This is a genomic window from Fibrobacter sp. HC4 (genome assembly GCF_023373925.1).
Taxonomy (GTDB): domain Bacteria; phylum Fibrobacterota; class Fibrobacteria; order Fibrobacterales; family Fibrobacteraceae; genus Fibrobacter.
In genome coordinates, this window is sequence record NZ_JALCZV010000026.1 from 1 (window position 1) to 49319 (window position 49319).

Sequence of the window (49319 nt, forward strand, 5' to 3'; positions counted from 1 at the left end):
CACTTCCTGCACTTCACCCTGTAGGTGTCCATCTTGATGAAGCCCATTTTCGTGCCGAGATCGAGCGTCCGCCATACCCTCTGTTCCCGGCCGTTGTCGTAGAGTTTCCCTTTTCGCCCGCAACAGCCGCACCTGCTGGCGTTGCCCTTGGTGAGTCTTACCGTGATGGTGACCGTGGTATCGGTTTGTTCCTGCTTGACGACTGAACAGCCGTTGACATTGAAGATGGATTTGTATAATTTTGACATGGGCTTTTTCTTCTGTTTTTTTTGGCGATTAAATTTTAGAAAATAGCCCATTTTTTGTTTAATTTAGGCGAATGTCAACAAAAAAGGGTGGCGAAGCCACCCACACATGTTGATGAAGAGCCAAGAAATTCTTGAATTTATAAATGCCGATTATAGGGATAATCATGATGAACTTGCTGAAGGACTTGTTCATCGAAGACTTATTGGACAAACATCTTCTGACGTCATTGACTTTATTGAACGACTTGAATTTTATGATTATCAAGAGGATTACAAAATTCGCCTGATTGCCTGTAAATACGGAAAGCAAATTGGTAGCGAGAATGAATTAGTTGCTTTAACATCAAAGATAGCCAAATTCTGCAAGAAGAATGCCTATAAGGAATTTTATTTTGGTCTATTGGCCGGGTATCTTTTTGAAAGGAATAAATTCCCGCAAATTGTTGATTTGCTGAAAGTGTTAATGAAACAGGGATTGGACGCAGATGAATTTTTATATAGAACAATATCTGATAGTTCCATATATAGTATTCAGAGTTATGAACTTCTGAAGGTTTGTATTAAGGAAAAGAATTGTTCTAAATATGCCAATATTATCGCATCCTTCGTTTTAAATTTGAATCAATCTTTCTTGAAGTTTGTTGAAGACGATTGGAATGAATGGTCAGATTCAAATAGATCGTTATTTTTAAATCGTTTGATAGAGAATATCTTGGTCTCGGAAAGAAAATGGAATAATACTACTTTTGAATGGAATGAAAGTAGTGCAAATTGGCTTGTTGATAAGATTGCTTTGATTGAAGATTTGAATGTTTTTGATCATTCAACACACTACTTTGAGGAAAAAGCATCCCTGTTTAAGGAAGTGAAAAATATTCAATGGTTATGTGAGATCTTTGAAAAAAGACAACATTTAGGCCTTAATCTTAGCCATGATTTTTCTCTAACATATTTTGTAAGGTCTGATTTTAATGTTGAAGAACAAAATGCTTTCATAAAAATTATAGAAATGCTTCTGAACGAAAATGCTCCTTACAGATTTGAGGAAGAAATCGTAAAGATTGATCCAGAAAACAGGTGCCTAAGTAGAATTGTAGTTGAAAAATTCAATTGTGCAAAGACTGATGATGAAAGGAAATGTTTTGCTAGCATTGCTGGTTATTTAAGGGATGAAAGTCCTGCGTGGATGGATATTTCTGCTGTCGTATGTAGATATACTAGAAAATTGACGAAGGAAGAAAAACGAAGATTTTGGTCAATGTTGACTTGGAAAGGAATTGAAACGTATACTTGTGCATTAGGACAAGTTCCCCAAAAGCACTATGATGAGGTAGAGCACTTTAAAAAAATGTTAAGCGAAGAAACCCTTCCTGAAAGAAGAAAGTTTTGGCAAATACAATTAGAAGGTGCGGAATCTTATTTGGAATTTGAAGAACAAAGAGCCAAAGCGCTAAGGGGAGAGTAAAATTTGCACCTTTGTAAAATTTTCTTCCCCCTCTTGCCAAAATCGGCTTATTAGCTAGATTACCTCCTGACGCACTTAACCCTAGAAAGGTTAGGTGCGTCTTTTTGTTATATGGCTTTGTTGATTCTGCTTGCCGTATTCTAAAGACGTCTCTAATTGTATTTGCGATTTAAAGGAGGCTCTATGGCTAAAAGTGAAAAGAACTCTACAGAAACATTTGAAGTCCTAGAGGGTAAACCTATTGAGGATAAGGACCTTGAAAAGGTTTGGTTAGAGATGCCTATTGCGCAACGAATATTACGTATTCGTGGACAATATGTGATGCTGGATCGTGACTTGGCTGATATTTATGGGGTTGAAACGAAAGCGTTGAAACAATCTGTAAAACGTAATTTGGAACGTTTTCCGGAAGATTTTTGCTTTGAATTGTCCAAGGAAGAATCTTTAAGGTACCAATTTGGCACCTTAAAGAATGGACGCGGTCAGCATTCAAAATACTTGCCGTATGCATTTACGGAACAGGGTATTGCAATGCTGTCTGGTGTATTGCATAGTGAAATTGCGGTAAATACCAGTATTGAAATTATGCGGGCTTTCGTTTATATGCGTCATGTCATGAAAAAAGATCAAGTCTTAGATTACATGGATTCGCTCGAAAAAGAAGACGAAAAATTGGCTTCGTTTGTGAAAACTTACGAGGCTCTGTCTTCGTTCTTGACTGATTTTGATTTCATGAAGGATTCTTTGGGGCTGACGCAGAAGGACATTGCCGATAAAATGGGAACGACGCAAAGTGCGATTTCTCGCATCGCGTCGCTGAAAACGAATCCCTCCTACAAGCAGTTGCTGAAAATGGCAGAGGCTGTCGGCGGGAATTTGTACATCACTCCAATGAAGGACATGACAGTCCAGGTTCCGTACGATTTGCAGGAAACTGTTCGGAAGTTGGCCGAAGGTGAAGACAAGACGACGAACGAATACCTTGACCGGGTGGTTCGAGATGCAATTGAACTAGAACTAGCCGGTTACTTGAATCGAACACTTGCCTTGAACAAGGCTTGCGAATCAAAGGTGAAGTACAAGTGCGATTCTAAACCAAAAATTTGAAACTCTCCAAGCAGTTTGAATAGCAGAAAAAAGTCTTGACAAATCTGTTCCGGGAATGTATATTGTAGTGCACAAGTGAGTAGGAAATAATGAAGGTATGTCGAACGAACTAGCCAAGCAGATATCGTATATTCTTTACAGTAGTCCTGAAGAAGATGTCAAGGTCATGGCCTTGGTCAAAGACGAGACCATCTGGCTGACGCAGAAGGCTATGGCCGAGTTGTTTGACTGTTCGACGGACAACATCAGTTTGCACTTGAAAAATGTTTTTGCCTCTGGAGAATTGGAAAAGAAATCAGTTACCGAGGAAATCTCGGCAACTGCCAGCGACGGCAAAAACTATAGAATGAATTTCTACAATCTCGATGCAATTATTTCCGTCGGTTATCGTGTAAATTCTGCGAAGGCCACAAAGTTCCGCATTTGGGCTACGGGAATCCTGAAGGAATACATCAAGAAGGGTTTTGTGCTCGACGACGAGCGCTTAAAGCAGGGCAACGCTGTTTTCGGCAAGGACTACTTCAAGGAACTTTTGGAAAGAGTCCGATCTATCCGTGCGAGCGAACGCCGCATTTGGCAGCAGATAACGGATATTTTTGCCGAGTGTTCCATAGACTACGACAAGGATTCAGAAATAACGAAAAAGTTTTTCGCCACGGTTCAGAACAAGTTCCACTATGCGATAACAGGGCAGACTGCTGCAGAAATCGTGTACGAGAGGGCCGACCACAAAAAAGAGCACATGGGGCTTACGACTTGGAAAAATTCTCCGAGCGGCCGTGTGCTGAAAAGCGATGTGAACATTGCCAAGAATTATTTGTCAGAAAAGCAGATCCGTCAGCTGGAACGTGCGGTGAGCGGTTATTTTGACTACATCGAAGACTTGATAGAGCGGGAGATTGCTTTTAACATGGAGCAGTTTGCCGCAAGCGTGAACGAGTTCTTGGAATTCAGGCGCTACGATATCCTTGATGGCAATGGAAAAGTCTGCCGAGACCAGGCGGACGAGAAAGCTTTTGGGGAATACGAGATTTTCAATCGCACGCAAAAGATTGACTCTGATTTCGACAAGGTAATCCGGAAAATAAAGAAGAATTAGGGGCTTTTACCCTAAAATCGCCATTTTGCCTATTGCGCAGAAAAATAATGAATTTATTTTTACGGCATGGCCTTCAAAGAAGCTGATTTAGAGATTGCTATCAAGGATCTCCTTGTTCAGGAGGGGTATTCCTATATTCCTGGGGAGCAGATTGCCCGTTCCGAAGAAGATGTCCTGATAGAATCGGACTTGCGGGAATATCTGCATCGCAGGTATGATGTCGAGGGCATTACCGATAATGAAATCCAGCTTCTTGTGATGGAGTTGCGTTCTTTGGCCGCAAGCGACCTTTACGAGAGCAACAAGAAGTTCTGTACATGGCTTTCTGACGGTTACATGCTCAAGCGCGAAGACCCGAAGCAGAAGGATATTCTTATTGAACTGATTGATTATTCAGCATTAGGGGAACACCGAAAGGCAGGCTTTGGCCTGGATTCCGAAGATTCCGATGTTGCCTTGGCTGCCGATGTTCAGGCAAAGTACAGCGCAGACCATAACATTATCAAGTTTGTAAACCAGCTGGAAATAGTCGGCCCAGGGAACGAAAAGCGTATTCCCGATGGAATTCTTTACGTGAACGGCCTCCCTCTTGTCGTTTTTGAATTCAAGAGTGCCGTTCGTGAAGACGCCACTGTGTTCAATGCCTTTGAACAGTTGACAGTTCGTTACCGCCGTGATATTCCCCAGCTGTTCGTCTATAACGCCTTCTGTGTCTTTAGTGATGGCGTTAATAACAAGGCCGGAAGTTTCTTTGCCAAGTACGATTATTATTACGCCTGGCGTCGTGTTGGTTTTAAGGATAAGCGTGTTGATGTCGAGGGTATCGAAAGCCTTTATTCCATGATTCAGGGAATGTTTGGCCGTAAGCGTCTGCTGGATATTTTCAAGAATTTCCAGTATTTCCCGGATAGCAGTAAAAAGGAACTGAAGGTTCTTTGCCGTTATCCGCAATATTACGCCGCACGCTCCTTGTACGAGAACATTTGCAAGGCCCGCAAGCCTGCCGGAAACGGTAAGGGCGGTACTTATTTTGGAGCAACGGGTTGTGGAAAGAGCTATACCATGCTCTTCTTGACCCGATTGCTGATGCGTTCCCAGGAATTCAAGAGCCCGACTATTATCTTGATAACAGACCGCACCGATTTGGATGACCAGCTTTCTGGCTTGTTTGTTGGCTCCAAGAAGTACATCGGCGATGAACGTGTCGAAAGTGTTGAAAGCCGAGCAGACCTTCGTGAAAAGTTGAAGGGCCGCAAGAGTGGGGGAGTGTTCCTTACCACAATCCAGAAGTTCAGTGAAGATATTGAACTCTTGACGGACCGCAACAATGTGGTTTGCATTTCTGACGAAGCGCATAGAACTCAGACCAACCTGGATCAAAAAGTTACTGTGACCGACAAGGGTGTAAAGACCAGCTATGGCTTTGCACGCTATCTGCACGATTCCCTGCCTAATGCAACTTACGTGGGCTTTACAGGAACGCCTGTAGATGCCACGCTGGAAGTATTCGGTCGTGAAGTGGATATCTATACAATGACGGAATCCGTGAAGGATGGCATTACGGTGCCAATCGTTTACGAAGGTCGTGCCGCCAAGGTGGTGCTGAACAATTCCGTTCTAGAAGATATTGAAAAGTATTACGATAAAGCTGCGGAACAAGGTGCCAACGAATACCAGGTGGACCAGAGCAAGCGCGAAATGGCCCAGATGGGCGTTATCCTTGGTGACCCGGACCGTTTAAAAGCCGTTGCCGCAGACTTCGTTGCCCATTACGAAGCCCGCATCGAGGAAAAGTCTTCGGTCCGTGGCAAGGCCATGTTCGTTTGCTACAATCGCAAGATTGCTTATCAGCTTTATAAGAACATCTTGGAACTTCGCCCTGATTGGGGTACGGCAAAGGCCTTTGATGAATCTCTGTTTGTTCCGGGAGAGGAACTGAGCGACAAGGAAAAGCGAGAGCTGAAGCCTGTTGAACGCATCAAGATGGTCATGACCCGCAACAAGGACGATGAAAAGGCTTTGTGGGATTTGCTTGGAGATAAAGACGATCGCAAGGAACTGGACCGCTTGTTCAAACAGGAACGCTCCAATTTCAAGATTGCCATTGTGGTGGACATGTGGCTGACCGGCTTTGATGTGCCTTGCCTTGACGCTATCTACATTGATAAGCCTATTCAGCAACATTCCTTGATCCAGACAATTTCTCGCGTGAACCGCACCTTTGCCGGCAAGGACAAGGGCATTGTTGTGGATTACATCGGTATCAAGCGCAGAATGAACCTTGCTTTAAAGCAATATGGTGCTGGTTCTGAACAGAATGTAGAAGACATTTCTGCTGCCATTACGGAATTCCGCAATCACCTGGATTTGCTCGACCGCCTGATGCATGGCTTTGATGCTTCCGCCTATTTTAAATCTGTGGGCGAGGGGGCCGAGCTCAAGAAACTGGAATGCCTGCGCCAGGCTCAGGAATATGTTCAGAAGACGAAAGAGAATGAAGCCCGCTTTATGGGCTTGTCTCAGCGTTTGAAGGCCTCCTATGACATTTGCGTGGGTAACGAAAAAATTGAGCAGGCTGAGCGCAATAAGGCACATTTCTATTTCGCAATCCGTTCTATCATTCATAAGCTGACAAAGGGCGATGCTCCCGATACTGCCCAGATGAATGCCCACGTTCGTGAGATGATTGCCGCCGCCCTCCAGAGTGATGGTGTTGAAGAAGTCTTGAAGCTGAACGATGAAAATGCCGAAAATTCTGTCCAGAACATCTTTGACAAGGAATACCTGGATCACATCAACCGCATCAAACTTCCGAATACAAAAATCAAACTTCTTCAGATGCTTTTGAAAAAAGCTATTGGCCAAATTCGCAAGGTCAATAAGATCAAGGGTGTCGATTTCACCAAGAAAATGCAGGCGTTGGTTGAAACATACAACGACCGCACCGAACAGGATATATTGAAGAGTGAAGTCTACGAAGAAATGGCGGAGACCCTGACCAACATGATCATGGAAGTCCGAGCCGCCTTCGATGCCGGTGATGACAAGGGCTTAAGCTTCGAAGAAAACGCCTTCTATGACATTTTGAAGATGCTCTGCGATAAGTACCACTTTACTTATCCCGAAGACAAGCTGATTGCCTTGTCCAAGGAAGTAAAGAACATCGTAGATGATGTTGCCGCATACCCAGACTGGAATAAGAAAGACGACATCAAGTCTATGCTCAAGGTGGATCTAATCATCAAGTTAGACGAATTCGGCTACCCGCCCGTAGAACGCGACGAAGTCTACGGCGAAATCTTCGAACAGGCCGAGAACTTCAAGAAGAATAGATGATTCTTGAATGTTAGAGACGTTTTATAAGTTTTAAAGAGTTTTATATGTCCGAAAAATACGAACTTTCTCCGAAAACAATTGATTCAATTCTTGGCTTCATCAATTCAGGTGAAGTTGCCATTCCTGAAATTCAACGTCCGTTTGTATGGAAGCCAAAGCAGGTTCGTGATTTGATTGATTCCTTGTATAATGGTTATCCTGCTGGCTATTTGATTATCTCTCAAAGTCCCAATATGCGTTTGAAAGATGGAACTCTTTCGGAAGGCAAGAAGATTATGATTGATGGTCAACAGCGTGTTACGGCCATGATGACTGCTATTTTAGGTAAGGAAGTTCTCAATGAGGATTTTGAGAAGAAAACCATAAAGATTTCTTTTAATCCATTTGCTGAAGAAGGTGAAGAAACCTTTAAGGTTCAGGACAACGCAATTCTTAAAGATAAGAAATGGATTCCAGATATTTCAGTTGTATTCCAAGCGGATTTTGATTCGTTTGATTTTGTTGAAAAATATTGTGAAATAAACTCGGATGTTAAGAAAAGTGATTTCAACAAGAAAATTCAGCAACTACTTGCCATAAAGACTCGCTCTATTGGCATAATCACTTTGAATAAAGATCTTTCAGTTGACGAAGTTACCGAAATCTTCATTCGCATAAATAGCCGTGGCGCAAAGCTGAACCAGGCCGACTTTGCCATGTCAAAGATTGCGTCGGACGAAAAGAATGAAGGACGCTTGTTGCGTAAGGCTATCGACTATTTCTCCCATTTGGCTGTTCAGCCAGAATGGTATGCCGAAATGTGCAAGGACGCTGAATTTGCCGGCACCGAATATGCAAAGAAAATGGAATGGCTCAAGAATGATACCGAAGCTATCTATGATCCTAGCTATTCCGATATGCTTCGCGTTGCCTTTATGTACAAGTTCAATCGCGGTAAAATGAAGGACTTGGTCGCATTGCTGAGTGGTCGCGACTTTGAAACTCGTGAATTCAAGGAAGAAATTGCCGAAGAATCCTTTAAGAGCTTGAAAGACGGCGTAATGGATTACATGAACGAGTATAACTTCAAACAGTTTACTCTCGCCATTAAGGATGCTGGTTTTATCTCCAACAAGTTGATGAATTCCGATTTGACATTGGATTTCGCATACACTCTTTACTTGCTCTTGCATAATTCCGATGTCGACAAGACCCAGGTAAAACGCTATGTGCAAAAGTGGTACGTGCTCGCGACACTTACAAGCCGCTATATCGCATCTCCGGAATCTGCCATGGATCTGGATTTGCGTCGCATCAGCGAAAAGGGCTTCTGCAACTATCTAGAAGAAATTGAGCGAGCAGAACTTTCTGATGTATTCTGGAATGACGGCCTTGTTCAGAATTTTGAAACCACAGCTGTAAATAGCCCTTATATCAATGTTTACTGGGCTGCACAAGTCCGCATGAAAGACGATGCCCTGTTCACAAAGAACTGTGCCGTTTCAAACCTGATTTCTGTCATTGGCGATGTCCACCATATTTTCCCAAAGAAGTATCTGCAGAAAAATGGCATAGGCGAAAAGACCAGATACAATCAGGTTGCCAACTATACTTATTTGGATACCCCCACAAACATCGCAGTAGGGGACGATGCACCCAACGCCTATTTCACCAGAGCTCTCGACCAAATTCAGAATGGTTGCCCTGCGGGTGAAAAACAAATCGGCAACATCGCTACCGTTGATGAATTCAACCAGAACCTCGCCACAAACTGCATCCCCGCCGCAATCAAAGACTGGACTTACGAAAACTACGACCAATTCCTCCTGGAACGCCGTAAGTTAATGGCGCAGAAGATTAGAGAGTATTACGAAGGATTGTGAAATGACTGATTTTAATGTTCGCTATGCTGGATGATTCCCAGGTTGTTCTGGAAGAATCAAAACTTTTCGAGTAATTTCCTATGTCCATTCTAGATTCCATTTTTAACAAGCACTTTGGTCCTGTATTCCTTAAAGAAAAGAGCAATGCAGAAGAATTCATCGAAAAGATGAAGGCTTTATCCGCTAATGCATCTGGCGATTTGAAGAATGATATCGAGGAACAAATTGCCGCGGCCGAAGCAGGTCTTTACGGGGAACGTCAGATTGTTTTCGAACTGAAGAATAGCGGCCTGGATATGTATGTGCTGCATGATATCTATCTTGAAAAGAATGGATTGTCTGCGCAGATAGATTTTCTTGTGATGACCCGTCAGCATATTTTTGTAATCGAATGCAAGAATCTTTATGGCGACATTGAAATTGACGAAAAGGGCAACTTTATTCGCCATATGAGTTTTGGCAAGCGTTACAAGAAGGAGGGCATCTATTCTCCGGTAACGCAGAATGAACGTCACTTGAATGTCCTCAAGGAAGTCCGCTTCGAGGCCAAAACCAACATTTTGACTCAAAAGATCTTCGAAAGCACTTTTTCCCAGAATTACCTTTCCATGGTGGTTCTTGCTAATCCGAAAACTGTATTGAACGACAAGAATGCGCCTGCTGATGTCAAGTCAAAGGTTATGCGCGCAGACCAGATTGTTGCCTATATCAAGGCCGCTGATGCCAAAAACGAAGACGCAAACTGGACCGAATCCGATATCCGTGAAACTGTTCAATACTTCTTGGACAAAAGCTTGCCCAACAAGTCTGATTACGCCAAGAAATATGAGGAACTGCTTGCCGCACAGTGCGCCCAGGAATCGAAGAAAGGGGAGGCACCTGCGTCCGCATCAACTGAAGAATCCGGCAAAATCTGCCCCAAATGCGGTAAGCCAATGGTGTTGCGCACCGCCAAGAAAGGGGAGAATGTCGGCCAACAATTCTGGGGCTGCTCTGGATTTCCAAAGTGCTGGTATAGAGAGACTTAGTAAGCGACGATGAATCCCTCCTCCAACATATCTCAGATAATGGCTGATGCCACAGCAAACGCTATTGGCGTTTTGTTGCCGTATATATTGATTGCTTTAGCCATATCAATTCTGCTGGGTATTCTTCGAAAAAGGCCCGAGTTTGCTGGAATTGGATGCCTAGGCGTTCTTGTTTTGGGAGCGTTGGTAGCCTTAGGGCAGTTTATAAAGGCTCATTCCACGGTTTTCATCGTTGTTGGCTTGCTTATAGCTTTAGTGCTACTTATTGTTGTGATTTCCTGCTGGGATGAAATCAAGGAAAAAGTCTCAACTGAGGTGGATAATGCCCAATATAGGGCCGAAACAAAACGAGAGTTAAATCGACAGATTGCTATCAATAGAGAAGAAACACAGTTTCAACCATATACCGATTTTGTTGGAAAGGTGGGGGAGCTCAACATTGCCGCCAGTATTGATGTTGCGTGCCATAGGGCTGGTAAGCATTATCGTATTTTGCAGAATGTCTATGTGCCAAGGGGCGGTGGAACAAGTGAAATAGATGTTCTCCTGCTTCATGAAACGGGAATATACGTCATCGAAAGCAAAAATCTATCTGGCAGCATATATGGCGAGAATCGATATTCGCAGTGGCTTCGTTATAAGCGAAATGAGGAAATTCCTGATCAGTTCCCGAATCCGGTTCGACAAAATGAAGGGCATATTAAGGCGTTATGCCACTTCTTGAATATACAGGCTGGTCATATTCCTGTTTACAGCTATATTGTGTTTGGAAACAAGGCGAATATTGAGCACGTAGAACCGGTTCCGACAGCGAACATTATGTCTTTGTGGTCTTTGGAAAGCCGGATGCTTAATTCTTTAAACTTACTGGATCCGATTATTCCTCCAGAAACCATTGACCGTTGGCATTTTATGCTTCAGCGTTGCGTAAATGTGTCTGATGCGGTAAAGAAAGCGCACAAGGATAGAACGACCCAGCGTTTTCAGAGATTCTCGTGAATTATGCGGAGACTGGCCAAAGTGAAATAGTTATATTCTTGCGGTAATTAAATTATGACTTTATCAAACGTCGCAAAAGTTTCCAGCTGGAATGCAGAAAAAGGTTATGGTTTTGCCATTGCCAACGGTAAGAAGTATTTCGTACACAAGAGTGCTTTAGGGCCTATTAGCCGCAATCCTCAGGTTGGTGATACCATTGTCGTAACACAATTCCTAGAAACTCCCAAGGGAGCGCGAATATCTTCTGGCGTTTTAGAAGGTGTTCCTTTGAGACAGGTAGTTCATGATCGAAACACCTATGTTCCTGGGTATTATCGCAAGAGAAAATTGAAATATGCCTTAGCAATTCTTGTCTTGTCTATTCCCTTTATGCTATTGAATCAATGCACTACGCAATCCACGAAAAATAAAAATGAGCCGGTCATCCATAATTCAGAACAGGCAATTCCGGAAGCTTTGAATTTTCAAGGATCTTCTGTCAATGAACCATCTTACCTTTGCGACGACCGCATTTATTGCAGCCAGATGAATAGCTACGAAGAAGCTCTGTTCTTCTTAAAGAACTGCCCAGGAGCTAAAATGGATGGCGATGGCGACGGTATTCCCTGCGAGCGTCAGTTCGGAAGGTAAAAACATCTATCCTCGATCCCAGAGTTTGTCTTCGTCATAAACGATGTTTTCGTCTGCGTCAATGCCTCAAATGTCGCCCGCAAGGCGACATACTTTGTTCAATTTTACAAGTTCTTTCCAGAGATTTTCCATGCAGTGAGTGGAAAATCTTTGATGTGATTGCTCTCTTGGATGCATCAATTAATTGCGGTTGAAATTTTCGTCCACAAAAACTTTTCATACAACCATTTTGTTGACGTCAACAAAATGGTCTTAAAAATACTTCCGATTCATCGCTTCAAGTAATTCCTCGTTAAGAGTATTATCTAAATCGGGAATCACGCTGTCAATGGAACAATAGGGGCAAAGCGCAGTGTCTTCGCCATCATCTGTCCACTCCGTGATTTCAGACGGAGCGAACAATCGTTTGCAATAGAAACATCCGCATCGAGTTGTTGTGGACAAAACGCCCCTGTTCCTAAAGCTGAGCTTATGCAGCTTATCGAAATTCATATAAAGTAATATAGTCATTTTGGCATCTTTTAAGTGGATTATTTTTTGACAATCAAAGTACTTGAAATTTCTCTTGCATTTGCATATATTTCATTCTGTAATTCATCAATCCTTGTGACAGTCGACATAGACTTACAAAAGTCCGTACGTGCATTCGCGGCAAGGTTCATTAACCATCTGGTTGATGTTGTTGGATAGCTGGCAGGAGACGCAGCCTGCTCGAGAGCGTAAGTTCGCCGCAAGGTGAAATTGCGCCAGGTAACGCCGGAGAATACCTCCGCCAACAACAAAACTAGAACATCTTCATAATCAAAAGTATGCTATCGATCATCTTCCCGGCGTGGGGAAAATGATGTTCTTTGCCGTTGTGGTTCTGCGGAATCACGACATAGGAGATTTTTATGGTAAAAAAGGTTGTTGGCGTGGGCCGCGCTGTTTTCCAAAATGTGAAACGCTGTCTCACAAATTGACTTGGAGTCATTAGCGAGGAGGGCAAGATGGATAAGGTCAGTCCGATTTACAATAATATTGTTCAGCAGATCAAGTCTGCTATTCTTGAGAGTCAGCTGGAGTCCGCCCGAGCAGTCAATCAGCAAATGCTTTCTCTGTATTACGCCATTGGTCAGTTTGTTTCGGCGAATTCACGGGAAGGTACCTGGGGAACCGGCGCAATCGAGACAATCAGTGCGCAGCTTAGACGCGAAATGCCCGGACTGAGGGGATTTTCAGCGACAAGCATTAAGAAAATGCGTCAATTTTACGAGAAATGGGAAGAGTTTTTAAATCGCCCGCCAATGGCGGGCGAATTGGAAAAGGCTGAATTTGACATAAAAACGCCAATTATACCCATTCACGCTCTAATAAACTTAAATCGTTCGCCAATGGCGGAAGTTTTGAACTTCTCCGATTTCCTTGCACTCAGTTTTTCACATCATATGGAGATTTTAGAGAAAACGGATTCTGTAGAGGAACGAGCGTTTTACATCCACCAGGCCGTTTTGAATCATTGGGACAAGTACACCCTGCGGGAATACCTTAAGGCAGACCTGTTTCATCACCAGGGGCAGATATCCAACAATTTCGCGTTGACACTCCCGAAAACGCTCCATACGCAAAAGGCCATTTCGATGTTCAAGGACGAGTACCTCCTGGATTTTATCAATGTGGAGGAATTGGGGGAGCGCAACCCGCAGGATATTGACGAACGCGTGGTTGAAAAAGCCATTGTCCAGAATGTCAAGAATTTCATTTTGACCTTCGGCAAGGATTTTACGTATGTGGGCCATCAGGTTCATATCGAAAAATTTGAACACGACATGTGGGTGGACCTGCTCTTTTTCAATCGAGAATTGCGCAGCCTTGTCGTTGTCGAACTTAAGACGGGCGAGTTTAAGCCATCTTATTTAGGCCAGCTGGCTGCTTACATGCGGGTGTTGAATGATGACGAACGCAAGTCTACTGAGAATCCTGTAATTGGCATAATACTTTGTCAAAATGCCGACAAAACCTTTGTGGAATACTTGCTGCAGGATTATAACCAGCCCATGGGTGTAGCCACCTACAAGGCGATGCCTGAAAAACTTAAATCAGTCCTACCCGACGAAAAACTGCTCCTGGAGGCAATGCGCAAGTAAATCATTTTGCCGACGTTGGCAAAATGGTATCCCTTGGCTCCGGATCTGAACGTGAAATCAGCGATGTCAAGCTTTCTCGCTATGCCTGCTATTTCCGGATATGAGGGTTGCGCCGAGAAATCTTTGGAATATGAAAAAATTCTATGAGCGTTTTTCTGAAAGTTCGCCAAAAGTGCAACAGGCTGTCGCACTTTTGACATGGGGGCAAAATCTTTTTCTATGCAAATAACGTTTTAAGATATCAACCTGAGCAATTTCAAATGTCACAAATTGCCCAATGTTTTATATCGCCAAATTATGGAGGTAAAAATGCTTGATAATAATGATGAACAAAGGCTAAGGACCTATCTCAAGGATACGCTTGCAAATAATGATTCTTTGGTTATTCCGAAAGTCATTTTAGAAGTTGCCGATATGGTCGGAATCGAGAAAACCGCCGAGTTGTCTGGGCTGAGTATTGAAAATGTGAACAAAAGTATTTCTCTTGCCAAGATTCAAAAGGAACTTGAACCTTTTCCTGACCCGTATAAGATTCCTCCATCTTTAAATATGGATCTTAAAAGGCTGTGTGAATATGCTCAAAAGTCTGGTAAGAAAATTGGAGAACTTTCCTATGTAGAAATGCTGGATTTTATTAAGTGAAAATATTTCAAAAAAGATTCGCTTTACGCAATTGTGAATACAGAGTGTTCACAATTGAATTGGACTAAGTATGATTGATTGTCGCCCAAAGTGACCGAAAGCATATGCATGATGCTTTGGACAAGTTTATTGATAAGGCGTTGGTTATATATGTATAAGCCAGAAAATGTTGTAATTAAGGACGATGCGTCTGATTCCTGGGAAGATACGGACTTGTTTAAAAAACGTTTCACGGAATCAACTCCCGGTGAAATGATTTTCGCCAGTCGTGATATGCGCGGCTGGTCTCAAGCTGCACTGGCAGAGAAACTTGGCAATTCTCCACACTATGTTTCGGATCTTGAAAACGGGCGTCGAGCGGTGTCCAAGAAAATGGCTATTGCGCTTGGCAAGGTTTTTGAATGCGACCCGTCAATATTCTTTGAATTTTGATCATTTTGTTGGCGTCGACAAAATGAATCGCTTTACCTAATTGTGAACGCAGTGCATTCATAATTGCCTCGTTGATGATTTTTCATTTATTTACTATAAATGAATGCAAGAGGTGTTTATGGACAAGAAGTTCTTTTTTTCGTTAGGGTTAGCCATGATGGCTGCCATCCAGGCCTTTGGCGCAACCTATTATGTGGCTGTTGACGGTAACGATAGTGCCGTCGGTTCCAAGGAAAAGCCTTTCGCTTCCCTCAACAAGGCAAACGCCGTTGTGAAGGCGGGCGATACGGTCTGGGTTCGTGGGGGAGTCTACGACCTGAACGACACGGTTTACTACAAGCGCTACGAGATGACGGCGGGCATTCTTTTGACCGCCAGCGGTGAAAGCGACAACAAGCGTATTTATTATTTCGCATACCCTGGGGAGCGCCCGATTTTTGACGGCACAAATCTCCCTATCGGTCAAGCCTGTAGGAACAAGGGAACCATCGACAGCGTCATGACGACGTCTCCCATTGTGGTGGCGGCAAAATACCTGCATCTGAAGGGTTTCGAAGTGCGTAACACCCCCATGAAGTGCAATTCCAATTCCGGCATTTTCCTTTACGCCAGTAAGCATATTATTCTGGAACAAATCGACAGCCATCATAATGCGGGCCCGGGAATTTTCATTCATGACGGAGCCTCTGGAGGCGGTGGCCATCTTGTGTTGAATTGCGACGCCCACGACAATTACGACCCCACGGGCTGGCAGGGCGATGGCGAAAATGCCGATGGCTTTGGCGTACATTATCAGTACGATGGCGATACTACAAGATTTGTGGGATGCCGTTCCTGGTGGAACAGCGACGACGGCTATGACGTTCTTGCGCAGGAATTCCCTGTCATTGTAGAAAACAGTTATGCCATGGGCAATGGTTATATCAAGTATGGAACCGCAACGCCTCCGGGAGTAAATGGCCACGGCTTCAAGATGGGTTACAGTCGTACAGGTGCCGGCCATCATATCATCAGGAATTGTGTGGCCTGGAATAACGTAGCTAACGGTTTTTATTCCAATTATACCAATGCTGGAAGCACTTGGATCAACAACACCGCTTATAAAAACGGAGACCGCTCATTCGGCATGGCCTCCACAACTTATGATGTGGATTTGAATCGCACAGCAGATGTGATGCCCTTGCTTGGCGACAACGCCCACGTGCTGAAGAACAACATTGCCATCCCGAATAAGAATTCCCAGATTGGATCTTGCTGGATGAAGGATGCAACTCACGATGTGTATGTGGATTGCCCTGCCGGCGAAAACAACACCTGGAACTTGAAGCTGGATTTGACGGAAGATGACTTCATGAGTCTCGACGATCCCAGCTTGACGGTGACGGGCGAGGACCTCTCCAAGATTCCTGGAATTTTGGGTCCGCGAAATCCTGATGGCAGTGTTCCTGATTTGAACTTCCTGAAACTGAAGGAAGGCAGCCGCGCCATCGACAAGGGCGAAAACATTGGCCAGTCTTTTGTAGGGGAGGCCCCGGACCTGGGCGCTTATGAATTTGGAATCATCAAGTCCAGCAGTTCTGTTGCATCTAGTAATTCCGTCGCGGAATCCAGCAGCTCCGACAGCACGACTTCCATCAACACGAACGTCGCAACATTGAAGGTGATCTCTGGCGAAGCAACCGTATTCGACTTGCAAGGCCGCTACCTGGGAAAAATGCAATTGGAAAAAATCAAAACTCCCGGCATCTACCTCATCCGCCAGGGAAACCATCTGCAAAAAGTCCACGTGAAGTAGATGCGAATACAGCTCCGAAAACCTTCAAAAAGGTTCAACATAAGTCAGATCAGCTATATCAAAGAATCGTTCGGATAGTATTTTCTTTAAAGAATTCGCACTCCTCGTCATTGCATAAATGGGCGAGGGGGAGTTTCATGTTCACGTGGAAAACGTGGGAGATTTCCTTAGTTTCGGCATTACCGTAGGACTTAAAGACGTGGGGGAGGTTCAGCCTTGAAAGAGCCTTGTCCATTTGGTGGTTCTGCAATTTCAGGAAGTCGTACTCACCCGTCATTACGAAGGCTGGCGGAAAATTGACCGTCAGATAGTCCATCGCGTTCATGTATTCGCAACATTCTTCCAGATGTTCACCGAACAGGTCCAGCATGATGTCGGCGTGATTGTCGCGGTCTTCCGTCAAGTCGTATACGCCGCAGTTCAAGGCAACAGCCCGCGGAACAAAACCTGCCGGCGGGTTGATTGCCGCTGGCTTCCCGAACCATTCCTTGGAAGCGTCCTGGACTTTCTTGGCGTATTCCGGATTCACGCAATAAATTGAATAAAGTGCCGCGTAGTTTGCTCCGGCGGAATCTCCCACCATAAAGATGTTCTCGGTATCCAGATTGTACTTGCCGGCATTTTCCAGGACCCAGTGCAACACGGCGTCTGTATCTTCCAGGGCTGCCGGGAACTTGTATTCGGGAGCAAGCCTGTAGTTGAAATTCACGCAGGCAAATCCACGCTGGGCAAGGCTCATCAGGTAGTACTTATAGGATTCCTTTTGGCCGTACACGAAGGCTCCGCCATGAACGCTGATGATTACCGGTAGCTTCTGCGCGGCATCCTTGGGAATGTATAGATCCAGCAGATTCCAGTCCCCGAATTTCCCGTACGGAATATCCTTGAACGCAATCACGTCTGCAGGCTCCACGAGCCCGGCATCACGGGACTGGTCGGCTGCAAGCCATTCAACACGATATTTTTCACTGGTCTGGGACATAAGAACCACCTATATTTTAAAATGAATTTAGAATGATTTCTTTAATAAAACAGGCTGTTTTAACCAAATATCCGCCTCCCCTGTACCTAGAAATATTTGTTCTATAATGCGGATTATGTAAACTAAATAATCTAAAATAAAATATGGCTTTTGAATTTTTTGCAAAAGGGATTGCATTCTGGAGAGTTTTATACACCTGTAAAGGAAATATCTTTGTCTCGTGGTGATAACGATGTTTGGAGATAAAGATGTTTGGAAAACTCTTGTCGGTTTCTTCCCTGTTGGTTTTGGCTGGGACTGCGTTAGCTCAGCAACCAATAATCACGACTAACTACACGGCAGACCCGGCTCCCATGGTGCATGGGGATACGCTCTACCTTTACACGACCCACGACGAAGATGACGCCGAAGGGTTCGTGATGTACGATTGGCTGTTGCATACTTCCACGGACATGGTCAACTGGACTAGCCACGGGGCTGTGGCATCCTTGAACGATATCAAGTGGAGTACCAAGACCAATGGCGCCTGGGCTGAACAAGTGGTGGAACGGGATGGCAAATGGTTCATGTACGTTCCTATTCACGGTAACGGAATTTCTGTTCTGGTAGCAGACAATCCCTACGGCCCCTTCAAGGATCCTCTGAACAAGGCTTTGGTTTGGCAGCGCGAACATTGGAACGATATCGACCCCACCGTATGGGTTGACGATGACGGTCAGGCCTACATGTACTGGGGCAATCCGGATCTCTACATGATCAAGCTTAACGAAGATATGATCAGCACTTCCGGCAATATTGTTACCCACCCCAAGGTCAAAGATTACCAGGAAGGCCCTTGGTTCTACAAGCACGACAGCCATTATTACATGGCCTTTGCTTCCACTTGTTGTGCCGAAGGTATCGGTTATGCCATGAGCGACTCCCCCACGGGTCCCTGGACCTACAAGGGCGACATTATGCCCCACTCCTCCCGCAGCAACGGAAACCATCCGGGTATTATTGATTATAAGGGAAAATCCTACGTCTTTGGCCATCATTATCAACTTTGGCATCAAAAATCCGACAAAATGGGCCTAAAATTCCAGCATAAGGAACGCCGTTCTGTTGGCGTTGCCGAAATGAAGTATAATGCTGACGGAACTATCCAGAAGATCGACTGGTGGCCGGATAATGGCGTGGCCCAGCTGGAAGATTTCAACCCCTACAAGCGCGTAGAAGCTGAGACCATGTCTTGGGGCGAAGAAGTGAAGGTCCGTAAGAGCGGTGCCGCCGGCAATACGGTTCTTACCAATCTTACCGACGGCAAGTACACTAAGATCAGCGGCGTGGAATTCGGTGACGCCGGCGCAGAGTCTTTCTCTGCTTCAGTCTTGAGCGTCAAGAGGGCATCTTCTGTTACGGTTCGCTTGGACAAGGTGGATGGTCCCGTAATTGCTAAGGCTGAATTCTCCAAGGACGGCCTTGTGACTGTGCCTGCCGAAGGAGCCGTTGGCAAGCATGACGTATTCTTCATGTTCGCTGGAGATTTCGAGGCTGATTACTGGGAATTTGAAGACAGCAAGACTGCTGTTCCCCAGGGCCCCTTCTGCGAGGCTTTGCTGAAGGATCCCGAAGCCGAGTGCGAATTGCCGGTTATCGGGGCTACGGTCGAAGGCAAGAAGAACATCATCGAATTCGAAAACTACGATGTGGGCGGTGCTGGCAAGGCCTACTACGACATGGATACAGAAAACAAGGGTGGAAAGTACCGCGAAGATCGGGTTGACGTGGTTGCCATCAAGAGCGAAAATGGCGATGGTTATGCCATCGGTTACACCCAGAAGGGCGAATGGCTGGAATACACCGTGAATGTGGAAGTTGACGAAGCCCTCCCCTACGAGATTTCCTACGCGACCGGCATGGAGCGCGCCGGTATCCAGCTCTTCATGGATGACGAACCTATCACCGATGAACTGGAACTGGTGGGAACCGGAGATTTCGACGTGTACACCACATTCAAGGGCAAGACTACCAAGGAACTGGCCAAGGGCGAGCATGTGCTCAAGGTTCTAATGACGACCGACTATGTCAATCTTGACAAGATTGCTTTTGGCACTGCGGAACTCCATACAGACTTTTTGATGGAATCCCCTAGACTGGCAAAGAGGGGATTGCATGAATTCAAGGTCTTTGACCTGATGGGACATCAGCTTGGAATGTTCAAGCTGAACGATGCATCCCTGGTTGTTGATTTTAAGACGGAACTGAGAAACGCCGGATTCAATAATGGAGTTTACATAGTCCGATACGCCTCGGGACGGGCTTTAAGAATCAACTTGGAACGATAATTTAACCTTTCCGTTATTTATCCCACTGGGGCTGCGCACTTCCCCGGTGGGACTTTTTTTACTGAAAACACTACTATCATGTTTGATTGTAATGTGCCGGATTTTCCGGCGGCATGAATTTAGCAAGGTTGACGTCTTTTGAGGTCGTTTTTGGGGGTTGGACGTTCACTTTGCAAACAGTTGTTTGCAAAATTCTTCATTTTTTTTATAAAAATTCCCATTCCTAGCTTGATTTCGTCATTGTTTCAAATAGAAACATTTCTTTCTGATAATCCATTTGGCACGTTTTTTGCAAAATATGGGTGAAATTTAAACACAAGGAATTAATATGGCCGACGAAAATTTGCAGGAACCCTCCGCTGAAGAACGCGCAAAGTTTGAAGAAGATGTACTTAAGGCAGCCCAGGACGCCATGAAAATGGAAGCCGAGGCCAATGCCGAAGCCAGTTCCGAAGAAGCATCCGCAACCCAGGACTCCCCTGCCGACGCCCAGGCTTCTGAAACGGCGGAACCTGCCGCAGAACAGGCTCCCTCCGCCGAGGATTCCCTGAAGGCTGAACTTGCTGCCGCCAACGACCGCAACCTGCGTCTGATGGCCGAATTTGACAACTTCCGCCGCCGCAGCGCCCGCGAACAGCTTGAAATCATTGAAACTGCCAACGGCAAGCTCCTGGAAAAGCTTTCTGAAGTGCTGGATAACTTCGAACGCGCCTTTGCCGCCGAAAACAAGGCCAAGGACCTGGATACCTTTGAAAAGGGCATGCAGATGATCCACGATCAGTTTGCAAAGGTTCTCACCGACGCAGGTCTCGAACAGCTGGACCCCACCGGCCAGGAATTCGACCCCAACTGCCACGAAGCCCTGATGCAGCAGCCTTCCGAAGAAATCCCCGAAAATCACGTGGTGACGGTCTTTATGAAGGGTTACAAACTGAAAAATAAGATCCTGAAGCCCGCCAAGGTGATTGTTTCATCTGGCAAGGCATAATAAGGAATTGTTTCAAATTAAAACATTTTGCTGTTTGGCACGGGATTTGCTTTTAACTCGGCGAAACAGATTGGTTCTCAGAATGAACCGCAGACTTTAAATAGGAGACTCAAAAATGAGCAAGATTATCGGTATCGACCTTGGTACAACCAACAGCTGCGTTTCCGTTATGGAAGGTGGCAAGCCCGTAGTGATCGCAAACGCAGAAGGTTTCCGCACTACTCCGTCTATCGTTGCTTTCGGCAAGACTGGCGAACGTCTGGTTGGCCACGTTGCTAAGCGTCAGGCTATTACCAACCCCGAAAAGACCATTTACTCCATCAAGCGTTTCATGGGTCGCTCCGCTGGCGAATGCTCCGCTGTGGAAAAGAACATGCCGTACAAGCTCGTTGGTACCGGTTCCGATCCTATCCGCGTGCAGATCGACGACAAGCAGTTCGCTCCTCCCGAAATTTCCGCTGCAGTTCTTCAGACCATGAAGAAGATTGCTGAAGACTACCTGGGCGAAACCGTTTCCCAGGCTGTGATTACCGTTCCGGCTTACTTCAACGACGCTCAGCGTCAGGCTACCAAGGACGCCGGTAAGATCGCTGGCCTTGAAGTTCTCCGTATCGTGAACGAACCGACCGCTGCAGCCCTCGCCTACGGCCTCGACTCCAAGAAGAGCGAAAAGGTTGCCGTGTATGACCTTGGTGGTGGTACCTTCGATATCTCCATCTTGGAAATCGACGACGGTATGTTCTCTGTGAAGTCCACCAACGGCGACACCATGCTTGGCGGTGACAACTTCGACGAAGTCATCATTGACTGGATCAACGACGAATTCAAGAAGGAAAATCCGTCCATCGACCTGAAGAAGGACAAGATGGCTCTCCAGCGTTTGAAGGATGCTGCTGAAAAGGCAAAGATTGACCTTTCTGCTACCACTTCTACCAACATCAACCTCCCCTTCATCACCGCTGACGCAACTGGCCCCAAGCACTTGGACCTGACCCTCAGCCGTGCAAAGTTCGACCAGCTGACCGCTCACCTGGTGGAACGCTCCATGGAACCCTGCCGCAAGGCTATCGCAGACTCTGGCCTCAGCCTGTCTGAAATCGACGAAGTGATCCTGGTTGGTGGTTCTACCCGTATCCCGGCCGTTCAGGAAGCTGTTAAGAAATACTTCGGCAAGGAACCCAACAAGACTGTGAACCCGGACGAAGTCGTGGCTATCGGTGCTGCTGTTCAGGGTGCTGTTCTTAGCGGCGACTCCGCTGTGAAGGACGTTCTCCTCCTCGACGTGACCCCGCTTTCTCTGGGTATCGAAACTCTCGGTGGCGTCATGACCAAGCTCATCGACCGCAACACCACCATCCCCACCAAGAAGAGCCAGGTGTTCTCTACCGCTGAAGACAACCAGCCGGCAGTGACCATCCATGTTCTCCAGGGTGAACGTGAATTTGCTCGCGACAACCGTACCCTCGGTAAGTTCGACCTCACCGACCTCCCGAAGAAGCCCCGCGGCGTTCCTCAGATCGAAGTGACCTTCGACATCGACGCTAACGGTATCGTCCACGTTTCCGCTAAGGACAAGGAAACCGGCAAGGAACAGTCCATCAAGATTACTTCCTCCAGTGGCCTCTCCGAAGACGAAATCAACAAGATGGTGAAGGACGCCGAAGCAAACGCTGCCAAGGATAAGGAACAGCGCGAACTGGTGGACGTCAAGAACCAGGCCGAACAGATGGCTTACCAGGTCGAAGCTCAGCTCAAGGAAGTTGGCGACAAGCTGCCGGCCGACACCAAGGCTCAGATTGAAGCTGCTATCCAGGAAATCAAGGACAAGAAGGACAACGGTACCAAGGAAGAAATCAAGGCCGCTATGGACAAGCTCCAGAACATGATGAGCTCCATGGCTCAGGCTGCCGGTGCCGCTGGTGCACAGCCGGGTCCTCAGCCGGGTGCTTCTGAACAGCCGAAGTCCGACAAGAAGAACGACGGTCCGGAAGTTGTCGACGCTGAAGTCGTTGACTAATTAACAGGTACGAGGTCGCTCGCAAGCTCGCTTTCAGGGCGCTACGCTTTGAGGTATGAGCTGTGAGCAGGCCTTGCAAATGGTGTTTTCCTGTCTTTTTGAGGCAGGAGCACCTTTTTGCTATAAAGTTCTAAATAACCTCAAAGCACCGTAAGGTGCGACCTCATTGCTCAAAGGGAGCCGAAGGTGACCGACCTGAAAGCTCCGAAGGAGCGAGCTATATGGCAGATAAAAGAGATTATTACGAAGTTCTAGGCGTCGGTAAGGACGCAAGTGCTGACGAAATCAAGCACGCTTATAAGAAGCTTGCCATTAAGTACCATCCGGATAAGAACCCGGGTGACAAGGAAGCTGAAGAAAAGTTCAAGGAAGCTGCAGAAGCTTACGACGTTCTTTCCAATCCTGAAAAGCGCAAGAACTACGACCAGTTCGGCTTTAACGCTCCTGGTGGCGGTTTCGGCGGTGGCGGATTTGGCGGCGGTGGCTTCGGAAGCTTCGAAGACATCTTCAGCCAGTTTGGCGATATCTTTGGCGGTGGCTTTGGTTTTGGCGGCGGTGGCCGTGGTCGTAGCCGTAAGGCAGGCCCCCCCCGCGGAAACGATTTGCAGATCAAGGTGGCTTTAAGCTTTAAGGAAATCTTCGAAGGTTGCACCAAGAAGGTTCGCCTGAAGCGTTATACTCCCTGTACCGAATGTAACGGCAAGGGTGGCGAAAATGTTACTGAATGTAGCACTTGCCACGGCACCGGCCGAGTTCGCAGAGCAACGGGCGGTTTCTTCCAGATGATTTCTGAAAGTGCCTGCCCCACTTGTAACGGTATGGGCGAAGTCATTGCAAAGCCTTGTTCCAACTGCCGTGGCGAAGGCCGTGTGCAGGAAACCGAAGAAATCTCCATCAAGATTCCGGCAGGTGTTTCTGAAGGCCAGTACCTGAACCTCCGTGGCGAAGGTAACTGCGGTCCTCGTGGCGGTGCTTGCGGCGACTTGCTTGCCGTAGTGACGGAAAAGCCCGATGACTTCTACACCCGCGAAGGCGATGACCTGCACTGTGAAGTGAAGGTTCCCGTACATCGCCTGGTTCTTGGCGGTACCCAGCGCATTCCTACTCTGGAAGGCGACGAAGTGCAGATCAAGATTGCAGCCGGCACTCAGGCTGGCAGCATCCTACGTCTCCGTGAACAGGGACTGTACCCGCTGAACAAGCGTGGAGACCGCGGAAGCCTCTACGTCGAAATCGGCGTTGAAATTCCCAAGGATCTTTCCAAGGAAGAAAAGGAACTCTACCAGCGTTTGGCCGAACTCCGCAAGGACAAGGAAACCGCCCAGGAAGAGAGCTTCCTCGAAAAGATGAAGAACCTGTTCAAGTAACACTTTTAGGTGTCATCCTGAGCGAAGTCGAAGGATCTAGTTATAGAGTCCCCGAGGCAATAAAAGCCCCGGGGATTTTTTATGGTTAGATTTTATTTTTATGAGTAACACATCTCTTACCTACTGGTGTTTAATAGAGGTAAGTGAGCAGGATTGTTATGAAAATTTTGATTTTGAATGCTAGCCCCCGCCCAAAGGGAAACATCAGCTCCATGCTTCGCGTCATGGAAGACATGCTTGTCGCCAGCGGTGCAGAAGTGGAATTTATTGATGTCTGCAAGTTGCAGGTTCGCCCCTGCATCGGTTGCATGAAATGCCGCAGTGAACGCAAATGCGTTCTGGCAGAAGATGATTCCCAAAAAGTTCTATGCAAGATTCAGGAATGCGATGGACTGATTGTGGGATCTCCTTGCTATTGGGGGAATATGACGGGGCAGCTGAAGGTGTTGTTTGACCGAATGGCCTACGGCATGTTGGATGACAGCGGGCATGGATTCCCCAAACCTTTATTGAAAGGTAAGAAGGCTGTTATTGTAAGCACCAGTACTACCCCGTGGCCCTTTAACGTTTTGTTTAAGCAGACCTCTGGCGCGGTGCGGGCCATCAAGGAAGTGATCGGCTGGAGCGGTTTCAAGATTGTGGGCTCCGTGCAGAAAGGCGGCACCCATATGCGCCAGGGCTTGACTGATAGCGAGATTATGAAATGCCGGAAGGCGGCAAGAAAACTACTTTGATTGAAGATGCCATCCTACCCCCTGTATTGGGGGGAAGGTGCTAGAATGTTGATGGCGGTCTAAATGAGCGAAAGTTCTATTTGGACCGCCGTTTTTTTTCACTTTTTAAACATGTTGGCTGTCTAAAAACGAAATTTAAGGGGTTAGACCGCCATTTTCCCTTCTGAAGTATTTCTGTAAAGTGTAAAATGATGTTTTTTCTGGTTTGTAAGTGAGTAAATGGCGGTCCATATTTCATTTTTTTTTGATTTGGACCGCCACCCTTCAAAATTTTAGCTGAAAAATTGGCGGTCTAAATGGGCAAAACGTATTGTTTGGACCGCCAGAATCAGCGTTTGAACGAATTAGAAGTAACGATTTAAAATAGAAATGTGTGAATTAAATTAGCGAACAACCTTCAAGTACATGCTGCGGCCGGATTGGTTCCGGAGTTGTACGATGTAGCCTTTGCGAGGGGCGTTGCCCAAGGGTATAGTGGAAGGGCCGTTAATCTGGCGACGGGTCAGCAGAACGCCTTGTAGGTCATGGATTGTCAATTGCATGGGCTGAACTGGAGCAGTGATATGCAGGTCTCCCCCGCTTCTTGATACATGAATGAATTGCGGTGTAGCTTGCAGAACGATGATTGAATTCGTGGTGTCGCGACCAGTCGTATCGACAACGGAGGTGTCGGCGGTACTTGTATCCACCACACTTGTATCGGGTTCCACAAACGGGTGTTCCGGATCGTTCACCACCAGCTTGAAGGTCATCTTGCTTTCGCAACCGGAGCCATTGACGAATGTGGTCTTGTAGTAACCGCTGTTCTGCCACTGTAAATTCTTGAAGCGGACTTCGCGACCCAAGTAATAGAAGTTATCAGGGCCACTCCAAGTCCAGCGGCCACCATCCCAAGGATGAGGGCCAATAACCAGAGAATCACCGGGATTGACTGTAATTTCTGTAGTTTCGTTCCAGCTGCCATCGTGAATCTTGACGTAAGGAATAATGGTATCTGCAGCACATTTTCCTTCGCCCTTCACACCATCAATAATCATGGTAACCATGGATTGGGCCGCGGCGGTAACATTCAGCGAACCACCCGAGATAGCGATGTCAGCATCTGCCTTCAATGCGGCAGGCAAGGTAAAGCGATTGACTTTTGCCTTGGTTCCTACGGCGTCAAACTTGCTCAAATCAAAGGTGTATTTCGCATCGGTGCTGCCAGTATTCAATACCACCAGCACCAAGGAACCGTCTTCGCGGATAGCTGCCAGGGTGTTGCTGTTGTCGCTATCGATAAAGCGGGAGCCTGGGCGAATGGCTCGACTAAAGGCGGCGTGCATGTAATAACGGGGTGCATAGCTAAAAGTCTGGCTCTTGTGATTTGCTGTAATGGTGCGCCAGTTCTCCGCCGGGTCAGAAAGCTGCCAATCCACCCAAGCGCTGGCGTGCATGTCTCGCAAGTCGTGGAGAATCACGTCCGCCATCCAGAGGGTAATATCCAAATCGCCGCTACGATGGAGTGGGCCGGATTCAGACTGCCAAATACGCTTGTCGTTGGCAAAGGCGGCGTTATACAGCTTGCCGCGGGAATCGTAGCCGGAATAGCTGTGAGTGTTCACCTGGAACATATAGGATTTTGCTTCGTCGCTGTAACTGTTGAAGCGGGCCAAGGCGTCACCGATGTTGGATTCGTCGGCGGCACTGACAGAGGTCTCTGGGAAGAGTCCCTTTTTCTTGAGGGCCTTCCCCAGTTCCACAATCATTTCGGACTGTTTGTTCTTGAAGCCACAGCCTTCCTGGTCGCCGTTGGCCTTCCACCAGCCAGCACTAGGTTCGTTGAAAGGTTCCACAGTGCGGAAGGTGATGCCCCATTCTTCCTTGAAATGCTTTGCCACTTCGGAAAGGTAGTCGGCGAAATCGTCAAAGTAGTCGGACTTCAGGTTGTCTGCGCCGTTGACGCCACCAGAAACGCAGCCGCTGTTGGTCATCCACCAGGGAGGGGAATTGGAGAAAGCTTCGAAAATGGGATTCTTTACCTTCTTGGCCAAGCCGAAAAGGATGTTTCGTTGGGTGGGGTCTGCGGTCCAGTCGAAATCGCCTTTTTCAGTGGGCTTGTACCCGGGAATTGCGGCTCCCCCGTCGCCCTTGGTCAGGTGATTATGTCCTGGCTGGTCTCCCCCGCCGATATTGTAACGGAAAATGTTGTAGCCCAGGCCCGAATCCGGGTCTGCAATGGCTCCCAAAAGTTTGGTGTAATTAGCTTCGCTCCAGCCGCCGGCCAGTTCCGCCCACCAGCAAAGACTGGTGCCCCAGCCTTCGAAATGCTGGTACTTTTTGCCAGGATCCACCACAACCTTGGTCTGTGCGTTTGCCCCGCCAAAAGCGAGAGCCGTAAACACAGCCGCCCCAATAAACTTTTTACCCAATCTCATGAACATAAAAATCTATTATTTTCTTCTAAAACGGATAAAAAATATGCCTCCCCCATGGACAAATTATCCTATCAAAATGTTCTTTTGGTTTACTAGAGCGCCTTATAAAACATATATTCCCATTAAGCAAGGCATTTGCCGCGCAGATAGGTTGGGTTTTTATGAATTTTAAGAGGTTTTTGATTGGTTTTGGCGTGTGTGCCTCGGTTTTTGGAGTTGCTAGCGCTGCCAGCGTCTCGGATTGTGCGTCCAATTTGAAAATTGACGGTGTTCTGACCAATCTTTATAAGGATTTGAAGTTGCCGGCCAACGGTTCGGGGATTTCTGGCTGCGAGAACATGCGTTTTTACTGGACCTCCAGCGATACCACCTTTTTGAAGAACGACGGAACCATTGCCGCCCGCCTCGTCAACCAGAATAAGACGGTGCAGCTGTCCGTGAACATCACCGACGGAACCCAGTTCGAAACCAAGAAGTTCGACGTTTCCATTCACGGTTACGAACCCTATTCCAACTATCTTTTCATTTATTTCCCGGCCAACGACAACGAGAATATCTATTACGCCATCAGTAACGACGGTTACAATTTTGCTGCCATGAATGGTGGCAAGCGAGTGGTGGCCGCCGATACGGTCGCCCTGAAGAAGGGACTTCGTGATCCCCATATTTTGCGCGCACCCGACGGCTATTTCTACATGGTAAATACCGACATGAAGAGTGCCGAAGGTTGGTCGAGCAATCGCGGCATGGTGCTGATGCGCTCCAAGGATCTGGTCAGCTGGACTCACAGTACGGTTCATTTCCCGGACAAGTACAAGGGTACTAATTTTGCCAACGTGACTCGCGTGTGGGCTCCCGAAACTATCTGGGACAAGGATTATCAAAATACCGACGGCAGCAAGGGCCGCCTGATGATTTATTTCTCCTTGCTGACCAACGACGGGACCATTCCCTACGATAAGGTTTATTACCTGTACGCCAACGACGACTTTACCGATGTGCTGGGCAAGCCCACCTATTTCTTTGACCGCGGTTCCGCCACCATCGATATGGACATCGTCTACAACGATAACGACGGACTTTACCATGCCTTCTTCAAGAACGAGGGCGACGGCGGCATTTGCAAGACTACAGCCAAGACTTTGACGGCCCCCGCTGGCAAGGAAGGCTCCCAGTGGAGCAAGCCCAGCGGCACTCTGCAGCAGACCAAGGAAGCGGTGGAAGGCGCTGGCGTCTTTAAGCTGATCAACCAGGATTCCTGGATTCTCATGTACGACTGCTACATGAACGGTCATTACCAGTTTACCAGCAGCCCCGACCTGACCAACTTTACCTTTGTGCAAGACACCAAGATGGCGGGGGCATTCACTCCACGCCACGGCACGGTGCTGCCCATTACCGCCGAAGAAACGGCTGCCCTGATGAAGGCCTTCCCCACTGCGGATTTTGAGCCCAAGGTGATTGACATTCCTGAAACTGTTGCCAAGTTGGATGACGGCCAGGTGGCTGTGAAGCCTTGTTCTGGAACAAAGATTGTGCCTTATGTAAAAGTTGGGGATAGTTGGACAGAGACCACAAACCTTTTGGTAGAACCGGGTAGCAGCATTACCTTTGGCCCCCATCCTTGGGACGGGAAGATTTGGAGTTGGAGCGGTCCTGCGGAATTTGGTGCAACCACCCGCGAAGTCGCCCTGAATGATTTGCAGTGGCAGAACAGCGGCATTTACACCGTGGAATATACCAATGAAACGGGCTGCAAGAGCTACGAGAAAATCAAGGTTGTGGTAAACGATCCGGAACACCCCTATGTGGAACCGGAGGAACCTGACACAACGCTCGCCGATACAACGGAAAGTATTGGCCGCTGGAACGTAGAATTCTCCGCAGTTCCTGTTCGTGTTCAATATTTCAACATAAACGGAAAACTACTGCCCGGAAAGCCCAGGCAGCCTGGTATGTACCTCCGCAGGGAATTCTTGAATAACGGACTAGTTCAGACTCAAAGAATCCGTCAATAAGGTACATTTAGAAAACGCAATAAAACCGCTCGCGAGTTCAGCTGAATTCGCGGGCTTTTTGTTGCCTCGTGGGAGGCGTCAAAAACGAATCGTTTTACGATCTACTTTTCTTCTGCGGCGTCCTTAGACTTTGCTACAGACGCTGATGCTACATGCTTTCGCCTGGGAACGAGGTGCCGCTTGACGGGACCATTCCCTGCATGGGTTGGCATCGCTTTCGCCTTTGCCGAGAGAGTGTTCGTGACGTGGGTTTCACCCACGGATTCGCATTGACCGGTAAATAGGTGATGGTTCATTGCCATATGTATTTAAAAGATACTACACATTTTCCAGATGTCAACTTTTGAAGGACATTTTTTTGCCGCAATAGCACGAAGAATTCAAAAAACACCTTTTTTCGGACATATCCCTTGCGTGGCTAACGAACGTTAGTTAGATTTTAGCTAACGATTATTAGTCAAAAGGAGGATGGAATGTTTATTTACTGTTTTTTTTATATATCTTTCGGTAAAAATCTTCAATGGAGTTTGAACATTCATGAGTGAAACGCTTTCTACGAAGGAAAAGATTCTTGCCACATCTCTGGATTTATTTGCAGAGAAGGGTTTTGAAGGTACGTCGGTGGATATGATTGCTGCCGCCATAGGGATTAAAGGTCCTTCGTTGTATAAGCATTTCAAGGGCAAGGCCGAAATTTTAGACGCCCTCATTACAAAGGTGAGTGGCTATTACACGACAAAGTTTGAAGACTCCGGTCATTTGGCACACCGTGATCATAGAACAGATGATCTCCCCCGCTCCATAGAAGAATTGATCCATTCCACATTCGCAAGGATCAACTTTACTATGCACGATGAGACCGTCCAGAAAATGAGAAGGTTTCTGACTATTGAGCAATTTCGAAATTCAAGAATTGCAGAACTTGCAAACTTTCACAGCTATGAAGGATTGCACCAGAGATTCTCAAAGCTGTTTACGGCACTGATGAAGACAGGGCTGCTTGTGGAAGGTGACGCTAACATTATGGCTTTGGAATTTATCGCTCCAGTTTCCTTGATGATCCAGTCATACGACCGCGACCCGTCCAAGGAAAAAGAAATCGTAAAGAAAATCAAGGCTCATTTAAAGCACTTTGGCGATACTTACGGGAAGCAGTAATTATGTCCTGCAGCAATGAATTTATCGATTTCATTCAAGATGTCTTAAGTGATGTTGGCGATGTTCGTGCAAAGAAAATGTTCGGCGACTGGATGATTTATGTAGACGAAAAGCCTGTGGTTCTTGCATGCGATGACATGGCCTACGTGAAAAAATTGCCGGAAATCACAGACCTTATGGAAGAAGCGGAATGCGGAGTCCCTTATGAGGGAGCCAGGGAACATTACATCCTGGAAATGGAACAGCAGTCCCATGTTCGTGATGTAGTTCAAAAACTGGTGGAAGTCATACCAACACCGAAGAAGAAGAGAAAGTAACGAATTTCCGTTTAATAACTTCGTTATTCTTGATAATGCGTCTCGGTCATAAAAATAAACAAGTTTATTTTTGCGACGCTCGACTTAGTTATCAATTAATAACTTCGTTATTGTTGATAATCGGCTCGGAAATGCCCATGCAAGCATGGTCGCTTCACTCGCCTTAGTTATCAATTAATAAGTGTTTAAAAGGAGAATTACAATGGATCAGAATCAGAAATTTTGTCAGAGCTGCGGCATGCCTCTCACTGCAGAAGTGATGGGTTCCAACGCTGATGGCCGCAAGAATGAAGACTACTGCGTTTACTGCTACAAGGATGGCGCATTCCTTCAGAATTGCACCATGGAAGAAATGGTAGAACATTGCGCCCAGTTTGTGGACGAAGTGAACAAGCACATGCCCAAGCCTATGACCAAGGAAGAATACAAGCAGATGATGATGAATTACTTCCCCATGCTGAAGCGCTGGAAGAAATAAGGATTCTTTATGTGCAACTGTTCCAAAATGATTGCAATTTGCGGTTTAAACTGCGAGACTTGTGACGCCTATATCGCCACCAAAAACAACGACGATGAACTTCGCGCCCAGACCGCAAAGAAGTGGGCCGAGATGAACAACGCTCCGGAAATCACGCCGGAAACAATCAACTGCGCTGGATGCCGCGGCAATGGTGTCAAGTTCTATTTCTGTAGTCACCTCTGCCCCATCCGAAAATGCTGTACCGAAAAGGGCTTGGAACATTGTGGCCAATGTGCTGAAATGGACCGCTGTGAAACGGTCCAGATGATTCACGGCAACAATGCCGATGCAAAAAGCAATCTTTGCGGATTGAAAAAAAATCTAAAATGAGGTGGCATTTTTTCTTTGGTCAGGTGTTTCAACAGTAAAAAGAAACATCCTCTCAGGAGAAAAAATGAAACGAGTATTTTTTGGATTGTTGGTTCTAGCTATTGGCGTAATGATGTTATTGCGAGCCATGGGAATTGAATCTTTTGACTGGTTCTTTAACATGGAATGGAAACCCTATATTTGGCCCATTGCTGTAATCCTTATCGGCATTGGCACCATTTTCCATAAGGCCCGCCATAAGCATTGCGACCACATGCGCGTTAAGGATTCTTCAGACGCCATGGACGAAAAAGGCTTCATGAAGATTGAAGCAACTCTTTCTGGTCATAAGTACAACTTGAAGGGTGAAGATTTTTCTGGAGCAAAGATTAATGCATTCCTGGGAGGAGTGTCCCTTGACCTTCGCAATGCAAACTTTGCAGACGAATCTGAAATTAAGATTGACGCCTTTATGGGTGGTGCAGAAATTTTCGTTCCCCAAGACATTCAAGTAAAGATTTACTCTTCCTGCATTTGCGGCGGCGTAAAGAATGATAAACCTGCTACCGTCACAGATTCAAGCAAGACCTTGCATATTCATGCCGAATGCCTCTTCGGCGGCGTAGACATCAAGCGTTAACGCTCTGCGGTAAAGCTGTCAAACTAAAGATTGGTTTGCAGGATTTTCTCCTGTTCGTCGGCCCATTCCTCGAAGGTGTCGTCGGCAATGTGGGCCTTGGCCTGCTGCATCAGGTGAATGTAGAAATGCAGATTATGAATCACCGAAAGAGTCCACCCCAGGGGCTCTTTTGCTTTATGCAGATGACGCATGTAGCCGCGGCTGTAGTTGCGGCAGCAATAGCAATCGCAGTTTGGGTCCAGGGGTGTTTTAAAGTCGTGGGCGAACTTCTGGTTCTTGTAGCGGAGAATGCCCTGGCTGGTGTAAACCAGACCATCCTGGGCGTTTTTGGCGGGCAGAATGCAGTCGCACATATCTACCCCGCGCTTGATCAATTCCAGAAGATTCCAGGGAGTGCCTACACCCATGACATAACGGGCGCGGTCTTCGGGCAAATGGTCGGTGCAGAAGTCCGCAATCTCGTACATGGTTTCCACTGGTTCGCCTACAGAGAGGCCGCCCATGGCATAACCGTCGGGACCCACTTCCTTAAGCGCCTCGATAGACTTCAGTCGCAGATCCTTGTGCATGCCACCTTGGACAATGCCGAAAAAGTACTGCGGATAACCGTGGATAGGCGGATTCGCCTCCAGCCATTCCTTGGCCTCGCGAGTCCACTTGAGGGTCAGTCGCAAGGATTCGTCGGCTTCATCCACTGTGCTGGGGTACGGTGTACATTCGTCAAAGGCCATGATGATATCCGCACCGATTTCCCGCTGGGCCTGCATGACGCTTGCGGGCGTGAACATATGCATGGAACCGTCTTGCAAACTCTTGAAGCGGACGCCTTCTTCGGTAATCTTGCGGAACTGCTTGAGACTCCACACCTGGAATCCGCCGCTATCCGTAAGCATAGGGCCGTTAAAGCCCATGAACTTTTGGACGCCGCCTGCCTCTGCCACGGTCTTTGTGCCCGGACGCAGGTAAAGGTGGTATGTGTTGGCCAGAATGATTTCCGCTTCCATCTCCTTGATGTCGCGGGAGGTAATCCCCTTGACGGTGGCGTTGGTGCCTACCGGCATAAAGATGGGCGTTGTCACGTCGCCGTGGGCGGTGTGAATCACCCCAAGGCGGGCCTTGGATTTCTTGGACGTCTTCTTCAATTCAAAGGGATTAGCGTTCATCAAGTAGAAAGGTAGAAAAAGAACATCTACTTCTTCAAGTTTTTCTTGGCCATGAGGCGAAGCTCCACCATTTGCCTGCGCCAGATGTCGGCATCGATGGCGGGGAATCCTGCCACGGTGCGACCTGCGGGAACGCTCTTGGTAACGCCGGCTTTCGCGGTGATAATAGCCCCGCGGCCAATGGTAAGATGACCTGCCGCTTTTGCACCACCGGCAATGTTCACATCATCTTCTACGATGGTGGTGCCGCCTAATGCTGTTTGGGCGGCCATAAAGATATTGTTACCTAGAACGCAGTTGTGCCCGATTTGAACCATGGCATCAAAGTGACAATCGTTGCCGATGGTGGTGGGCGAAATAAAGCCTGCGGCCACTACGGTGTTTGCGCCGAAGCTGCAATTGTTTCCGATGTGGACTCCTGCCAGGTGCGGTACCATACGGCGCTTGCCCTGATATTCGTAGAAACCAAAACCGCGGCTACCGATTACTACTCCGGCCTGAAAGATGCAACCCTCCCCTATGACCACATTGGGGTAAACGACAACGTTGGCTTCTAGCTTACAGCCAGGACCTATGACGGCCCCCGGCATAATTACACAGCCTGGACCGATTTCTGCGGAAGGGGCAATATGAGCGGCTGCATCACCTGATGTTCCTGCCACTAAAGCGGAACCGTATTTTTCTAAAAAGCAGACCATGGAGTGGTAAGGATTTTCCACCGGAACCAGGCTGCGAACCTTTGGAAAAATTTTGCGGAGGTCGGCCGCGGTGCTATCCTGGGAGGCGGCTTGCGGCATATTGGCGGGCACATAAAGCACACCGGCTTCGCACTTGCTTAAATCGTCTGCAGAAAAACCGTTTGCCCCTGTAATGCTCTTGACGTTCCCGGTCCAGAAACTGATATCTGTTGCAGTCGCTTTTTCCAAAGACGCGAATCCGTTGATTTCAACGCCTTCTACAATCACGGGTTTCATTAGGACCCCAGTGAGAGAATTTTGACTTTGCAGGCGTAATCGATCTTTACCTGATTTCCCAATTTACCGGTTAGATCTTCTCCGTCCAGCTGTAAAAATTCATCTTCCGCAAAATCAAGTGTCAGAGACTTCGCTTTCTTTGAAACGAGGAAAAACTTCTTGACGAAATTTCCTAAAAGCGGGACGGACCCAATGGCGATTGCTGCGAGGAACATGAACATGTTCGGCACGCAGACGACTTCTAATAGGCCGTCAGCCATGTCCGACTTGTAGAACGGTTGGGACCCGCCTGCAAAACTGGGAATGTTTCCTACGATGACTGTCCGATGCCCTGAAACATCCTGAGAATGTTCGACGTTTTCGGCGTCTATAAAACGGATTTTTCCCTGTTTTAGAGTGTAGTTCCTGTCGGCAAAGAAACGGTCTACGTAATGAATTCTGTTGGCGATAACGGAATTGGAATTGAATGCGCCCTGGGAGCGGTCTCTGTTAAAGTCGTGGGCGATTCGTGCGTCGATGCCGCCCGAAAAATAGTTGGCGAAGGCAATCTTCCCGTTCACCTTCCAGATGTCGAAAGGGCGAGCCTTGGATTGGAGAAGACGGCGGACCAGGAACAGCAAACCTTTATCGACGTACGGCTTGTAAAGGTTCAGAACTCGGGCAAGGTCGTTTCCGGTTCCCAGGGGAATCAAACCGATTTTTACGGTTTTTGCATATTCCGAAGACACCAGCACAGACAGCACCGAAGAAACGGTTCCGTCACCGCCTACGGCAATCAAGGTCTCTGTATTTTCAAGAGCATCTGTAATCTGCTTTTCCATACCCTCGTGAACGGTGAATTCAGCCTTCCACTGGTCATCCTTGTAATTCATGGATGCCATGATTTCGGGCAGGAACTTATAGATTTCCTTGCCCTGGCCACCGCCGCTAATTGGGTTTATAAGAAAAACAAACTTGTACACTAAAAATCCTCAGAATTAATACTGGTCTTGACGGAGTGCTTCCTTGATTTCGATGTAATGTTCTACGCCTTCGTTAAATTTACGAATTTCGTCATCGGTTAGTTGGCGGGCCACTCGCGCGGGGGATCCGACAATAAGACTTCCCTCGGGATATTCCTTGTTTTGAGGGACCAGGGACCCGGCGGCCACCACGGAATTCTTGCGGATGCGAGAACCATCCATCACGATGGCTCCCATTCCCACCAGCACATTGTCTTCGATGGTGCAGGCGTGGAGAACCGCATTGTGGCCCACGGTTACATTGTTGCCGACATGAACGCCCACATCTGTAGAAAGGTGGATGGTCACGTTATCCTGGATGTTGGTTCGCTTGCCAATTCGGATCTCGGCCAGGTCGGCTCGTATGACGGAGTTGTAAAATACAGAGGAATCATCCCCGATTTCCACATCACCAATTAGACGCGCTCCTTCTGCCAGGAATACGCGCTCTCCAATGACGGGCTTCTTGCCCTTGTACTCGATAATATTTGCCATACTATTTCAAGGTCCCGTAATGTGCCACCATTTCTGGTGTGATTGCCTTGGGGCGTCCGCGGTTCAAGTCCACCAACACCCATTGGGTCTCAGATTCAAAAATAATCTTACCGTCGCTGATTCGTTCAAAGCGACACTTTCGTTTGCTAACTACCGTTGTAAAAGAATCAACCCAGGTGGTTCCCTTGATTTCGTCGCCAAGGAAGGCCTGGTTCCTGTATTCGATATGCTGTACGCGAATCATCCAGCCGCAGTTCATTTCGCGCATGAGGGCTGTGCCGCCGCATTGCTCGGAGTGATTCTTCGAAATGTCCTGGATCCACTGGACAGACCATACATTGTTAAAATGATGGTTGTCGTCGATCATCTCGGGAGTGACCTTGAAAGTTTCAGTATGAACCAGAGGTTCCCAGTTGCTATTTTCTTCGGCCATCTTTTCCTCGACTGCTATTCGAATGATTTTACCAGGGTGGGTATCGCTAATTCAAATTTAACACCATACCAGTGATTTTCTGCGTCGTCAACCGTATTTTCTATGGCTTTTAGGGTAAAGTCTGCCGCAATTTTTACGGCTTCCATGGTGCTCTTGCCTCGCATCTTGGCTCCGGTAAAGGCCGAGGCATAGATGTCGCCGGTTCCATGGCACCACATTGAGACTTTTTTGTGCTCGTAATGGTTCAGCTCACCGTTTTCGTAAACGGCAATACCGGTGTAGCCTTCCCTGAAGCCGATGCCGGTCATGATGACGCTCTTTGTACCCAGGTCGCAGAGGCGCTTGCATAGTTCCGTAATGTAGGGGCGGTCATACTCTTCGGTATATTCCATGCCGGTCAGGTAGCTTGCCTCTGAAATGTTAGGGAGCAGTACGTCCGCTTCGGCGCAAAGGCGCTTCATGGCTTCAACGAAGTTCATGTCGAAACCGGCATAAAGCTTGCCTGCGTCGGCGAGAACCGGGTCTACAATGCGGAGAGCGCCCTCATTGCCGGTTGTGGCCATGATTTCGCGGACAATGTCTACCTGGCGTACACTTCCCAAATAACCGGTATAAAAGGCGTCAAACTTAATGCCTTCCTTCACCCAGTGATCTCGAATGGGCAGTAAATCGTCGGTCAGGTCCCTGAAGGTGTACCCCTTGAAACGTCCTGTATGGGTGCTAAGTACGGCCGACGGAAGCACGGCACACTCGATACCGCAGGCGGAAACGATAGGCAGGGCCACCGTAGAGGAACACTGGCCAAAGCAGGAAATATCCTGGATCGTAAGGACTCGCTTATACATGCGTCCAAATGTAGTAATTAAAGGGGCGAAGACGGATTTTCCAAGCGTTTAACGTGATAGGGCTAATATTTTTTAAAATATTTAAACCGTAATCTCATTGTAAAGAAAGTTTAAGTTATATTTCTCTCAAAAATATGGAGTATTTGTATGGATTGGAATCAGTTTACTAGCCTCACTTCCGATGATATGCAGGCTATTTGGAATTTCGGTACCAAAGATCCGTTCTCGATCCTCGGTATCCATCCGCTGAATACCGATAAGGGTGTTAAGACTGTTATCCGCACTTACCAGCCCCAGGCCAGCTACATCCGTGGCGAATCCTGCGACGGCGAGTTCGAGTTTGATTTTGTAAAGCTGGGCGATACCGGTTTCTTCGAAGCAGTCCTCGACAAGGATTACGAACCGTTCTTCTACAACCTGATTATCCGTCAGGGCGACGGTATTGAATATACCCTTACCGACCCTTACGCATTCCTCCCTGTGCTGTCTGACTTTGACCGCCACCTGATTGCCAGCGGAACCCATTACGAACTGTATCGTAAGCTGGGTGCCAATATTGTTGAACATCAGGGCTTCAAGGGCATCCATTTTGCTGTGTGGGCTCCCAATGCCCGCGCCGTTTCCGTCATTGGCAACTTCAACAGTTGGGATGGCCGCCGCCACCAGATGCGCATGCTTGGCGGATCCGGCATTTGGGAAATCTTCATCCCGAACTTGGGCGAAGGCGAACTGTACCGTTTCGAAATCCATGGTGCCGACGGCAACATCCACGTGAAGGTAGACCCTCTGGCAAAGCTTTCCGAAGTGCGTCCGGCAACCGCTTCCATTACCACCCATCTGGATGGTTACGAATGGGGCGACGACCTGTACATGTACACCCATTACGCTACCAAGGTCTTTGGTAGCCCCATGAACGTTTACGAAGTCCACGCCGGTTCCTGGCGTCGCGACCCCGCAGATCCGGACCGTTTCTTGAATTGGGAAGAACTGGCAGAAACCCTCATTCCTTACCTGAAGGAAATGGGCTACACCCATGTGGAATTCCTGCCCCTGGCAGAACACCCGCTGGATGAATCCTGGGGTTACCAGGTCACCGGTTACTACTCCCCCACCAGCCGCTACGGTACTCCCGACCAGTTCCGTAAGTTCGTGGACCTTTGCCACCAGAACGAAATCGGCGTGATTATCGACTGGGTCCCCGCCCACTTCCCCAAGGACGCTCATGCACTGGGCCGCTTCGACGGTACCGCCTGCTATGAACACGCTGACCCCCGCCAGGGCGAACACCCCCACTGGGGCACCTACATTTTCAACCTTGGCCGCAACGAAGTCAAGAACTTCCTCATTGCAAACGCAATGTACTGGCTCAAGGAATTCCACTGCGACGGCCTCCGCGTAGACGCCGTTGCAAGTATGCTGTACCTTGACTACGGTAAGGGCCCCGGCGAATGGGTTCCCAACAAGGACGGCGGAAACATCAACTACGATACTCTTGAATTCCTGAAGCACCTGAATAGCATCATGGGCCGCTTGACTCCCCATGCCATTCTCATTGCCGAAGAATCCACCAGCTTCCCCAGCATCACCCGTCCTCCTGAACAGGGCGGCCTGGGCTTCCACTACAAGTGGAACATGGGTTGGATGAACGACTTCCTCTCCTACATCCAGCACGAACCCATCCATCGTAAGTATCACCATAATAGCCTCACCTTCAGCATGGTGTACGCCTACTCCGAAAACTTCATCCAGGTATTCAGCCACGACGAAGTTGTTCACGGCAAGGGCTCCATGCTGGGCAAGATGCCTGGCGACAACTGGCAGAAGTTTGCAAACCTCCGTTTGACTTACGCCTTCCAGTACGCACATCCGGGCAAGAAGCTGAACTTCATGGGCAACGAATTCGGTCAGTTCCGTGAATGGTGCGAAAAGCGCTCCCTGGACTGGCACCTTGTCAGCTGGGATAGCCACGGCAAGATTCTCGCCATGATGAAGGACTTGAACCACGTCTATAAGGAAAACGCACCGTTCTGGGAAATCGACCATTACCATACCGGTTTCGAATGGATCTGGTGCGACGACGCCGACAACTCCATCGTCAGCTTCGTCCGTAAGGATGACCACGGCAACGAAATCCTCTGCGTATTCAACTTCACCCCGGTGGTCCGCAACGACTACCGCCTGGGTGCACCTACCGCCGGCAAGTGGAAGGAAATCTTCAACACCGACGCTAGTATCTATGGCGGCTCCAACGTGGGCAACATGGGCGAAGTCTGGACCGAACAGATTCCTTGGCAGAATCGCGCACAGAGCATGAACGTACAGGTCCCGCCCCTGGGCGCCGTATTCTTCAAGCTGGAAAAGTAATTGCAATCGTCATCCTGAGCGCCGTAGGCACGAAGGATCCAAGCATTTAAAAAGACCTCACGCATGTGAGGTCTTTTCTTTATGAAATAAAAATTCACCTGATCTCAAAAGTTCCACCACCACATTCCAGATTTCCTGACCTACACTAACAGTGGACCACGCTGGCCAAACATTTCCTTGCCGCAAGCAAGGATCACGGCAACATGAAAGGCCGCCACGAACGCTACGCCTACACATTCCTGGGCATCGTCAACGCCAGCATCCATACCTATTTCATGGGCCTCATAAAGCTAAATGACAGGGACGTCTACGACACCTGCCATCAGTTCATGCACAGAATTTTCTCATAGCCTTGCAGTTTTCCCTGAAAATTCATATTTTTCCATTGAATCAAGGAGTCAATATGAAGAAAGGTTTTACTCTAATTGAAATTATGGTGGTTGTAGTTGTTATGGGAATCCTTGCCGCCGTGGGAGTGCCAAAGATTTTCGGTCAGATCGAAAATGCCAAAATCGCTGTTGATATTCAATCATTGAGCGCCGTCAATACCGCAGTCGTTCACGCAACCCTTGACGATGGTTTTCAACAAGCATTTGACAAAACCATAAGCAACGACGAACGTGTCATGCGCATGAGAATTTCCTGGGCTATAGCAAACCAAAACAGCGACAAAGCTCAACTTCATAAACTTGTCGTTGAAGCAATTAAAGCAAATGCAGGCAGCAACTACATCGAATTAGGGAGCAAGACATCCTATTCCGACGGCAACGTTGCAGCCGTTTATCAAAGTAACTCGCTGAGAAAGAAGCAATTAGACATGATGGTCCTCATTGTAGAAAATAGCGGACACTTCAATATTGTCACGTTCCCCACAACTAGCGCAGGTAAAGATCCCATCGTCTATATGTATACTTATAGAGGTAGGCCTGTTGCCGCCGGGGACGTTCCCAAAGATGGAGAAGCCTGGGGAAACCAGAAAAAGAAGGTTACCTTCAAATACATCCCTCTAGAAGACTAAGTCACGCCCAAAACACTTTACAAAAAAGAGACGTCTTGAAAATCAAGACGCCTCTTTTTTTTACTAATTTATTTAATTACTTTATTCATCCTTCACGCAGCGAACGTAGCGACGACGCTTCTTGGGGAAATCATTACGGTCAATTTCCTTCGGCTGAATGTAACGTGTATAGACATTGGTCGATGCGGTATCGGCGCTTTCTGTCGCACTCCAAACATGCATACTAGCACCCAAATCCTTCCAACCAACATTGTTGTTGCCCTCAATGGCATAATGATACTTTCCGCCAGGAATTGCCGAGAACCCATAGTCATCTGTCATAGGATAATCGTCATACCCCTTCCAAGCACCATTAGGATCGCAAAGGCTTTGGCCTGCTGTAGCAACACCGTTGCTGGCATCTACAAAGTCGAACAAAGTTTGCCATTCTGCATCGGAAGGAATATGCCAACCCTTGGGGCAAATTCCACGATTGTAGCTCGTATCACTAATAACACCATCCTTCAGCGCAGATTGCGTCTGATACTTCTCATCAATCCCCATTGCCGTTGCCCATGTATACAAACGGCCATAGGTTTCACAGTTTTCAGGTTCATCGTTAAAGCACCAGCTAGAATCAATTCCAGTTGTTGCACGAAGATTTTCAGCCATCCACATCTGAGTGCCGATACCTACAGTCTTGTATGTATATCCATCATACTTTACAGTACCTTCGACACGATGCACTTCCGCAGACGAACTTGATTTCGGCTTGCTGCTTGAAGTCGATGATTTGGCAGTCGTATTCTTGTCACTTGAACTACTCGACGATTTAAGACGAGACGCCTCTACTTCGCTATCTACCACCCACTTCCAAGTATGGGAGGTATCCTGAATGCAAACCATAGTGCTGTAACCGTATTCAAGAGTTGCATTTTCGTTACCCTTGTCGCAGCCCCGTTCAAAATAGACCTCGTTTTTACTGGCCTCAGTCCAGGAACTATCTCCTCGGCAGGCATAGGCCACATCCTTGGAATGGATAATGGAATAAAGATTCTTGTCATTACAAGCATCAACAAGGGAGCCGGCGACACAGTCCTGTTCATCGACATCATATTCTTCGCCCCTACACATTCCCGTGTTGATGTACTCCGAATTCGTGGAATGGCATCCCCAAAGAGAAAATAATGCCATTGAAGAAATTGAAAACTTTAAAAGATGATTTATCATAAAAAATCTCCTTTCTGCAAGAAACCTATAAAAAGCCACACCCCTTAAAAGTACAAAAATTTTTTATAAAAAAGAAGCATCCCATATTACAACATGGAATGCTCTTGTTTTATATGAGGTTACTACGGGTTTTAAAATTCGTTCTGTTTCTGCTGCTTGGCGTCTGCCTTGCCCGCCGTCTTCAGATGGCGGTAAACAGCGGGGTGTCCAGCAATGCTATGGACGGAGAGAAGGTTGGATGTTTCGGACACGGACACGCCGCTAGTTTCCGATTGGACTTGTTGATTTTTTAATAGAGGGTTTCTCATAAACCATATTCATTAGCTGATGGAATAAATATACGCTTTTTTTTTCGTATTGTTTGTTAAAGGTTATGCGCTAAGTTTTTGCAAACGGTAGGCAACCGGGCTCATGTACCCCAGGCTGCGGTGCAAACGCTTGCGATTGTAGAACAGCTCGATATACTTGAACAAATCCTCCCTGACCTCGTCAATATCTGCGTATGTCCTGTGGTGAACTTGCTCCAATCACGAACTGGTTGAAAAGTACCGCAAGGATCCCATCGCAAGGAAGGCTTATATGTCTCTGGAACAGAAACTCAACATCCGCGAAAAGAAAGGTGCCGAAGCCAAGAACAAGGAACTTGCCAAGGACTTCCGCGATGCAGGAATTTCTTTAGAAGTCATTGCCCAACAAACAGGTCTCTCCCCTGAGGAAATAAAGACTCTGTAACCCCAAAGACTTTCTTGTAATTTTAAAAGGCCACACCGATGAAGGCGCGACCTTAAATTTTTATCGTATTTCGAAGGTTCCGCCAGCGTACTGCAATACGACGCGGTTGGATTCAATGGACTGCACCACCACATTCCAGATTTCCTGGCCTACGCTGACAACTGCGGATTCGCCACGGAACTTGATGATGGCCACCGGATTGTCTCCAGGCAAAATCGCATCCAGAGTGATGGAAGGAGGTTTGGGAGGCGGAGGAGCGGCAACAGTTACCGGAGCAGCCACTGGTTCAGCAACCTTTACCACACGAGGCTTTGGCGGAGGCGGCAAAATACTTACAGGCTGTTTAAACGGATCACGCAGAGAATCGGCAGGCATATCCTGAGGAATCAAACGAGAAAGTAAGTTCTTGAAATCTAGACGAGTTTCAATATCCTGCGCAGACTTGCCCGAAAGCTCTTCCCACATAGACATTTCACTGGACTTCTGGGAATCCACCTTGTCGGACATTTTGAACAGAAAAACGCCCCAGACCAAGACCGTTGTCGTCACGAGAAGTACAAGGAACTTATTCATCACGACCCGCCTTGTCCACTGCAGAAGACTTTGACAGAACAGACAAATTAACCGAGGCGCTGCCAGAGGTCATGTCAACATTTTCCACCTTCACGCAGTATGTACTATTTTCCAAAGCAGTCAAAAAGCGATGGAACTGCGGGAAACTGGAATTAGCCTTGAATCTCACAGGATATTCAAGGTTTTCCCCACGATTTACGACTTCGCCCGTCGAAAGATCCTGCAAGGCAACACCATTTTCCTTGGACGCATCCAAAATAAACGTCAAAATCTTTGATGCCGAAACTGACACATTGACATAGGAATCTAAGTCTGCAGAAATCTTCTTGTAACTTGCAATAAGCGAATCCGGAGAAACAGTGTTATTTTCAAGCAGGCTAGACTCCCCTATTTCGGAACGGACAGCCACCAGAATTTCGCTAGCCTTTTTCATTTTTGGGAACAAGAAGTATCCCACTACAAAAAGAAGCACCAGCACCGATGTGGCCGTAAGCAAGGTGTACTTGTAGCGTGCTAGAAATTCGTTCATGGAACAACCTCCAGACCCAAGTCAAATTTTACAACCGGTTTACGCTTAAACGTGGTCTTTTCTGTGGTACGCAAACGTACATTCACCAACTTCTTTTCAGATTCCAAAGTCAACAGGAACTTTGAAACCTCTTCGGAAGAAGCAGAATACCCCTGCAGCGAAAGGTGGCTCCCACGAACCGCCCAATGGCTAATCCAGGAATTCGCAGGGAGATCGGCCGCGATTATAGACAAGGAGGTCGCCACGCGACTACGATGGCTCAGGAACTTTTCTGTTCCGGCCTTGTCGGCCTCCAACTTCTTCCAGACACGTTCCAATTCCTTTCGGGATTCGATATTCTTTTCGAAGGCGGCAATCTGGGTTTCAGATTCTGCGGCATACCAAGAAACACCACCCCAGAACGCAAACGTCACCAACAAAGTAGCAAGCAATATACCAACACAAGCCTTGAATGCCCTGCGGAACATGGCCGCTTCGCGAATTCGTGCCACGGCAGCACTATCAGGCAAAGTGGAGAACACCGGCAAATGATCCGTTCTAAACAACCAAGAGTCTTCGGCAACTGCCCTAGCCAAGGCTTCATTCTCCAGAGGAATTTCCTCCACTTCCACAGAATCCAGGAAATAACGTTCCTTGATAAACTTGACAAGGTCGGCGCCTCGGCAATCCTCGGCGACCTTGTAAGCAGCGTAAGGTTCTCCATCCACAAAAAACCAACACCTAGAAACACCATCGGAACTATTGGTAAAGATCTTATTCCCAGAAAAGTCCTTCTGGCGGAGCATTTCTATCTCAAAGAACACCTGCGGCAAGTGGGCCAGAATTTTGAATTCCACCTTCCCCACTTCTTCGGCCAAGTCCTCAAAGGACCTGCGCAAGGCGACAACGGCAAAATCACCGTCAATGGAATTCACGTACTCAAAGTTTTCCTTCTTGAATTCCTCGTCGCCAATCTGCACCATCTTAGCAGGCGTAGCATCATCTACAAGCAGAACACCATCTGCAGAGCCGCCATTCTGCACCTGAAAACGCCGGCATTCTTCCAACGTTCCATCAAGAGACAAGTCTACGTAACTATGGCCATTACCGCAGCCACGAAGTACTCGAAGAATCTTGGCGGTTCCACCACCCACACAATTTCTAACGATAAGTACCCACCAGTACCTACCTGTAGAAACGCTCAGGGCTGTGCGGAAAGCATTTGCCACTATTTACCCTTTTTTAGCTCACGAACTTTAGCCTCAACTTTTTTTTCGCTAACCATCGGCATCTTAGATCGGGCAATTTCGTCGGCAACATCAACACTACCTTCTGCGCCATAGTAAATATGGGGAGTCACGAAAATCAACAGTTGGCTTTTGCTTTTCACACGTTCAACATTTTTGAAAAGCCAGCCAATCACAGGAATGGAACCCAGGAGCGGCACCTGCCTATGGACATCGCTCACGCTTTCCTTTACCATGCCGCCAAGCACAATGGTTTCGCCATCGCGCAAACGCACTGAAGACTTTACATAACGTTTGTTCAATGTTGGCGGCACATCACTGCTAAAGCTGCCTTCCGGCTCAGAAAAGTCAGGAACAATTTCACAAGTGATTTCGCCTTCACCAGTCACGTAAGGAGTCACCGTAATGTTGGAATTGGCCTCGATCTGTTCAAAACGCTGGGTAGTCTTGGAGGTAACCGCATCCCCCTGGTTGTAATCCACCTCAGAAGACATCATGTAGTACTGAGTCTGACCAATGGTAAGCACCGCAGTTTCACCATTCAGCGTAGCAATCTGTGAACGGGCCTTAACATCCAAAATCTTTTCCTGCTCCATGGCACTGATTTTTGTAACCATATCCTTCGGAACATGAATCACGTCGCCTAACCCGATTCCATTCACAACACTTTGCGTCTGTTTCGCATTCAATGTTTGGTCGATATTCGGGAACAGAGTTTCCGAGCCCATGTTTTTAGACGCCTTGCCAAAGAGAAGATTTAAACCATGATTATGTCCCTTCTCGATATCCATATCCACCACCAGGACCTCAATCAAAATCTGGGCCACCGGCAAATCCATCTTTTCTACATACTGTGAAATAGCATCCAGCACATCGTAGCTACCAGCAGCCATCAAGGCATTCTGTGACTTGACCACCTGAATCTGGGTACCCTTTGTAAGGGTGCTGGGCAACAGCTTGATCACATCCTCTGCCTTAAGGTGCTTAAGCTTGATAAGCAGGGAGTTGTCGGCGGTCTGCATTTCGTGGGGGCCGATAAAATAAACACCGTTACGTTCCCAAAAAGTATATGCGGTGCCACGGAACAAGTACTTGAGCGTTTCACGAACGGAAATACCGGAAATATGGGCTGTCACCTGGCCATCCAGCTTTCCATAGACCATGGCGTTCAACTTTGTCTGTGAAAGAATTTCGCTCAGCAAAGATGCCAGCGGCGCATCGTCGGCCTCGATATTCAGCAAAGTATCGTTGACAAGGCGAACCTTGTACTTGTTGCTGCTTTCGGCATTCTTCGCCCCAAGATTCCAGGAAGCCTTCTTGATGGAGACAATGCCGTCCACCTCTTCGTAATTCAAGTTTACGGATTCAGCCAAATGGCTCACCGCCTTTTCAAAAGGCAAGTTTTGCACAAAGAACGAAATCGACTTGGAATTGCCGTGCTCAAGGAAGATGTTTCGACCGGTCACTTCCACAATCTTTCGGATGATCTTATCCAGCGGCGCATCTTCCACATCAATCGTCAAGGAGTCGTTAGACCACTCAACAACAAACCTCTTCTCTGGAGCCTTGGGCGGTTCCGGAGCCTTGACCACAGGCTTCTGCACACGGATGACGCTACCATCCAGAACATACTCATAACCATTACCCTGCAGAAGAACGCGAAGAGCATCCTTCAAAGGCTGATTATTGAAGTTTACCGTTACAGGTCCCTTGACTTCGGGAGCCAGGAACAAGTTCAGGCCATACTGAACAGCCATACCCTGCAACAAGTCACGAATTTCAGTATTCTTGACATTCAGATTCTTGATAACAAGGGAATCTGCAATAGGCAATGGCGGCAAAACATTCACCTGCGCTCCATTAGAGGGCTGCGCAAAAACAGAAACGCAAACAAAGCAAAAAACGACTAAAAAAAGTCTAAAACCGGTAGAGAATTTCAAAATAACCCCCGAAATACTCCCCTATGGAGATTTCGAAGGCAAATTTAGAAAAAACAAGCCCCATTTTAAAGTTCTTTTTATGTAAAAAGGAGCCGACTACGGGAGCCCGTGAAAAAGTGAACCGCTTTACCATTATTTTACCCCTCCCTTAGAAGAATTTGCGAAAGACAATATACGTTATCTTATTTTTTTTGCATAATTCTTCATCAACTTTAGTTGAGTCGTATTGGAAAACAGAATGTTCCATTTGTCTGTTCCATCAAGTTTACACAACAATTTTTTTGTTTTCACGAAAGTACAATTAATTATTGTTATAAATAGCTCTAGCAGACGAAATTATCGTATCAAGTTCTGGTATATCGGCAAATTTAGGATTATAAACAAATTCTACAATTAAAGGAAAACGTTTATGTTCCCGACCTTTCGCAATCAAAACAATAATTTTTTTTTCTGTAAGATTGTCCATCAATGTTCACAATAGTGTCAATTTTATTATTTACAACAAAATTCCTTGTCAATGTATCAACGGCAAATGATTGATTATAATGACTTTGTCCGTTGTAAAACCACATCATATCATTGTTTTTTTTATCAAAAAGATGATACACGGTCCCCATATCAAAGTGAAATACTGAATCTATGCGAAAAAATTGCGGGATATGAATTTCCATGTACTCATTTCTAAATATTTTCTTTCCTTCCAGACTTTCTGCTTGAACAGGCTTAAATAAAATCACTAGCATAAAAACAAAGAAATACTTTTTCATTTTTATTCCTCATCTATAATATTGTATTCATACAAATTGCTGGGATTTGTTGGACCTGATTTCCACATTTGTTCTATTTGGGAAGGGAAAACATCCATACGTTTGGCAGTATTTTCGGGATCGTGAATATAGGCATCGTCAAAGTCAAGTAAATGACCAAATTCATGCAGTTTATTTCGCAAACTATTCACGTTAATTAGCGCTCCCTGCGTTTGACCAGGAATAGAAATAACCTTAGATTCAACTCCTTTGGCAAGAAAAACAATATTATTTACACCATAACTAGAATTATCTTTACTTAAAACAACCTGCGTACTAACGTTATATTGTCCGAAACGCCCTGTAAACTTATTTTGAACCTCATTGATAACTGTTGTGATATTTTCCGCGTTAGCTTCCGGTCCCATAAATGTTACCGGAACTATTACATTAATACTATTTCCATTTTTCTGAATATAAACAGCATTCCCATCCGGATCCACGCCATTTATCGGATTCATCCCATTCCCCACGTACAGATACGGGCTTGCGAATTGTCTCTTGGGGTCCACACTCACCCACAATCCGAGCATGGGGTCGAGATATCTTGCGCCGAAGTAGTTCAGCTCGGTCTCGTCGTCTTTTTCTTTTCCTGTGAAGTTCTCGGTCACCTTGTCGCCTGCGTCAGCGATCAGATCAATCTGTTCGCCGAAGGAGCGGTAGTCATAAGCTTTCTTCACTTCACCGAGGTCAGCAACGTCTGCGTTTGAGGTACTCTGGGTGCCGTACACCAGCATGGTGGAACCAAGGTGGTTCTTGAGGTACCATTCGAATTTAGGATTGAATACGCTCCAGTCGGTCGGCTTTCCATTTTCGTCGAGAGTCGTCGATGGCACTACTGGTGCCGAGGCGTCCTCGGGCATGTAACGGCCGAGGCCATTGGGCATGTTCACCACGACCTTTGTTTCGCTGGGAGTGCCGTTGTGGAAACTTTCGCGGACCTCGGTGCCGATGCCTGTGTAGTGGGTTACAAGTTCGCGTTCCCAGTCGGCAGCATACACGCCGTCGGAGGAGTTTGCGTCAGCGGACTTGTCGGAAATGCAGGCCTTGCGGAACCTTGTCTTTGAAACGCGGCGGCCGGAGCCGTCGTAGGCCATCACGAGCTTGTAGGCGTCCTTCGCGTCGCTCACGTCATGTACAAATTCAACAGGCATACCCCTCCAATCATAGGAAATTTTCAGGGACTTGAAGTACGATACAAAGCAAAACTAATCAAAGCATGATTGTTTTTCATCAAAGAACTCTCTTGCCTCAATTTTTAAGAGGCATCATCAACATGTGTGGAAGCATTTAGGCAGCCTTGCTAGATGATTCTCTCGATTCCGATTCCCATTCGTAGGCTATCTTTACATCTACATAGGAACAGCTCAACATTATCAGCGACAGCATGTTGTTCATGTTCCTGAAGCCATAGGCAGTCCGTATCAGTAGCTTTATCTTGTTGTTCG

Annotated in this window: 46 protein-coding genes and 2 pseudogenes; 30 read left to right on the forward strand and 18 right to left on the reverse strand. The window is 47.0% G+C overall.

What is annotated here, in order from left to right:
* The coding region (locus MMG03_RS14120) for a transposase family protein (protein ID WP_249505554.1) at nt 1-248 on the reverse strand (248 nt) is incomplete at its 3' end.
* A gap of 106 nt (nt 249-354) precedes the next feature.
* Here MMG03_RS14120 and MMG03_RS14125 point away from each other — a divergent pair.
* The 8 genes from MMG03_RS14125 to MMG03_RS14160 all read left to right on the forward strand — a co-directional run bounded on the left by MMG03_RS14125 (nt 355) and on the right by MMG03_RS14160 (nt 11774).
* Nucleotides 355-1713 (forward strand): hypothetical protein, encoded by a 1359-nt coding sequence (locus tag MMG03_RS14125; RefSeq protein ID WP_249506563.1) that lies wholly within the window; start codon nt 355-357, stop codon nt 1711-1713.
* Between the two features lie 183 nt (nt 1714-1896).
* On the forward strand, nt 1897-2820 hold the full coding sequence (locus MMG03_RS14130) for an ORF6N domain-containing protein (RefSeq protein WP_249506564.1): 924 nt from the start codon (nt 1897-1899) through the stop codon (nt 2818-2820).
* A 97-nt stretch (nt 2821-2917) separates the two neighbouring features.
* Nucleotides 2918-3919 carry a virulence RhuM family protein gene (locus tag MMG03_RS14135; protein ID WP_249506565.1) on the forward strand — a complete coding sequence of 334 codons (1002 nt, stop codon included), beginning with the start codon at nt 2918-2920 and terminating at the stop codon, nt 3917-3919.
* Between the two features lie 66 nt (nt 3920-3985).
* Nucleotides 3986-7255, forward strand: a complete 3270-nt coding sequence (locus MMG03_RS14140; protein ID WP_249506566.1) for a type I restriction endonuclease subunit R — start codon at nt 3986-3988, stop codon at nt 7253-7255.
* Between the two features lie 44 nt (nt 7256-7299).
* A complete protein-coding gene (locus MMG03_RS14145) occupies nt 7300-9117 on the forward strand; it encodes a DUF262 domain-containing protein (protein ID WP_249506567.1) in 1818 nt (605 codons plus the stop codon).
* 80 nt (nt 9118-9197) lie between these two features.
* Nucleotides 9198-10145, forward strand: a complete 948-nt coding sequence (locus tag MMG03_RS14150; protein WP_249506568.1) for a nuclease-related domain-containing protein — start codon at nt 9198-9200, stop codon at nt 10143-10145.
* A gap of 39 nt (nt 10146-10184) precedes the next feature.
* Entirely contained in the window at nt 10185-11144 is a 960-nt protein-coding gene (locus tag MMG03_RS14155; RefSeq protein ID WP_249506569.1) for a nuclease-related domain-containing protein, read from the forward strand.
* 54 nt (nt 11145-11198) lie between these two features.
* Nucleotides 11199-11774 (forward strand): excalibur calcium-binding domain-containing protein, encoded by a 576-nt coding sequence (locus MMG03_RS14160; protein WP_249506570.1) that lies wholly within the window; start codon nt 11199-11201, stop codon nt 11772-11774.
* A gap of 252 nt (nt 11775-12026) precedes the next feature.
* On the opposite strand, the gene MMG03_RS14165 is transcribed toward MMG03_RS14160, so the two are convergent.
* A complete protein-coding gene (locus MMG03_RS14165) occupies nt 12027-12266 on the reverse strand; it encodes a cytoplasmic protein (protein WP_249506571.1) in 240 nt (79 codons plus the stop codon).
* A gap of 497 nt (nt 12267-12763) precedes the next feature.
* Between MMG03_RS14165 and MMG03_RS14170 the strand changes: the two genes are divergently transcribed.
* The 6 genes and pseudogenes from MMG03_RS14170 (at nt 12764) to MMG03_RS14185 (ending at nt 16769) form a co-directional block, all read left to right on the forward strand.
* Entirely contained in the window at nt 12764-13900 is a 1137-nt protein-coding gene (locus tag MMG03_RS14170) for a YhcG family protein (protein WP_073286850.1), read from the forward strand.
* Nucleotides 13900-13992: pseudogene (locus MMG03_RS16200) on the forward strand (DNA damage-inducible protein D); the annotation flags it as partial. The gene MMG03_RS14170 and the pseudogene MMG03_RS16200, both read left to right, overlap by 1 nt.
* An 8-nt stretch (nt 13993-14000) precedes the next feature.
* Nucleotides 14001-14129, forward strand: coding sequence for a DUF1016 N-terminal domain-containing protein (locus tag MMG03_RS16205; RefSeq protein ID WP_406600066.1), 129 nt, complete (start codon nt 14001-14003; stop codon nt 14127-14129).
* A gap of 80 nt (nt 14130-14209) precedes the next feature.
* Nucleotides 14210-14542 carry a hypothetical protein gene (locus MMG03_RS14175; protein WP_249506572.1) on the forward strand — a complete coding sequence of 111 codons (333 nt, stop codon included), beginning with the start codon at nt 14210-14212 and terminating at the stop codon, nt 14540-14542.
* Nucleotides 14543-14692: 150 nt separating this feature from the next.
* Nucleotides 14693-14974: a helix-turn-helix domain-containing protein gene (locus tag MMG03_RS14180; protein WP_249506573.1), complete on the forward strand. Its 282-nt coding sequence runs from the start codon at nt 14693-14695 to the stop codon at nt 14972-14974.
* A gap of 118 nt (nt 14975-15092) precedes the next feature.
* Entirely contained in the window at nt 15093-16769 is a 1677-nt protein-coding gene (locus MMG03_RS14185; protein ID WP_249506574.1) for a right-handed parallel beta-helix repeat-containing protein, read from the forward strand.
* Between the two features lie 58 nt (nt 16770-16827).
* Here MMG03_RS14185 and MMG03_RS14190 read toward each other — a convergent pair whose 3' ends face one another.
* Nucleotides 16828-17751, reverse strand: coding sequence for an alpha/beta hydrolase (locus tag MMG03_RS14190; protein ID WP_249506575.1), 924 nt, complete (start codon nt 17749-17751; stop codon nt 16828-16830).
* A 248-nt stretch (nt 17752-17999) separates the two neighbouring features.
* On the opposite strand from MMG03_RS14190, the pseudogene MMG03_RS16210 reads away from it, so the two are divergent.
* The 6 genes and pseudogenes from MMG03_RS16210 to MMG03_RS14215 form a co-directional block, all read left to right on the forward strand.
* Nucleotides 18000-19304, forward strand: a pseudogene (locus MMG03_RS16210) (glycoside hydrolase family 43 protein); the annotation flags it as partial.
* Between the two features lie 165 nt (nt 19305-19469).
* Nucleotides 19470-20078 (forward strand): carbohydrate-binding protein, encoded by a 609-nt coding sequence (locus MMG03_RS16215; protein ID WP_346348725.1) that lies wholly within the window; start codon nt 19470-19472, stop codon nt 20076-20078.
* Nucleotides 20079-20406: 328 nt separating this feature from the next.
* Nucleotides 20407-21066: a nucleotide exchange factor GrpE gene (grpE, locus tag MMG03_RS14200; protein WP_073161490.1), complete on the forward strand. Its 660-nt coding sequence runs from the start codon at nt 20407-20409 to the stop codon at nt 21064-21066.
* A gap of 115 nt (nt 21067-21181) precedes the next feature.
* On the forward strand, nt 21182-23083 hold the full coding sequence (gene dnaK / locus MMG03_RS14205) for a molecular chaperone DnaK (protein ID WP_088665637.1): 1902 nt from the start codon (nt 21182-21184) through the stop codon (nt 23081-23083).
* A 221-nt stretch (nt 23084-23304) separates the two neighbouring features.
* The gene (gene dnaJ / locus MMG03_RS14210; RefSeq protein ID WP_249506577.1) at nt 23305-24450 is read left to right on the forward strand and encodes a molecular chaperone DnaJ; all 1146 of its coding nucleotides are present in this window, start codon (nt 23305-23307) and stop codon (nt 24448-24450) included.
* Nucleotides 24451-24608: 158 nt separating this feature from the next.
* Nucleotides 24609-25184, forward strand: a complete 576-nt coding sequence (locus MMG03_RS14215; protein ID WP_073161493.1) for a flavodoxin family protein — start codon at nt 24609-24611, stop codon at nt 25182-25184.
* 383 nt (nt 25185-25567) lie between these two features.
* Here the strand turns inward: MMG03_RS14215 and MMG03_RS14220 are convergent, their stop codons facing one another.
* Nucleotides 25568-27601, reverse strand: a complete 2034-nt coding sequence (locus MMG03_RS14220) for a glycoside hydrolase (protein ID WP_249506578.1) — start codon at nt 27599-27601, stop codon at nt 25568-25570.
* Nucleotides 27602-27762: 161 nt separating this feature from the next.
* On the opposite strand from MMG03_RS14220, the gene MMG03_RS14225 reads away from it, so the two are divergent.
* From MMG03_RS14225 to MMG03_RS14250, 6 genes are all read left to right on the forward strand, one after another.
* The gene (locus MMG03_RS14225) at nt 27763-29619 is read left to right on the forward strand and encodes a glycoside hydrolase family 43 protein (protein WP_249506579.1); all 1857 of its coding nucleotides are present in this window, start codon (nt 27763-27765) and stop codon (nt 29617-29619) included.
* A 537-nt stretch (nt 29620-30156) separates the two neighbouring features.
* A complete protein-coding gene (locus MMG03_RS14230) occupies nt 30157-30777 on the forward strand; it encodes a TetR/AcrR family transcriptional regulator (protein ID WP_249506580.1) in 621 nt (206 codons plus the stop codon).
* Nucleotides 30778-30779: 2 nt separating this feature from the next.
* The gene (locus MMG03_RS14235; RefSeq protein WP_073161497.1) at nt 30780-31094 is read left to right on the forward strand and encodes a TfoX/Sxy family protein; all 315 of its coding nucleotides are present in this window, start codon (nt 30780-30782) and stop codon (nt 31092-31094) included.
* Between the two features lie 202 nt (nt 31095-31296).
* Nucleotides 31297-31572: a zinc ribbon domain-containing protein gene (locus MMG03_RS14240; RefSeq protein WP_073237880.1), complete on the forward strand. Its 276-nt coding sequence runs from the start codon at nt 31297-31299 to the stop codon at nt 31570-31572.
* A gap of 27 nt (nt 31573-31599) precedes the next feature.
* Complete coding sequence (locus tag MMG03_RS14245) at nt 31600-31944, forward strand: DUF3795 domain-containing protein (RefSeq protein WP_249506581.1); 345 nt, start codon at nt 31600-31602, stop codon at nt 31942-31944.
* A gap of 64 nt (nt 31945-32008) precedes the next feature.
* A complete protein-coding gene (locus tag MMG03_RS14250) occupies nt 32009-32563 on the forward strand; it encodes a LiaF domain-containing protein (RefSeq protein WP_249506582.1) in 555 nt (184 codons plus the stop codon).
* A gap of 23 nt (nt 32564-32586) precedes the next feature.
* Here the strand turns inward: MMG03_RS14250 and tgt are convergent, their stop codons facing one another.
* Genes tgt through MMG03_RS14285 form a run of 6 tightly spaced genes read right to left on the reverse strand, consistent with a single transcriptional unit; the run spans nt 32587 to nt 37474 of the window.
* Nucleotides 32587-33726: a tRNA guanosine(34) transglycosylase Tgt gene (gene tgt / locus MMG03_RS14255; protein ID WP_249506583.1), complete on the reverse strand. Its 1140-nt coding sequence runs from the start codon at nt 33724-33726 to the stop codon at nt 32587-32589.
* Between the two features lie 26 nt (nt 33727-33752).
* A complete protein-coding gene (locus MMG03_RS15985; protein ID WP_275976909.1) occupies nt 33753-34700 on the reverse strand; it encodes a DapH/DapD/GlmU-related protein in 948 nt (315 codons plus the stop codon).
* Nucleotides 34700-35662 (reverse strand): diacylglycerol kinase family protein, encoded by a 963-nt coding sequence (locus MMG03_RS14270; protein WP_249506584.1) that lies wholly within the window; start codon nt 35660-35662, stop codon nt 34700-34702. Before MMG03_RS14270 ends, MMG03_RS15985 begins: the two co-directional genes overlap by 1 nt.
* A gap of 15 nt (nt 35663-35677) precedes the next feature.
* Nucleotides 35678-36196 carry a gamma carbonic anhydrase family protein gene (locus MMG03_RS14275; RefSeq protein ID WP_073161504.1) on the reverse strand — a complete coding sequence of 173 codons (519 nt, stop codon included), beginning with the start codon at nt 36194-36196 and terminating at the stop codon, nt 35678-35680.
* 1 nt (nt 36197) lies between these two features.
* Entirely contained in the window at nt 36198-36629 is a 432-nt protein-coding gene (locus tag MMG03_RS14280) for a thioesterase family protein (protein WP_249506585.1), read from the reverse strand.
* Between the two features lie 14 nt (nt 36630-36643).
* Nucleotides 36644-37474 carry a pyridoxamine kinase gene (locus tag MMG03_RS14285; protein WP_073237901.1) on the reverse strand — a complete coding sequence of 277 codons (831 nt, stop codon included), beginning with the start codon at nt 37472-37474 and terminating at the stop codon, nt 36644-36646.
* 147 nt (nt 37475-37621) lie between these two features.
* Between MMG03_RS14285 and glgB the strand changes: the two genes are divergently transcribed.
* From glgB to MMG03_RS16220, 3 genes are all read left to right on the forward strand, one after another.
* Nucleotides 37622-39838 carry a 1,4-alpha-glucan branching protein GlgB gene (gene glgB / locus MMG03_RS14290; protein WP_073237892.1) on the forward strand — a complete coding sequence of 739 codons (2217 nt, stop codon included), beginning with the start codon at nt 37622-37624 and terminating at the stop codon, nt 39836-39838.
* A gap of 203 nt (nt 39839-40041) precedes the next feature.
* Nucleotides 40042-40188 (forward strand): hypothetical protein, encoded by a 147-nt coding sequence (locus tag MMG03_RS14295; RefSeq protein ID WP_249506586.1) that lies wholly within the window; start codon nt 40042-40044, stop codon nt 40186-40188.
* A 53-nt stretch (nt 40189-40241) separates the two neighbouring features.
* Nucleotides 40242-40856 (forward strand): prepilin-type N-terminal cleavage/methylation domain-containing protein, encoded by a 615-nt coding sequence (locus MMG03_RS16220; RefSeq protein ID WP_073161507.1) that lies wholly within the window; start codon nt 40242-40244, stop codon nt 40854-40856.
* A gap of 81 nt (nt 40857-40937) precedes the next feature.
* Here the strand turns inward: MMG03_RS16220 and MMG03_RS14305 are convergent, their stop codons facing one another.
* Both MMG03_RS14305 and MMG03_RS14310 read right to left on the reverse strand, forming a co-directional pair.
* Nucleotides 40938-42029: an FISUMP domain-containing protein gene (locus MMG03_RS14305; protein WP_158535536.1), complete on the reverse strand. Its 1092-nt coding sequence runs from the start codon at nt 42027-42029 to the stop codon at nt 40938-40940.
* A 407-nt stretch (nt 42030-42436) separates the two neighbouring features.
* Nucleotides 42437-42592 carry an IS3 family transposase gene (locus MMG03_RS14310; protein ID WP_088665644.1) on the reverse strand — a complete coding sequence of 52 codons (156 nt, stop codon included), beginning with the start codon at nt 42590-42592 and terminating at the stop codon, nt 42437-42439.
* 52 nt (nt 42593-42644) lie between these two features.
* On the opposite strand from MMG03_RS14310, the gene MMG03_RS14315 reads away from it, so the two are divergent.
* Nucleotides 42645-42797 carry a hypothetical protein gene (locus MMG03_RS14315; protein WP_158535537.1) on the forward strand — a complete coding sequence of 51 codons (153 nt, stop codon included), beginning with the start codon at nt 42645-42647 and terminating at the stop codon, nt 42795-42797.
* Between the two features lie 60 nt (nt 42798-42857).
* Here MMG03_RS14315 and MMG03_RS14320 read toward each other — a convergent pair whose 3' ends face one another.
* The 6 genes from MMG03_RS14320 to MMG03_RS14345 all read right to left on the reverse strand — a co-directional run bounded on the left by MMG03_RS14320 (nt 42858) and on the right by MMG03_RS14345 (nt 49025).
* Nucleotides 42858-43370, reverse strand: a complete 513-nt coding sequence (locus MMG03_RS14320; RefSeq protein ID WP_249506587.1) for a hypothetical protein — start codon at nt 43368-43370, stop codon at nt 42858-42860.
* Nucleotides 43363-43899 (reverse strand): hypothetical protein, encoded by a 537-nt coding sequence (locus MMG03_RS14325; protein WP_249506588.1) that lies wholly within the window; start codon nt 43897-43899, stop codon nt 43363-43365. The genes MMG03_RS14320 and MMG03_RS14325 overlap by 8 nt, the downstream gene beginning before the upstream one ends.
* On the reverse strand, nt 43896-45107 hold the full coding sequence (locus MMG03_RS16225; protein ID WP_249506589.1) for a PilN domain-containing protein: 1212 nt from the start codon (nt 45105-45107) through the stop codon (nt 43896-43898). The genes MMG03_RS14325 and MMG03_RS16225 overlap by 4 nt, the downstream gene beginning before the upstream one ends.
* Nucleotides 45107-46975 (reverse strand): secretin and TonB N-terminal domain-containing protein, encoded by a 1869-nt coding sequence (locus MMG03_RS14335; protein WP_249506590.1) that lies wholly within the window; start codon nt 46973-46975, stop codon nt 45107-45109. Before MMG03_RS14335 ends, MMG03_RS16225 begins: the two co-directional genes overlap by 1 nt.
* 497 nt (nt 46976-47472) lie before the next feature.
* Complete coding sequence (locus MMG03_RS14340) at nt 47473-47832, reverse strand: hypothetical protein (RefSeq protein WP_249506591.1); 360 nt, start codon at nt 47830-47832, stop codon at nt 47473-47475.
* 2 nt (nt 47833-47834) lie between these two features.
* Nucleotides 47835-49025 carry an RHS repeat domain-containing protein gene (locus MMG03_RS14345; protein ID WP_249506592.1) on the reverse strand — a complete coding sequence of 397 codons (1191 nt, stop codon included), beginning with the start codon at nt 49023-49025 and terminating at the stop codon, nt 47835-47837.
* Nucleotides 49026-49319 lie beyond the last annotated feature (294 nt).

Excerpts from the sequence above, each read along its gene's own strand:
- MMG03_RS14190 (WP_249506575.1), bottom strand. The coding sequence starts at position 17,751 with ATGTCCCAGACCAGTGAAAAATATCGTGTTGAATGGCTTGCAGCCGAC.
- MMG03_RS14275 (WP_073161504.1), bottom strand. The coding sequence starts at position 36,196 with ATGGCAAATATTATCGAGTACAAGGGCAAGAAGCCCGTCATTGGAGAG.
- MMG03_RS14295 (WP_249506586.1), top strand. The coding sequence starts at position 40,042 with ATGAAAGGCCGCCACGAACGCTACGCCTACACATTCCTGGGCATCGTC.
- glgB (WP_073237892.1), top strand. The coding sequence starts at position 37,622 with ATGGATTGGAATCAGTTTACTAGCCTCACTTCCGATGATATGCAGGCT.
- MMG03_RS14170 (WP_073286850.1), top strand. The coding sequence starts at position 12,764 with ATGGATAAGGTCAGTCCGATTTACAATAATATTGTTCAGCAGATCAAG.
- MMG03_RS14180 (WP_249506573.1), top strand. The coding sequence starts at position 14,693 with ATGTATAAGCCAGAAAATGTTGTAATTAAGGACGATGCGTCTGATTCC.
- grpE (WP_073161490.1), top strand. The coding sequence starts at position 20,407 with ATGGCCGACGAAAATTTGCAGGAACCCTCCGCTGAAGAACGCGCAAAG.
- MMG03_RS14345 (WP_249506592.1), bottom strand. The coding sequence starts at position 49,025 with ATGCCTGTTGAATTTGTACATGACGTGAGCGACGCGAAGGACGCCTAC.
- MMG03_RS14125 (WP_249506563.1), top strand. The coding sequence starts at position 355 with ATGTTGATGAAGAGCCAAGAAATTCTTGAATTTATAAATGCCGATTAT.
- MMG03_RS14225 (WP_249506579.1), top strand. The coding sequence starts at position 27,763 with ATGAATTTTAAGAGGTTTTTGATTGGTTTTGGCGTGTGTGCCTCGGTT.
- MMG03_RS14230 (WP_249506580.1), top strand. The coding sequence starts at position 30,157 with ATGAGTGAAACGCTTTCTACGAAGGAAAAGATTCTTGCCACATCTCTG.
- MMG03_RS14285 (WP_073237901.1), bottom strand. The coding sequence starts at position 37,474 with ATGTATAAGCGAGTCCTTACGATCCAGGATATTTCCTGCTTTGGCCAG.
- MMG03_RS14185 (WP_249506574.1), top strand. The coding sequence starts at position 15,093 with ATGGACAAGAAGTTCTTTTTTTCGTTAGGGTTAGCCATGATGGCTGCC.
- MMG03_RS14245 (WP_249506581.1), top strand. The coding sequence starts at position 31,600 with ATGATTGCAATTTGCGGTTTAAACTGCGAGACTTGTGACGCCTATATC.
- MMG03_RS14250 (WP_249506582.1), top strand. The coding sequence starts at position 32,009 with ATGAAACGAGTATTTTTTGGATTGTTGGTTCTAGCTATTGGCGTAATG.
- MMG03_RS14280 (WP_249506585.1), bottom strand. The coding sequence starts at position 36,629 with ATGGCCGAAGAAAATAGCAACTGGGAACCTCTGGTTCATACTGAAACT.
- dnaJ (WP_249506577.1), top strand. The coding sequence starts at position 23,305 with ATGGCAGATAAAAGAGATTATTACGAAGTTCTAGGCGTCGGTAAGGAC.
- MMG03_RS14155 (WP_249506569.1), top strand. The coding sequence starts at position 10,185 with ATGGCTGATGCCACAGCAAACGCTATTGGCGTTTTGTTGCCGTATATA.
- MMG03_RS16220 (WP_073161507.1), top strand. The coding sequence starts at position 40,242 with ATGAAGAAAGGTTTTACTCTAATTGAAATTATGGTGGTTGTAGTTGTT.
- tgt (WP_249506583.1), bottom strand. The coding sequence starts at position 33,726 with ATGAACGCTAATCCCTTTGAATTGAAGAAGACGTCCAAGAAATCCAAG.
- MMG03_RS14320 (WP_249506587.1), bottom strand. The coding sequence starts at position 43,370 with ATGAATAAGTTCCTTGTACTTCTCGTGACGACAACGGTCTTGGTCTGG.
- MMG03_RS14305 (WP_158535536.1), bottom strand. The coding sequence starts at position 42,029 with ATGGCATTATTTTCTCTTTGGGGATGCCATTCCACGAATTCGGAGTAC.
- MMG03_RS15985 (WP_275976909.1), bottom strand. The coding sequence starts at position 34,700 with ATGAAACCCGTGATTGTAGAAGGCGTTGAAATCAACGGATTCGCGTCT.
- MMG03_RS14150 (WP_249506568.1), top strand. The coding sequence starts at position 9,198 with ATGTCCATTCTAGATTCCATTTTTAACAAGCACTTTGGTCCTGTATTC.
- MMG03_RS14220 (WP_249506578.1), bottom strand. The coding sequence starts at position 27,601 with ATGAGATTGGGTAAAAAGTTTATTGGGGCGGCTGTGTTTACGGCTCTC.
- MMG03_RS14315 (WP_158535537.1), top strand. The coding sequence starts at position 42,645 with ATGTCTCTGGAACAGAAACTCAACATCCGCGAAAAGAAAGGTGCCGAA.
- MMG03_RS14130 (WP_249506564.1), top strand. The coding sequence starts at position 1,897 with ATGGCTAAAAGTGAAAAGAACTCTACAGAAACATTTGAAGTCCTAGAG.
- MMG03_RS14140 (WP_249506566.1), top strand. The coding sequence starts at position 3,986 with ATGGCCTTCAAAGAAGCTGATTTAGAGATTGCTATCAAGGATCTCCTT.
- MMG03_RS14145 (WP_249506567.1), top strand. The coding sequence starts at position 7,300 with ATGTCCGAAAAATACGAACTTTCTCCGAAAACAATTGATTCAATTCTT.
- dnaK (WP_088665637.1), top strand. The coding sequence starts at position 21,182 with ATGAGCAAGATTATCGGTATCGACCTTGGTACAACCAACAGCTGCGTT.
- MMG03_RS16205 (WP_406600066.1), top strand. The coding sequence starts at position 14,001 with ATGAGGGTTGCGCCGAGAAATCTTTGGAATATGAAAAAATTCTATGAG.
- MMG03_RS14135 (WP_249506565.1), top strand. The coding sequence starts at position 2,918 with ATGTCGAACGAACTAGCCAAGCAGATATCGTATATTCTTTACAGTAGT.
- MMG03_RS14235 (WP_073161497.1), top strand. The coding sequence starts at position 30,780 with ATGTCCTGCAGCAATGAATTTATCGATTTCATTCAAGATGTCTTAAGT.
- MMG03_RS14240 (WP_073237880.1), top strand. The coding sequence starts at position 31,297 with ATGGATCAGAATCAGAAATTTTGTCAGAGCTGCGGCATGCCTCTCACT.
- MMG03_RS14160 (WP_249506570.1), top strand. The coding sequence starts at position 11,199 with ATGACTTTATCAAACGTCGCAAAAGTTTCCAGCTGGAATGCAGAAAAA.
- MMG03_RS14325 (WP_249506588.1), bottom strand. The coding sequence starts at position 43,899 with ATGAACGAATTTCTAGCACGCTACAAGTACACCTTGCTTACGGCCACA.
- MMG03_RS14215 (WP_073161493.1), top strand. The coding sequence starts at position 24,609 with ATGAAAATTTTGATTTTGAATGCTAGCCCCCGCCCAAAGGGAAACATC.
- MMG03_RS14340 (WP_249506591.1), bottom strand. The coding sequence starts at position 47,832 with ATGAAAAAGTATTTCTTTGTTTTTATGCTAGTGATTTTATTTAAGCCT.
- MMG03_RS14175 (WP_249506572.1), top strand. The coding sequence starts at position 14,210 with ATGCTTGATAATAATGATGAACAAAGGCTAAGGACCTATCTCAAGGAT.
- MMG03_RS14165 (WP_249506571.1), bottom strand. The coding sequence starts at position 12,266 with ATGAATTTCGATAAGCTGCATAAGCTCAGCTTTAGGAACAGGGGCGTT.
- MMG03_RS16215 (WP_346348725.1), top strand. The coding sequence starts at position 19,470 with ATGGATACAGAAAACAAGGGTGGAAAGTACCGCGAAGATCGGGTTGAC.